General features: G+C 60.8%; 58 protein-coding genes and 2 tRNA genes. 18 read left to right on the forward strand and 42 right to left on the reverse strand.

Annotated elements, in window-relative coordinates; all coding sequences use genetic code 11:
- Positions 1 to 38: 38 nt before the first annotated feature.
- The 19 genes from QWZ03_RS07445 to tpiA all read right to left on the reverse strand — a co-directional run bounded on the left by QWZ03_RS07445 (position 39) and on the right by tpiA (position 16,442).
- Positions 39 to 115 (reverse strand) — tRNA-Val (locus QWZ03_RS07445).
- 108 nt (positions 116 to 223) lie between these two features.
- Complete coding sequence (locus QWZ03_RS07450) at positions 224 to 526, reverse strand: DUF2818 family protein (protein WP_284194686.1); 303 nt, start codon at positions 524 to 526, stop codon at positions 224 to 226.
- The gene (gene nuoN, locus QWZ03_RS07455) at positions 523 to 1,977 is read right to left on the reverse strand and encodes an NADH-quinone oxidoreductase subunit NuoN (RefSeq protein WP_284194687.1); all 1,455 of its coding nucleotides are present in this window, start codon (positions 1,975 to 1,977) and stop codon (positions 523 to 525) included. Before nuoN ends, QWZ03_RS07450 begins: the two co-directional genes overlap by 4 nt.
- 33 nt (positions 1,978 to 2,010) lie before the next feature.
- Positions 2,011 to 3,507: an NADH-quinone oxidoreductase subunit M gene (locus QWZ03_RS07460; RefSeq protein WP_290332142.1), complete on the reverse strand. Its 1,497-nt coding sequence runs from the start codon at positions 3,505 to 3,507 to the stop codon at positions 2,011 to 2,013.
- A gap of 48 nt (positions 3,508 to 3,555) precedes the next feature.
- The gene (gene nuoL / locus QWZ03_RS07465) at positions 3,556 to 5,586 is read right to left on the reverse strand and encodes an NADH-quinone oxidoreductase subunit L (RefSeq protein ID WP_290332143.1); all 2,031 of its coding nucleotides are present in this window, start codon (positions 5,584 to 5,586) and stop codon (positions 3,556 to 3,558) included.
- A gap of 49 nt (positions 5,587 to 5,635) precedes the next feature.
- Positions 5,636 to 5,938 carry an NADH-quinone oxidoreductase subunit NuoK gene (nuoK, locus tag QWZ03_RS07470; RefSeq protein WP_284194690.1) on the reverse strand — a complete coding sequence of 101 codons (303 nt, stop codon included), beginning with the start codon at positions 5,936 to 5,938 and terminating at the stop codon, positions 5,636 to 5,638.
- A gap of 23 nt (positions 5,939 to 5,961) precedes the next feature.
- Positions 5,962 to 6,606 (reverse strand): NADH-quinone oxidoreductase subunit J, encoded by a 645-nt coding sequence (locus QWZ03_RS07475; protein ID WP_284194691.1) that lies wholly within the window; start codon positions 6,604 to 6,606, stop codon positions 5,962 to 5,964.
- Between the two features lie 19 nt (positions 6,607 to 6,625).
- Positions 6,626 to 7,114, reverse strand: coding sequence for an NADH-quinone oxidoreductase subunit NuoI (nuoI, locus tag QWZ03_RS07480; RefSeq protein WP_284194692.1), 489 nt, complete (start codon positions 7,112 to 7,114; stop codon positions 6,626 to 6,628).
- A gap of 10 nt (positions 7,115 to 7,124) precedes the next feature.
- Complete coding sequence (gene nuoH, locus QWZ03_RS07485; RefSeq protein WP_290332144.1) at positions 7,125 to 8,186, reverse strand: NADH-quinone oxidoreductase subunit NuoH; 1,062 nt, start codon at positions 8,184 to 8,186, stop codon at positions 7,125 to 7,127.
- Positions 8,187 to 8,196: 10 nt separating this feature from the next.
- Positions 8,197 to 10,524: an NADH-quinone oxidoreductase subunit NuoG gene (nuoG, locus tag QWZ03_RS07490; RefSeq protein WP_290332146.1), complete on the reverse strand. Its 2,328-nt coding sequence runs from the start codon at positions 10,522 to 10,524 to the stop codon at positions 8,197 to 8,199.
- Between the two features lie 100 nt (positions 10,525 to 10,624).
- Positions 10,625 to 11,914, reverse strand: coding sequence for an NADH-quinone oxidoreductase subunit NuoF (gene nuoF / locus QWZ03_RS07495; RefSeq protein WP_290332148.1), 1,290 nt, complete (start codon positions 11,912 to 11,914; stop codon positions 10,625 to 10,627).
- A 17-nt stretch (positions 11,915 to 11,931) separates the two neighbouring features.
- Positions 11,932 to 12,405: an NADH-quinone oxidoreductase subunit NuoE gene (nuoE, locus tag QWZ03_RS07500; protein ID WP_284195780.1), complete on the reverse strand. Its 474-nt coding sequence runs from the start codon at positions 12,403 to 12,405 to the stop codon at positions 11,932 to 11,934.
- The gene (locus QWZ03_RS07505) at positions 12,405 to 13,658 is read right to left on the reverse strand and encodes an NADH-quinone oxidoreductase subunit D (protein ID WP_284194696.1); all 1,254 of its coding nucleotides are present in this window, start codon (positions 13,656 to 13,658) and stop codon (positions 12,405 to 12,407) included. The genes nuoE and QWZ03_RS07505 overlap by 1 nt, the downstream gene beginning before the upstream one ends.
- The gene (locus QWZ03_RS07510; RefSeq protein WP_284194697.1) at positions 13,651 to 14,244 is read right to left on the reverse strand and encodes an NADH-quinone oxidoreductase subunit C; all 594 of its coding nucleotides are present in this window, start codon (positions 14,242 to 14,244) and stop codon (positions 13,651 to 13,653) included. The genes QWZ03_RS07505 and QWZ03_RS07510 overlap by 8 nt, the downstream gene beginning before the upstream one ends.
- Before the next feature lie 14 nt (positions 14,245 to 14,258).
- Positions 14,259 to 14,753, reverse strand: coding sequence for a NuoB/complex I 20 kDa subunit family protein (locus QWZ03_RS07515; protein ID WP_284194698.1), 495 nt, complete (start codon positions 14,751 to 14,753; stop codon positions 14,259 to 14,261).
- Positions 14,744 to 15,112: an NADH-quinone oxidoreductase subunit A gene (locus tag QWZ03_RS07520; protein WP_284194699.1), complete on the reverse strand. Its 369-nt coding sequence runs from the start codon at positions 15,110 to 15,112 to the stop codon at positions 14,744 to 14,746. Before QWZ03_RS07520 ends, QWZ03_RS07515 begins: the two co-directional genes overlap by 10 nt.
- 106 nt (positions 15,113 to 15,218) lie before the next feature.
- Positions 15,219 to 15,303: transfer RNA gene (locus QWZ03_RS07525), tRNA-Leu, on the reverse strand.
- 38 nt (positions 15,304 to 15,341) lie between these two features.
- The gene (gene secG, locus QWZ03_RS07530; RefSeq protein ID WP_290332150.1) at positions 15,342 to 15,710 is read right to left on the reverse strand and encodes a preprotein translocase subunit SecG; all 369 of its coding nucleotides are present in this window, start codon (positions 15,708 to 15,710) and stop codon (positions 15,342 to 15,344) included.
- 6 nt (positions 15,711 to 15,716) lie between these two features.
- A complete protein-coding gene (gene tpiA / locus QWZ03_RS07535) occupies positions 15,717 to 16,442 on the reverse strand; it encodes a triose-phosphate isomerase (protein WP_290332151.1) in 726 nt (241 codons plus the stop codon).
- 232 nt (positions 16,443 to 16,674) lie between these two features.
- Here tpiA and pstS point away from each other — a divergent pair, with 232 nt between their 5' ends.
- The 4 genes from pstS to pstB all read left to right on the forward strand — a co-directional run bounded on the left by pstS (position 16,675) and on the right by pstB (position 20,489).
- The gene (pstS, locus tag QWZ03_RS07540; RefSeq protein ID WP_284194702.1) at positions 16,675 to 17,712 is read left to right on the forward strand and encodes a phosphate ABC transporter substrate-binding protein PstS; all 1,038 of its coding nucleotides are present in this window, start codon (positions 16,675 to 16,677) and stop codon (positions 17,710 to 17,712) included.
- A gap of 106 nt (positions 17,713 to 17,818) precedes the next feature.
- A complete protein-coding gene (pstC, locus tag QWZ03_RS07545) occupies positions 17,819 to 18,817 on the forward strand; it encodes a phosphate ABC transporter permease subunit PstC (protein WP_290332152.1) in 999 nt (332 codons plus the stop codon).
- A 17-nt stretch (positions 18,818 to 18,834) separates the two neighbouring features.
- Complete coding sequence (gene pstA, locus QWZ03_RS07550; RefSeq protein WP_284194704.1) at positions 18,835 to 19,680, forward strand: phosphate ABC transporter permease PstA; 846 nt, start codon at positions 18,835 to 18,837, stop codon at positions 19,678 to 19,680.
- 38 nt (positions 19,681 to 19,718) lie between these two features.
- Positions 19,719 to 20,489 (forward strand): phosphate ABC transporter ATP-binding protein PstB, encoded by a 771-nt coding sequence (gene pstB / locus QWZ03_RS07555; RefSeq protein WP_284194705.1) that lies wholly within the window; start codon positions 19,719 to 19,721, stop codon positions 20,487 to 20,489.
- Between the two features lie 94 nt (positions 20,490 to 20,583).
- On the opposite strand, the gene glmM is transcribed toward pstB, so the two are convergent.
- The 4 genes from glmM to rlmE all read right to left on the reverse strand — a co-directional run bounded on the left by glmM (position 20,584) and on the right by rlmE (position 25,493).
- Entirely contained in the window at positions 20,584 to 21,933 is a 1,350-nt protein-coding gene (glmM, locus tag QWZ03_RS07560; protein ID WP_290332153.1) for a phosphoglucosamine mutase, read from the reverse strand.
- 43 nt (positions 21,934 to 21,976) lie between these two features.
- On the reverse strand, positions 21,977 to 22,825 hold the full coding sequence (gene folP / locus QWZ03_RS07565) for a dihydropteroate synthase (protein ID WP_290332154.1): 849 nt from the start codon (positions 22,823 to 22,825) through the stop codon (positions 21,977 to 21,979).
- Positions 22,826 to 22,874: 49 nt separating this feature from the next.
- Positions 22,875 to 24,782 carry an ATP-dependent zinc metalloprotease FtsH gene (gene ftsH, locus QWZ03_RS07570; protein WP_290332155.1) on the reverse strand — a complete coding sequence of 636 codons (1,908 nt, stop codon included), beginning with the start codon at positions 24,780 to 24,782 and terminating at the stop codon, positions 22,875 to 22,877.
- A 90-nt stretch (positions 24,783 to 24,872) separates the two neighbouring features.
- Positions 24,873 to 25,493, reverse strand: a complete 621-nt coding sequence (gene rlmE / locus QWZ03_RS07575; protein WP_284194708.1) for a 23S rRNA (uridine(2552)-2'-O)-methyltransferase RlmE — start codon at positions 25,491 to 25,493, stop codon at positions 24,873 to 24,875.
- A gap of 117 nt (positions 25,494 to 25,610) precedes the next feature.
- Here rlmE and QWZ03_RS07580 point away from each other — a divergent pair, with 117 nt between their 5' ends.
- Positions 25,611 to 26,048, forward strand: a complete 438-nt coding sequence (locus QWZ03_RS07580; protein ID WP_284194709.1) for a YhbY family RNA-binding protein — start codon at positions 25,611 to 25,613, stop codon at positions 26,046 to 26,048.
- A gap of 84 nt (positions 26,049 to 26,132) precedes the next feature.
- Here the strand turns inward: QWZ03_RS07580 and QWZ03_RS07585 are convergent, their stop codons facing one another.
- The 6 genes from QWZ03_RS07585 to QWZ03_RS07610 form a co-directional block, all read right to left on the reverse strand.
- Positions 26,133 to 27,149 carry a TonB family protein gene (locus QWZ03_RS07585; protein ID WP_290332156.1) on the reverse strand — a complete coding sequence of 339 codons (1,017 nt, stop codon included), beginning with the start codon at positions 27,147 to 27,149 and terminating at the stop codon, positions 26,133 to 26,135.
- Positions 27,150 to 27,281: 132 nt separating this feature from the next.
- Entirely contained in the window at positions 27,282 to 27,728 is a 447-nt protein-coding gene (locus QWZ03_RS07590) for a DUF4149 domain-containing protein (protein ID WP_284194711.1), read from the reverse strand.
- A 31-nt stretch (positions 27,729 to 27,759) separates the two neighbouring features.
- Complete coding sequence (gene greA / locus QWZ03_RS07595; protein ID WP_290332232.1) at positions 27,760 to 28,236, reverse strand: transcription elongation factor GreA; 477 nt, start codon at positions 28,234 to 28,236, stop codon at positions 27,760 to 27,762.
- 125 nt (positions 28,237 to 28,361) lie between these two features.
- A complete protein-coding gene (carB, locus tag QWZ03_RS07600; RefSeq protein ID WP_284194713.1) occupies positions 28,362 to 31,574 on the reverse strand; it encodes a carbamoyl-phosphate synthase large subunit in 3,213 nt (1,070 codons plus the stop codon).
- A gap of 9 nt (positions 31,575 to 31,583) precedes the next feature.
- On the reverse strand, positions 31,584 to 32,720 hold the full coding sequence (gene carA / locus QWZ03_RS07605) for a glutamine-hydrolyzing carbamoyl-phosphate synthase small subunit (RefSeq protein WP_290332157.1): 1,137 nt from the start codon (positions 32,718 to 32,720) through the stop codon (positions 31,584 to 31,586).
- Between the two features lie 308 nt (positions 32,721 to 33,028).
- Positions 33,029 to 33,511, reverse strand: coding sequence for a glutathione peroxidase (locus QWZ03_RS07610; RefSeq protein ID WP_290332158.1), 483 nt, complete (start codon positions 33,509 to 33,511; stop codon positions 33,029 to 33,031).
- 79 nt (positions 33,512 to 33,590) lie between these two features.
- Between QWZ03_RS07610 and QWZ03_RS07615 the strand changes: the two genes are divergently transcribed.
- Positions 33,591 to 34,598, forward strand: a complete 1,008-nt coding sequence (locus tag QWZ03_RS07615; protein ID WP_290332159.1) for an FIST C-terminal domain-containing protein — start codon at positions 33,591 to 33,593, stop codon at positions 34,596 to 34,598.
- Positions 34,599 to 34,647: 49 nt separating this feature from the next.
- The gene (locus tag QWZ03_RS07620; protein ID WP_290332160.1) at positions 34,648 to 35,097 is read left to right on the forward strand and encodes a DUF1841 family protein; all 450 of its coding nucleotides are present in this window, start codon (positions 34,648 to 34,650) and stop codon (positions 35,095 to 35,097) included.
- Here the strand turns inward: QWZ03_RS07620 and QWZ03_RS07625 are convergent.
- The 3 genes from QWZ03_RS07625 to QWZ03_RS07635 all read right to left on the reverse strand — a co-directional run bounded on the left by QWZ03_RS07625 (position 35,094) and on the right by QWZ03_RS07635 (position 38,299).
- Entirely contained in the window at positions 35,094 to 35,966 is an 873-nt protein-coding gene (locus QWZ03_RS07625; RefSeq protein WP_290332161.1) for a FecR family protein, read from the reverse strand. The genes QWZ03_RS07620 and QWZ03_RS07625 overlap by 4 nt on opposite strands.
- A gap of 7 nt (positions 35,967 to 35,973) precedes the next feature.
- Entirely contained in the window at positions 35,974 to 36,774 is an 801-nt protein-coding gene (locus tag QWZ03_RS07630) for a transporter family protein (protein WP_290332163.1), read from the reverse strand.
- Positions 36,775 to 36,835: 61 nt separating this feature from the next.
- Entirely contained in the window at positions 36,836 to 38,299 is a 1,464-nt protein-coding gene (locus tag QWZ03_RS07635; RefSeq protein ID WP_290332164.1) for a M48 family metalloprotease, read from the reverse strand.
- Positions 38,300 to 38,446: 147 nt separating this feature from the next.
- On the opposite strand from QWZ03_RS07635, the gene QWZ03_RS07640 reads away from it, so the two are divergent.
- The 3 genes from QWZ03_RS07640 (at position 38,447) to tsaD (ending at position 40,235) form a co-directional block, all read left to right on the forward strand.
- The gene (locus tag QWZ03_RS07640; protein ID WP_290332165.1) at positions 38,447 to 38,890 is read left to right on the forward strand and encodes a ribonuclease domain-containing protein; all 444 of its coding nucleotides are present in this window, start codon (positions 38,447 to 38,449) and stop codon (positions 38,888 to 38,890) included.
- Positions 38,881 to 39,153, forward strand: a complete 273-nt coding sequence (locus QWZ03_RS07645) for a barstar family protein (protein WP_284194722.1) — start codon at positions 38,881 to 38,883, stop codon at positions 39,151 to 39,153. Before QWZ03_RS07640 ends, QWZ03_RS07645 begins: the two co-directional genes overlap by 10 nt.
- A gap of 68 nt (positions 39,154 to 39,221) precedes the next feature.
- On the forward strand, positions 39,222 to 40,235 hold the full coding sequence (gene tsaD / locus QWZ03_RS07650) for a tRNA (adenosine(37)-N6)-threonylcarbamoyltransferase complex transferase subunit TsaD (RefSeq protein WP_290332166.1): 1,014 nt from the start codon (positions 39,222 to 39,224) through the stop codon (positions 40,233 to 40,235).
- Here the strand turns inward: tsaD and QWZ03_RS07655 are convergent.
- From QWZ03_RS07655 to QWZ03_RS07665, 3 genes are read right to left on the reverse strand one after another with little or no spacing between them, the layout of a single operon-like run.
- Positions 40,232 to 40,480, reverse strand: a complete 249-nt coding sequence (locus QWZ03_RS07655; RefSeq protein ID WP_290332167.1) for a hypothetical protein — start codon at positions 40,478 to 40,480, stop codon at positions 40,232 to 40,234. The two genes, tsaD and QWZ03_RS07655, sit on opposite strands and share 4 nt — an antisense overlap.
- An 8-nt stretch (positions 40,481 to 40,488) precedes the next feature.
- Entirely contained in the window at positions 40,489 to 41,142 is a 654-nt protein-coding gene (locus QWZ03_RS07660; protein ID WP_290332168.1) for a fumarylacetoacetate hydrolase family protein, read from the reverse strand.
- A gap of 20 nt (positions 41,143 to 41,162) precedes the next feature.
- Positions 41,163 to 42,080 carry a CobD/CbiB family protein gene (locus QWZ03_RS07665; protein WP_284194726.1) on the reverse strand — a complete coding sequence of 306 codons (918 nt, stop codon included), beginning with the start codon at positions 42,078 to 42,080 and terminating at the stop codon, positions 41,163 to 41,165.
- Between the two features lie 219 nt (positions 42,081 to 42,299).
- Here QWZ03_RS07665 and QWZ03_RS07670 point away from each other — a divergent pair, with 219 nt between their 5' ends.
- Positions 42,300 to 42,887 (forward strand): superoxide dismutase, encoded by a 588-nt coding sequence (locus QWZ03_RS07670; protein ID WP_284194727.1) that lies wholly within the window; start codon positions 42,300 to 42,302, stop codon positions 42,885 to 42,887.
- A gap of 76 nt (positions 42,888 to 42,963) precedes the next feature.
- Here the strand turns inward: QWZ03_RS07670 and QWZ03_RS07675 are convergent, their stop codons facing one another.
- From QWZ03_RS07675 to QWZ03_RS07690, 4 genes are all read right to left on the reverse strand, one after another.
- Positions 42,964 to 44,718 (reverse strand): response regulator, encoded by a 1,755-nt coding sequence (locus QWZ03_RS07675; protein WP_290332170.1) that lies wholly within the window; start codon positions 44,716 to 44,718, stop codon positions 42,964 to 42,966.
- Between the two features lie 73 nt (positions 44,719 to 44,791).
- Positions 44,792 to 45,148, reverse strand: a complete 357-nt coding sequence (locus tag QWZ03_RS07680) for an Hpt domain-containing protein (protein ID WP_290332171.1) — start codon at positions 45,146 to 45,148, stop codon at positions 44,792 to 44,794.
- Positions 45,149 to 45,701: 553 nt separating this feature from the next.
- Positions 45,702 to 45,887 (reverse strand): hypothetical protein, encoded by a 186-nt coding sequence (locus tag QWZ03_RS07685; protein WP_290332172.1) that lies wholly within the window; start codon positions 45,885 to 45,887, stop codon positions 45,702 to 45,704.
- Between the two features lie 829 nt (positions 45,888 to 46,716).
- The gene (locus tag QWZ03_RS07690) at positions 46,717 to 47,742 is read right to left on the reverse strand and encodes an NAD(P)H-dependent flavin oxidoreductase (protein WP_290332173.1); all 1,026 of its coding nucleotides are present in this window, start codon (positions 47,740 to 47,742) and stop codon (positions 46,717 to 46,719) included.
- A gap of 153 nt (positions 47,743 to 47,895) precedes the next feature.
- On the opposite strand from QWZ03_RS07690, the gene QWZ03_RS07695 reads away from it, so the two are divergent.
- The 6 genes from QWZ03_RS07695 to QWZ03_RS07720 all read left to right on the forward strand — a co-directional run bounded on the left by QWZ03_RS07695 (position 47,896) and on the right by QWZ03_RS07720 (position 51,930).
- Entirely contained in the window at positions 47,896 to 48,123 is a 228-nt protein-coding gene (locus QWZ03_RS07695) for a hypothetical protein (RefSeq protein ID WP_290332174.1), read from the forward strand.
- Positions 48,124 to 48,259: 136 nt separating this feature from the next.
- Positions 48,260 to 48,733 carry a Fur family transcriptional regulator gene (locus QWZ03_RS07700; RefSeq protein WP_290332175.1) on the forward strand — a complete coding sequence of 158 codons (474 nt, stop codon included), beginning with the start codon at positions 48,260 to 48,262 and terminating at the stop codon, positions 48,731 to 48,733.
- A gap of 109 nt (positions 48,734 to 48,842) precedes the next feature.
- Positions 48,843 to 49,676, forward strand: a complete 834-nt coding sequence (gene aztA, locus QWZ03_RS07705; RefSeq protein ID WP_290332177.1) for a zinc ABC transporter ATP-binding protein AztA — start codon at positions 48,843 to 48,845, stop codon at positions 49,674 to 49,676.
- 8 nt (positions 49,677 to 49,684) lie between these two features.
- A complete protein-coding gene (locus tag QWZ03_RS07710) occupies positions 49,685 to 50,557 on the forward strand; it encodes a metal ABC transporter permease (RefSeq protein ID WP_284194736.1) in 873 nt (290 codons plus the stop codon).
- Between the two features lie 24 nt (positions 50,558 to 50,581).
- Positions 50,582 to 51,481, forward strand: coding sequence for a metal ABC transporter substrate-binding protein (locus QWZ03_RS07715; RefSeq protein WP_290332178.1), 900 nt, complete (start codon positions 50,582 to 50,584; stop codon positions 51,479 to 51,481).
- 137 nt (positions 51,482 to 51,618) lie between these two features.
- Positions 51,619 to 51,930 (forward strand): TFIIB-type zinc ribbon-containing protein, encoded by a 312-nt coding sequence (locus QWZ03_RS07720; RefSeq protein ID WP_290332179.1) that lies wholly within the window; start codon positions 51,619 to 51,621, stop codon positions 51,928 to 51,930.
- A 149-nt stretch (positions 51,931 to 52,079) separates the two neighbouring features.
- On the opposite strand, the gene QWZ03_RS07725 is transcribed toward QWZ03_RS07720, so the two are convergent.
- From QWZ03_RS07725 to rluD, 3 genes are read right to left on the reverse strand one after another with little or no spacing between them, the layout of a single operon-like run.
- Positions 52,080 to 52,688 carry a GNAT family N-acetyltransferase gene (locus QWZ03_RS07725; protein ID WP_290332180.1) on the reverse strand — a complete coding sequence of 203 codons (609 nt, stop codon included), beginning with the start codon at positions 52,686 to 52,688 and terminating at the stop codon, positions 52,080 to 52,082.
- On the reverse strand, positions 52,685 to 53,428 hold the full coding sequence (gene pgeF / locus QWZ03_RS07730) for a peptidoglycan editing factor PgeF (RefSeq protein WP_290332181.1): 744 nt from the start codon (positions 53,426 to 53,428) through the stop codon (positions 52,685 to 52,687). The genes QWZ03_RS07725 and pgeF overlap by 4 nt, the downstream gene beginning before the upstream one ends.
- The gene (gene rluD, locus QWZ03_RS07735; protein WP_290332182.1) at positions 53,425 to 54,402 is read right to left on the reverse strand and encodes a 23S rRNA pseudouridine(1911/1915/1917) synthase RluD; all 978 of its coding nucleotides are present in this window, start codon (positions 54,400 to 54,402) and stop codon (positions 53,425 to 53,427) included. Before rluD ends, pgeF begins: the two co-directional genes overlap by 4 nt.
- Between rluD and QWZ03_RS07740 the strand changes: the two genes are divergently transcribed.
- Complete coding sequence (locus tag QWZ03_RS07740) at positions 54,401 to 55,192, forward strand: outer membrane protein assembly factor BamD (protein WP_290332183.1); 792 nt, start codon at positions 54,401 to 54,403, stop codon at positions 55,190 to 55,192. The two genes, rluD and QWZ03_RS07740, sit on opposite strands and share 2 nt — an antisense overlap.
- Positions 55,193 to 55,237 lie beyond the last annotated feature (45 nt).

Here is a 55,237-nt window from a genome sequence, read left to right on the forward strand (position 1 = left end):
GTAGTAGTTCGGAATGACATGATTCGCTTGCTCCGTGTTGGTAGGCGCGATTGGACTCGAACCAACGACCCCCACCATGTCAAGGTGGTGCTCTAACCAGCTGAGCTACGCGCCTGCAAAGAGCTGCGCATTCTAGGGATGTATTGCCATTCTGGCAAGCATTTCAACAAAGAATTTTGCAGATTTTTTACCACGACACCGCACATACAGAAAAAACAAGTACTTACATGCCAGGCTTGCGCCAGAAATAGCGCGCAACAAAACCGGGATAGGCCGCCACTACGAACAAGGCGAAGGTGGTGACATAGAACTGCCAACGCTGGGTATGCACTGGGCCGTAGCGGCTTTCCAGCCACAAACCCAGCCCACCCACAATGAAATACAGCAGCACCAGCTCCAGCAGCCGCCAGCCCAAGGCCTTGCGCCCACTGGCCGGCTTGCGCACGAACAGGATGGACTCCAGCATAAACGGCAAATTGGCGGCCAAGGCCGCCAATCCGATAAAAACGATTAAAGTCGTATTCACATCACACCCAGGCTATGACCCACCGACTGGTAGCACAGCACCAGCAAGCGATTGGGCATCAGCCCCAGTACCAGCATGGCCAGGCAGTTGACCGAAAGCAGTATGCGCATATCCAGCTTCACCGCGATCGGGCTCTCATCGCTGGGCTCATCCATGAACATCAGCTTGACCACACGCAGGTAGTAGAAGGCACCAATCAGCGAGAACAGTACCGCCACCACGGCCAGCCACACCAGCTGCGCCTCGACTATGGCCTGGATGACCGCCAGCTTGGCAAAGAAGCCGACAAATACCGGGATACCCGCCATGGAGAACATGACGAACAGCATCATCCAGGCAAACCAGGGGCTACGCTTGGCCAAACCCTTGAGATCTGCCAGGCGCTCGGCCTCGAAACCCTGGCGCGACATCAGCAGCACCACACCGAAACCTGCCACGGCCGTGATCGCATAGACGATGGCGTAGAACATGGCCGCCGAATAACCCTGCACGGTGCCCGCCAGGACGCCCAGCAGCAGAAAGCCCATATGCGAGATGGTCGAATAGGCCAGCATGCGCTTGAGGTTGGTCTGGGCGATGGCGACCAGATTACCTACGCCTATGGATAGCACAGCCAGCACGATCAGCATGCCCTGCCAATCGGCCATCAGGCCAGGCATGCCCTGCACCAGCAGACGCATGACGAAGGCAAAGGCTGCCAGTTTGGGGGCAGAGCCGATCAGCAGGGTGACGGCGGTAGGCGAACCCTGATAGACGTCGGGCACCCACATATGGAAAGGCACATTGCCAAGCTTGAAGCCGATACCGGTGACAATGAACACCAGGCCGAACACCATCAGGGTGTGATTGGCCGAACCATCTGCCACCTTGGCAGCGATGGTATGGATATCGAGCGAACCAGTAGCGCCATACACCATGGACATGCCGTACAGCAGCATGCCTGACGCCAGCGCGCCCAGCACAAAGTACTTCATGGCCGCCTCGGTAGCCGGCTGGGAATCACGCGGCAGCGCCACCAGGGCGTACAGCGACAGCGACAGCAGCTCCAGGCCAACATACAGGGTCAGCAGATTGGTGCTGGACGCCATCACCATCATGCCCAGCAGGGCAAACAGCGACAGGGTGAACAACTCGCCACGGTACATGCCACGATCGGCGGCGTAGCTGCGGCTATAGGCCAGCATCAGGCCTACCGCGCCGTACATGCCCAACTTGAGCACATCCGACATGGCATCGGCCACGAACATGCCGGAGAAGGCCACCCGTGGCGTCCAGGCAAAGCCGTTGACGGTAAGGAAGGCGGCACCCAGCAGCGTCACCATGGACAAGGCGTAGGTAATGTCGCGCCTCTCGTCCTTGATAAACAGGTCGATCAGTAGGATAGCCGAGGTAGCACACAGCAACCAGATTTCCGGCAGGGCCGCGACCAGATTCAAACTAGCGAGCGTCATTCTTGTTCAATCCCGTATTCGTATCGGCGCTTATCAAGGCAGCTTGGATGTTTTGACATGGGTAATCAGCGTATCCACGCTGGCGTGCATCTTTTCGGTGAAGGCCTGCGGATACAGACCCATGCCCAGTACCGCCACCGCCAATACTGCCAGCACGGCGAACTCACGGGCATTGACGTCCTTCAAAGCCGCCACGTTTTCATTGGCTACGTCGCCGAAGATCACCCGCTTGTACATCCACAGGGTATAGCTGGCGCCAAACACTAGGGTGGTGGCAGCAAGGAAGGCGTACCAGAAATTGACCTTGACGGCGCCGATGATGACCATGAACTCACCAACAAAGCCGGAAGTAGCCGGCAGGCCGGAATTGGCCATGGCAAACAGCAGGGCAAAGGCCGCGAACTTGGGCATGGTATTGGCCACGCCACCGTAGTCCGCAATCTTGCGGCTATGGACACGGTCGTACATCACCCCTATGCAGAAGAACATGCCGGCCGATACAAAGCCGTGCGAGATCATCTGTACCAGCGCACCTTCCACGCCATAGGTCGTCGGCGCACCATCCACCAGCATGTAGAAGCCCAGGGTAACGAAACCCATGTGCGAGATGGACGAATAGGCGACCAGCTTCTTCATATCGGTCTGCACCAAGGCCACCAGGCCGATATAGACGATAGCGATCAGCGACAGCACCACAATGATCCAGCCCCACTCACGGGCAGCATCGGGTGCAATCGGCAGGGCAAACCGCAGGAAGCCATAGGCACCCAGCTTCAGGGTGATCGCGGCCAGGACCATGGAGCCGCCGGTAGGCGCCTCAACGTGGGCATCGGGCAACCAGGTATGCACCGGGAACATCGGCACCTTCACCGCGAAGGCGAAGAAGAACGCAATCATCAGGTAACCCTGGACCGCCAGGGGCAGCGCGACGCGCTGGAAGTCGGCAATCTCGAAGCTGCGATCCGTCTGGAAATACAGGTAGATAAAGGCCACCAGCAGCAGCAGCGAACCCATCAGGGTGTAGAGGAACAGCTTGATGGCAGCGTAAACGCGATTCTGTCCACCCCACACACCCACTATCAGGTACAGCGGGATCAGCATGGCTTCGAAGAACACATAGAACAGCATGGCATCAAGTGCGGCAAACGCGCCGTTGATCAAGCCAGACATGATCAGGAAGGCTGCCATGTACTGCGCCACACGATTCTGTATCACTTCCCAGCCAGCTATCACCACCAGCAGGGTGGTAAAGGCATTGAGGATGACGAAGAACATGGACAGGCCGTCAACACCAAGGTGGTAGTTGATATTGAAGGTCTCAATCCAGGGACGCATCTCCTCGAACTGCATGCCGCCATGCATGGGCGCAAACCGGGTGTAGAGCGGAATCGTGACGAGGAAGCCCAGCAAGGCCCCCACCAGGGCAATCTTGCGTGCCCAGCCAGCATTCTGGTCGCCACCGGTCACCAGCACGAAGAGGCCGGCCACGATCGGCACCCAGATCGCCAGACTCAACAGATGTTCAGACATATCCACCCTTACCTACTGAATGTGTTTTCTATAAACGCGTAAACGCGATCAATGCGGGATAACAAAACGGCCCAGCCACCAGGTCAGCAGCAGCAGCGCACCGATGATCATGGCAAAGGCGTAGTGATAGATGTAGCCGGTCTGTACGCGACGCACCAGGCCAGCAACGGCGCCCACCAGCTTGGCGGTGCCATTCACCACGATGCCGTCGATGATGACCGTATCACCCACCTTCCAGAGCACCTTGCCCAGGCCACGGCCAAACGCCGCAAAACCCTGGATATAGAGGTGATCCATGTAGTACTTGTTTTCCAGCAGCGTGTAGATTGGTTGCACGCGTGTCTTGATGGCAGCCGGAATATCCGGGCGCTTGAGATAGAAATAGGCCGATAGCGCCACACCGCTCAGTGCCAGCCAGAACGGCAGGGTCACGAAGGCATGCAGGCCCATCGCCACGGCGTTGTGGGCATGATGTATCACCGCTTCCATGGCAGGGTGGGCTTGCAGATTAACGAACAGCACATCCTTGAAGAAATCGCCTGCCAGCATGGGGCCGATGGCAAATGCACCGATCAGCACCGACGGGATGGCCAGCAGCATCAGCGGACCGGTCACCACCAGGCCAGGGCTGTGGGGCTTTTCGCCGGGCGCCAGGCCATGTTGATGGTCATCGCCATGCTCGTCGTCGTGGCCATGGTGCTCATCGGCCTGGCCGAACCGCTCCTTGCCATGGAACACCAGGAAGAACATGCGGAAGGAGTAGAAGGCCGTGACGAACACGCCAGCCAATACGGCGAAGTAGGCAAAGCCTGCCGCCGGCAGCTTGGATGCCTCAACCGCCAGGATGATGGAATCCTTGGAATAGAAGCCCGAGAAGAAAGGCGTGCCTATCAGTGCCAGCGAACCCAGCAGCGAGGTCCAGTAGATGGCAGGCATGTACTTCTTCAGGCCGCCCATGCGACGGATATCCTGATCATGGTGCATGGCCATGATGACCGCGCCGGCAGCAAGGAACAGCAGTGCCTTGAAGAAGGCGTGGGTCATCAGGTGGAACACCGCCACCGAATAAGCCGATGCCCCCAGCGCAACGGTCATATAGCCCAGCTGCGACAAGGTGGAGTAAGCCACCACGCGCTTGATGTCGTTCTGGATGATGCCCAGAAAGCCCATGAACAGCGCGGTGATGGAACCTATCACCAGGATGAAATTGAGCGCGGTGTCGGACAGTTCGAACAGTGGCGACATGCGCGACACCATGAAGATACCGGCAGTCACCATGGTAGCGGCATGGATCAGCGCCGAAATCGGGGTCGGGCCTTCCATCGAATCGGGCAGCCATACATGCAGGGGGAACTGTGCAGACTTACCCATTGCGCCGATGAACAGCAGGATACAGGTCACGGTCAGCAGCGACCATTGGGTACCTGGCAGCAGCGAGATGGTGGCGTCCTTCAGGGCCGGCGCATTGGCGAACACATCAGCGTAGTAGAAGGAGCCGAAATGCGACAGCACCAGGCCGATACCCAGCAGGAAGCCGAAGTCACCGACACGGTTGACCAGGAATGCCTTGAGGTTGGCGAAAATGGAGGTAGGACGCTTGAACCAGAAACCAATCAGCAGGTAGGACACCAGGCCCACAGCCTCCCAGCCGAAGAACAGCTGGATGAAGTTGTTGCTCATCACCAGCATCAGCATGGAGAAGGTGAACAGTGAGATATAGCTGAAGAAGCGCTGGTAGCCGGGGTCTTCTTCCATGTAGCCGATGGTGTAGATGTGCACCATCAAGGACACGAAGGTCACCACCACCATCATCATCGCGGTCAGCTTGTCGACCAGGAAGCCGACAGCCACATCCAGGCCATCCACCGTCAACCAGGTGTAGACGTTGCCGTTGTAGGCTTCGCCCCCGTTGAGCAGGTCGAACAGCACATAGAACGAGCCAGCGCAGGAGGCCGCCACGCCGAGTATGGTGACCCAATGCGCCCCGGCACGGCCTATGACGCGGCCGAACAGGCCGGCCACAATGGCACCGAAGAGCGGGAACAGGGCTATCAGCAGGTAGAGCGTAGGTTTATCCATTTTTCGCGCGGGCTGTTTCTTGTTGAGTCGTCAGGCTCGATTGCCGGGCTTAGCCCTTCAGGCTGTCGAGGTCTTCCACATTGATCGAACGCTTGTTACGGAACAGCACGACCAGGATGGCGAGGCCGATCGCCGACTCGGCGGCGGCCACGGTCAGGATGAAGAACACGAAGATCTGGCCCGCCGTATCGCCAAGGTATTTGGAGAAGGCGACAAAGTTCATGTTCACTGCCAGCAGCATCAGTTCGATGGCCATCAGCAGCACGATCACGTTCTTGCGGTTCATGAAAATGCCGAATACCGAAATCGCGAACAGGATCGCGGCCAGTACGAGGTAATGAGTCAGGGTCATGGCTGTCTATCTCGTCTTTCGGTTCAGGCAGCCGGCTTGTCGTCAGCTGCGGCTGGCGCTTCCGGCACTTCCACTTCGGCTTGCATCTTCACAATGCGCAGGCGGTCATTGCGCTTCACGGCAATCTGATCGGCCGGGTTGATGTACTTGGTGTTCTTGCGACGGCGCAGGGTCAGCGAGATGGCGGCGATGATCGCCACCAGCAGCAACACGGCGGCCAGTTCGAAGGCCAGCAGGTAGTCGGTATAGATGGGGATGCCCAGCTGCTTGATGTTGGAGACACCCTCAGGCAGCGGCGCCACCGTGGTAAAGCTCTCCAGGCCGTTCCCCTTGGCCAGCAGGATCAGCACCATCTCGGCAGCCATGATGGTGGCCACGATGGCGGCAACCGGAAAGAAACCCCAGAAGCCCTTGCGCAACTCCTCGAAGTTGATGTCCAGCATCATCACCACGAAGAGGAACAGCACCATCACGGCGCCGACATACACCAGCACCAGCGAGATGGCGAGGAATTCGGCCTCGATCAACATCCACAGCACAGCGCCGGTAAAGAAGGACAGCACCAGGCTCAATGCAGCGTGTACCGGGTTCTTGGCGGTGATCACGCGCAGGGCGGACACAATCAGGATGGCCGCGAATATGTAAAAGATGACGGTGGTCAGAGTCATGGCTACCGGGGCTTTCCGTTTAGCGATACTTGGCGTCGGCTTCGCGATTCTTCGCGATCTCGGCTTCGTACTTGTCGCCCACTGCCAGCAGCATGGGCTTGGTGTAATACAGGTCACCACGTTTTTCGCCGTGATATTCCAGTACATGGGTCTCGACGATGGCATCAACCGGGCAGGCCTCTTCGCAGAAACCGCAGAAGATGCACTTGGTCAGATCGATGTCATAGCGCGAGGTACGGCGGGTACCGTCGTCACGGACTTCAGACTCGATGGTGATGGCCATGGCCGGACAAACCGCTTCGCACAGCTTGCAGGCAATGCAGCGCTCCTCGCCATTGGCGTAGCGACGCTGGGCATGCAGGCCACGGAAGCGCGGCGAATACGGCGTCTTCTCTTCCGGGAACTGCACGGTGATCTTGCGCTGGAAGAAATGCCGGCCCGTGAGCATCATGCCCTTGAGCAGTTCCAGCAGCAGGAAGGTTTTGAAGAAGTTCTGAATCTTTTCCATGATGCCCAGCTTATTTCCAGAGCGAATAATCGGTTTGCATCCAAGCAGCCACCACCACGATCCAGATCAGGGTCACGGGGATGAACACCTTCCAGCCCAAGCGCATCAGCTGGTCATAGCGATAGCGTGGGAAGGTGGCGCGGAACCACAGGAACAGGAACATCACGAAGCTCATCTTGGCCAGCAGCCAGAAGATGCTGGGCGCTCCGAGCACCGGTATCGAAGCCGGAAACGGCGACAACCAGCCCCCCAGGAACATGATGGAGGTCATGGCGCCGATCAGCCACATATTGGCGTATTCGCCCAGGAAGAACAGCGCAAAGCTCATGCCCGAGTATTCGATCATGTGACCAGCCACGATCTCAGACTCACCTTCAGCCACATCAAACGGCGCGCGGTTGGTTTCTGCCACGCCCGAGATCAGGTAGACCAGGAACAGCGGGAACAGTGGTATGAAGTTCCACGACATGAAGGAGCCGCCAAAGTGGCCGTGTCCCTGCTGGTTCACGATATCGCTCAGGTTAAGGCTGCTCGATACCATCAACACGCCGACCAGGGCGAAACCCATGGCCAGTTCGTAGGAGATCACCTGGGCCGAGGCGCGCAATGCACCGAGGAAGGCATACTTGGAGTTGGACGCCCAACCGGCCACGATGATGCCGTAGACACCCAGCGAGGTGATCGCCATCACATACAGTAGACCGGCATTCACATCTGCCAGCACCAGGCCTGGTGCAAATGGGATGACCGCCCAGCCGACCAGCGCCGGCGCCAGCACCATGATGGGCGCAAAGAAGAACAGGCCGGTAGATGCGGCACTGGGAGAGATGATCTCCTTCAGCAGCAGCTTCACACCGTCGGCGATAGGCTGGAGCAGGCCATAAGGACCCACACGATTCGGGCCGATACGGATCTGCATGTAGCCGATCACCTTGCGCTCGGCGAGCGTCAGATAGGCCACTGCACCAAACACCGGCAGGATGATCAGGACTATCTTGAACAAGGTCCAGGCCAGGGTGCCCAGCATGGGGCCCAGCAGACTCAGAAAACCATTATGCAGCGCGTCGATCATGCTTCTCTCCTCAGGCGCGCGTCAGTTGGATGGAACCGAACATGGCACCCAGCTGGGCCGTGGTCGGATGAGCGGTTGCCAGGCGTACCACACCATCAGCCAAACCGGCCATGATGGTAGCGGTATAGCTGCCCTGCGCCTCGCCCTGCTGAACCTTGACGGTATCGCCTTCGGCAACACCCAGCTGTGCCGCAGTGGCTGGCGACAAGCCTGCCAACGGTGCAGCGGCATCGCGGGTTTTCTGCAGTGACGGCGCGCGGCGAACCAGCGCATCAGCCTGGTAGATAGGCACTTCACCCATGCGCACCAGGCCAGTCGCTGCTGCCTGCAGCGTCACGGCCAAGCCGTTGACTGCATTGCCCAGCTTGGCGGCAATGCCAGCCTCGCCCTGCGGCAAGGCCGCCTTGCGCACGGCTTCTGCATTGTCGAAATCAAAGCCCTCGCTGGCCAGCAGATTACCCAGCACACGCAGCACCTTCCAGCCCGGACGGCTGTCACCCAGCGGCTTCACCACACCGTTGAAGGTCTGCAGCTTGCCTTCCATATTGATGAAACTGCCGGCTGTTTCCGAGAACGGCGTAATGGGCAACAACACATCAGCGTAGTCCACGGCGCCGTGCTTGAATGCGGAGAAGGCCACGACCATCTCGGCCTGCTTCACCGCAGCCAGCGCAGCTTGGCCATCATGGCTGTCGAATTCGACTTCGTTGTTGAACAGCAGCACAGCCTTGCGTGGCTTGCTCAACAGATTGCCACTGGTGAGGCCCAATACCTGCGCGCCAACGGTGTTGGCGGCTTCGCTCAACCAGCCCACGGTTGCGCCAGTAATGGCGGCGAGCTGGTTTGCCAGTGCGGCCAGTTCGGCAGCACGGGGGTTATGGGCTGCCAGGTTACCCAGCAGCACGCTAGCGCGGTCGCCCTCGGCGGCTGTGGCATCGACCAACACCTGAGCAATGCCGCGGGCAGCGGCACAGGGTTCCGCAGCGGCTACATCGGCCGGCACTGCTGCCTGCTTGAGCTCTGCCGCTGCCTTGACCACGCCGGCCAGTGCCTCGACCATTTGGTCCGGGCGGCTGATCAGCTTGGCGGCAATGGCGCTGAATAACTCATCATCCGCCGGATTCAGTATGGCCAGCTTGAGGCCACGCTTGGCACCCTGGCGCAGACGCTGGGCCAGCAACGGTTGCTCCTTGCGCAGGGTCGACCCCACCACCAGCACGGCCTTAGATAGCGCCACGTCGGCAATGGGCTGGCCCAGCCAGGCGGCACCTTGCTGCGCAGCAGCCAGGCGCTCATCGGCATAGCGGCCGCCTACGCTGGCGCTACCAGCACCCAAGGCCTGGCTCAGCTTGTTGAGCAGGAACAGTTCTTCCACCGTGGAGTGTGGCGTCGCCATCACGGCCACGGTGTCTGCGCCGTAATCACGGCTAATGGACTTGAGGCCATTACCGACGTATTCGAGCGCGGTCTGCCAATCTGTTTCCAGCCAGACACCACCTTGCTTGACCATGGGTTTGGTCAGGCGCTGTTCGCTATTGAGCGCTTCGTAGGCAAAGCGGTCGCGGTCAGCGATCCAGCATTCGTTGATGGCTTCGTTTTCCAGCGGCAGGACACGCATGACGCGGTCGGCCTTGACCTGCACTACCAGGTTGGCGCCCAGGCCATCATGCGGGCTCACGCTCTTGCGACGCGACAGCTCCCAAGTACGTGCGGTATAGCGGAACGGCTTGGAGGTCAACGCGCCCACCGGGCACAGATCGATCACGTTGCCGGAGATTTCGGAATCCACTGTCATGCCGATGAACGACATGATCTCGGAATGTTCGCCCCGACCCGCCATGCCTATCTCCTGCATGCCGGCCACTTCTTCGGTGAAGCGCACGCAGCGAGTGCAATGGATGCAGCGAGTCATGTCGGTGGAAATCAGCGGGCCCAGATCCTTGTTGGGCACGACGCGCTTTTCTTCTTCATAGCGCGAGCTGGAACCGCCATAACCGACGGCGATATCCTGCAGCTGACACTCACCGCCCTGGTCACAAATAGGGCAGTCCAGCGGATGGTTGATCAGCAGGAACTCCATCACGCCCTGCTGGGCCTTCACTGCCATATCGGAATGGGTGTACACCTTCATGCCATCGTTCACCGGCGTAGCGCAGGCGGGCAGCGGCTTGGGCGCCTTCTCAACCTGCACTAGGCACATGCGGCAGTTGGCCGCGATGGACAGCTTCTTGTGGTAGCAGAAGTGCGGGATGTGCGTACCGATAGAACGCGCAGCCTCAATGACCGTAGTGCCATTGGGGACTGTCAGTTTGGTACCGTCGATTTCGATTTCAAGCATGGTCGGGCTGCCCGAACTTTCGTTTCTAGCTGGCGGATGCCGGTTATTTCACAGACTGCAGGCGAGCGGCCCAGACTTCAGGCCGCCACGTCGTGGGCGATCAAAAGCCCGGCACTAAGCACTTCTTGTGTTCGATGTGGTGCAGGAACTCGTCGCGGAAGTGCTTGAGCATGCCTTGCACCGGCATCACGGCAGCATCACCCAGGGCACAGATGGTGCGGCCCGCGATGTTCTTGCCCACCGACTCAAGCAGATCCAGGTCTTCCGGGCGGCCCAGGCCGCGCTCGATGCGATCCACCACACGGTAGAGCCAACCCGTACCTTCGCGGCACGGGGTGCACTGACCGCAGGATTCTTCATAGTAAAAATAGGACAGGCGACGCAGCGCCTTGACCATGCAGACGGTTTCGTCCATCACGATGACCGCGCCCGAACCCAGCATGGAGCCGGCCTTGGCAATGGCATCGTAGTCCATAGTGGTTTCCATCATGATATGACCAGGCAGCACCGGCGCAGACGAACCGCCCGGAATCACGGCCTTGATCTTCTTGCCGCCACGCATGCCACCAGCCATTTCCAGCAGATCGGCGAACGGCGTACCCAGCGGGATCTCGTAGTTGCCGGGACGATTGACATGGCCGGAGATGGAGAACAGCTTGGTACCACCATTATTGGGCTTGCCCAGTTCCAGGAACTTCTGGCCACCTTCACGCACGATATAGGGCACCGAGGCAAACGTCTCGGTGTTGTTGATCGTGGTGGGCTTGCCATACAGGCCATAACTGGCCGGGAACGGCGGCTTAAAACGCGGTTGGCCCTTCTTGCCTTCCAGCGACTCCAGCAGGGCAGTTTCCTCGCCACAGATATAGGCACCATAGCCATGGTGGGCATGCAGCTGGAAGCAGAACTCGCTGCCCAGGATGTTGTCACCCAGGAAACCAGCACGACGCGCTTCTTCCAAGGCCGCCTCGAAGCGCTCATAGGCCTCGAACACTTCACCGTGGATATAGTTGTAACCGACGGTAATGCCCATGGCGTAGCCGCCTATGATCATCCCCTCAATCAGCGCATGCGGATTGTTGACGATGATGTCGAGATCCTTGAACGTACCCGGCTCGCCTTCATCGGTATTACAGACCAGGTACTTCTGGCCAGGAAAACTGCGCGGCATGAAGGACCACTTCAGGCCCGTAGGGAAGCCCGCACCACCACGTCCACGCAGGGACGAGGTCTTCAGTTCGGCAATGATGGCATCCTGGGTGATGCCCTCGGCAATGATCTTCTTCAGAGCGGCATAGCCGCCGCGCTGGATGTAGGCATCGATGTTCCAGGAGTTCGGATCATCAAAATCGACGCCGTCGAATACAACGCCTTTGACGTAAACGGTCATACGCTTCGTCCCCGGCCTTAGTTGAGTTCGGCCAGTTTGCGATCAATCGCATCTGGCGTCATATGGTTGCACATGGTGTGGTTGTTCACGAGCAGCACCGGGGCGTAGCCGCATGCACCCATGCACTCGCCTTCCTTGAGCGTGAACTTGCCATCGGCGGTGGTTTCGTTGAAGTGGATACCCAGCTTCTTCTGCAGGTATTCACCGGCATCGACACCACCAGACAGCGCGCACGGCAGGTTGGTACAGACGGTGATCTTGTACTTGCCCACCGGGGCACGGTCGTACATGTTGTAGAAGGTCGCCACTTCGTGGGCGGCCATGGGCGCAATACCCAGGTATTCGGCCACGAACTTGATGGTATCGGAAGACAACCAGCCTTTTTCCACCTGGGCGATGCGCAGGGCGGACATCACGGCGGAACGCTTCTGGTCGGCGGGATACTTGGCCACTTCGCGATCTATCTGCGCGAGGGATTCCGGCGTCAACATCATCGGTCTATCTCCCCAAACACGATGTCCTGCGTACCAATGATGGCCACGACATCCGAAATCATATGGCCGCGCGCCATTTCGTCGAGCGCGGACAAGTGCACGAAACCTGGTGCGCGTATCTTCAGGCGGTAGGGTTTGTTGGCCCCATCCGACACCAGATAGATGCCGAACTCCCCCTTAGGATGCTCGACTGCAGCATAGGCCTCGCCCTCAGGCACATGCATGCCTTCGGTAAACAGCTTGAAGTGGTGGATCAGCTCTTCCATGTTCGACTTCATGTCGACACGGCTGGGCGGCGCCACCTTATGGTTGTCGGTGATGACCGGGCCGGGATGCTTGCGCAGCCAGTCCACGCACTGCTTGATGATGCGGTTGGACTGACGCATTTCCTCGACACGGCACAGGTAACGGTCGTAGCAATCGCCGTTGACACCCACCGGAATATCAAAATCGAGCTTGTCGTAGACTTCGTAGGGCTGCTTCTTGCGCAGATCCCACTCCACGCCGGAGCCCCGCAGCATGGCGCCGGTCAGGCCCAGTTGCACAGCACGCTCAGGCGACACCACGCCAATACCGACCGTACGCTGCTTCCAGATACGGTTGTCGGTCAGCAGGGTCTCGTATTCATCCACATAGGTGGGGAAACGCCGCGTGAAGTCTTCGATGAAATCCAGCAGCGAACCCTGGCGGTTCTCGTTCAGCTGCTTGATGGCCGCCGCGTTGCGCACCTTGGATGCCTGGTACTGCGGCATGGTCTCGGGCAGATCGCGATACACACCACCAGGGCGGTAATAGGCTGCGTGCATACGGGCGCCAGACACCGCCTCATAGCAGTCCATCAGATCTTCCCGCTCGCGGAAAGCGTACAGGAACACCGTCATTGCGCCGCAATCCAGACCGTGTGCGCCTATCCACATCAGGTGGTTCAGCACACGGGTGATCTCGTCGAACATGACGCGTATATACTGGGCACGGACAGGCACCTCAATGCCCATCAGCTTCTCTATGGCCATGACATAGGCGTGCTCGTTGCACATCATGGATACATAGTCCAGGCGGTCCATATACGGCACCGACTGGATGAAAGTCTTGTGTTCGGCCAACTTCTCGGTAGCGCGATGGAGCAGGCCGATATGCGGGTCGGCACGCTGCACCACTTCACCATCCAGCTCCAGCACCAGGCGCAATACACCGTGCGCGGCGGGATGCTGGGGACCGAAGTTCAGCGTGTAGTTCTTGATCTCAGCCACCGTAGTTCTCCTCGCGGATGATGCGCGGCGTGATTTCGCGCGGCTCGATGGTCACGGGCTGGTAGATCACCCGCCCCTGGGTCGGGTCGTAGCGCATCTCGACGTGACCGGACAGGGGGAAATCCTTGCGGAAGGGATGACCGACGAAACCATAGTCAGTCAGAATGCGACGCAGATCCGGATGACCAGTAAAGACGATGCCGTACAGATCGAACGCTTCGCGCTCAAACCAGTTGAGGCCAGGCCAGACATCAATCATGGAAGGCATCACCGGCAACTCGTCGTCGCCACAGAAGATGCGGACGCGCAGGCGCACGTTATGCACCAACGACAACAGATGGTAGACGACAGCAAAGCGTGCGCCATCCCAGCCACCGTCCTTGTAGGTGCTGTAGTCCAAACCACAAAGATCGATACAGCTCTTGAGCTGCAGCGATTCGTGATCACACAGGGTACGGGCAATCGCCGGCCAGTCGGCCACCTTGACTACCAGGGTCAGCTCACCCAGTGCTTCTGTCAAGGAAACGGCCTTGTCACCCAAGGCCGTTTGCAGCGATTGTTGCAGCGCTTCGAGTTTGGTCGCCATGATGCGTATCTTGGTTAACGCGCGATGGTATTGGTGCGCTTGATCTTGTTCTGGAGCTGTATCAGGCCATAAAGCAGGGCCTCAGCCGTCGGCGGACAGCCCGGCACGTAGACATCGACCGGCACTATGCGATCGCAACCACGCACCACGGAATAGGAATAGTGATAATAGCCACCACCGTTGGCGCACGATCCCATGGAGAGCACCCAGCGGGGCTCTGGCATCTGGTCGTACACCTTACGCAAAGCGGGTGCCATCTTGTTGCAAAGGGTGCCCGCAACAATCATCAGATCGGACTGACGTGGACTGGGCCGGAACACGATGCCAAAACGGTCAAGGTCATAACGAGCGGCGCCCGCATGCATCATCTCAACCGCGCAACAGGCCAGACCAAAGGTCATGGGCCAGAGCGAGCCGGTACGCGTCCAATTGACCACCGTATCCACCGTGGTCGTCACGAAGCCCTTTTCCATCACCCCCTGGGTGACGGGATTCTCGGCTACTCCCATTCCAGCGCACCTTTCATCCACTCATAGATGAAGCCAACCACCAGAATGCCGAGGAATACCATCATCGCCAGGAAGCCGGGAAAACCGATTTCCTTGATGACAGCCGCCCATGGCAGCAGGAAGGCCACTTCAAGATCAAACAGGATAAACAGGATGGCCACGAGGTAGTAACGCACATCAAACTGCATGCGCGCATCCTCGAACGCCTCAAAGCCGCATTCGTAGGGAGAGAGCTTTTCCGAGTCAGGACGATTGGTGCCCAGCAGCAGGCCAACCACCTTGCCCAGCGCCATAGGGGCAACACCAACCAGCAGACCCACCACCATGAATAGCAGGACCGGGAAGTAGTTCTCGAGCATGGAAGCTCCCAGGTACGGTTTACAAGTTTATTAGACGTGATGGAAGTCTAGCTTCCATTGACACCATGGCAACCACAATAGACGGTTAACCATGGATTTTTGAATTTGGTGCCGACAGTGAGACTCGAACTCACACAGCTTGCGCCACTACCCCCTCAAGATAGCGTGTCTACCAATTTCACCATGTCGGCAGCGGACCAAATTTTTGAACAGCTTTTTTGAACAACAATCAGTTCGGGATACCACCCTGCTTGCTGTCTTGCGCTGGAGCAACCGGTGCAGCCTGCTTGTCGGCAGCAGGCTTATCACCCACCACAGTCGACATCACGCCCGCATCCGCCTTACCCATTGGCCTGGATTCGATAAGAACCAAACCAATCAAAGAAGCGAAGAAGATTATAGCACAGTATTTGGTGGCCCTACTCAGGAAATTTGCCGAACCACTGGAACCAAACAAACTACCCGCAGAGCCAGTACCAAAAGCCGCACCCGCATCAGCACCCTTACCCTGCTGCAACAGCACCAGCACGATAACGCCCACAGCCGCCAACAAGTTGACAACTTGGATCAGGCTTTTCCACAAATGTAAGTCTTCCATACCCTCTCAACCCGCAGCGCGACATATCGCGCCGAATTCTCTTGCATCCAGCGAAGCACCACCCACCAACACACCATCCACAGCCGTCAGAGCCATGATGTCGGCAGCATTGCTCGCCTTGACACTGCCACCATAAAGCACCGCATACGCGGGACCAAGGCAGCGCTTGATAAACTCATGCATGGACGATATCTGCTCATTCGAAGCAGCGCGCCCCGTACCTATTGCCCAGACCGGCTCGTAAGCCACACAAAACCGCTCCGCACCCGCCCCCCGCGCCATCAGCGTATGCAGCTGCGCGAGTTGCGATTCTATTCTTGCCTCAGCCCCGCCCGAATCGCGCTCCGCCAGGGTCTCACCCACGCAGAATACGCCAAACAGACCCACCTCCAGCAGTCGCGCCAGCTTGGTAATCACCGCAGCATCTGTCTCGGCAAAATACCGGCGGCGCTCCGAGTGACCCACAATCGCCAGACTGCAGCCCACATCCTTGAGCATGCGGGCAGACACCTCGCCAGTGTAGGCACCATCACCATACTCACTGACATTCTGCGCCCCCACCCTGATGGGCGATGCGGCCAACCTATCCACCGCAGCGGACAGATAAGGCGCCGGCACGCAAACCGACACGTCGGCGGAAAAGCGCTCCACAGACAACTGATCAAGGACCTCGCCCATCACAGCAGCCGAGCCATTCATCTTCCAGTTGCCGACCACCTGCTTGCGCATCATCGGTACCTATCCACACCCAGCAAAGGCCGCGCATTCTACAGGGTCGCCCGGCAGCGCGTCAAACCGGCGCGACATCGAGCAACTCGCCGCAAAAGTTGTAATGTGGCTGAAATATACGATGATTATCATCACTTCCGTTTGCAGAGCCTAGGCAGTAGCGCAGGGCCTTACCAGCCGCCGGCTTCGCGAGTTACCGCACTATCGGAACAGTCAAATCAAACGGAGAGTCACCATGTACCAGTCCCTTGGCCGCAAAATGGTCGCCATCGCCATCATGAGCCTGGGTGTTGCCCACGCTGCCGACATCACCGGTGCCGGTGCCAGCTTCCCGTATCCACTGTACTCCAAGTGGGCCGAGGTCTATAAGCAGAAGACCGGCAACGGCCTCAACTACCAGTCCATCGGCTCGGGCGGCGGCATCAAGCAGATACAGGCCAAGACCGTTGATTTTGGCGCCTCCGACGCCCCGATGAAGCCCGAAGAGCTGAGCAAGCACGGCCTGCAGCAGTTCCCCACTGTCATGGGCGGCGTAGTGCCGGTTTACAACCTGCCCGGCGTTGCCGCCGGCCAGGTCAAGCTGACCCCAGCCGTATTGGCAGATATCTACCTGGGCAAGATCAAGTCCTGGAACGACCCCGCCATCGCTGCCTTGAACAAGGGTGTCACCCTGCCAGCCCTGGCGATCAACATTGTCCGCCGCGCAGATGGTTCGGGCACCACCTTCATCTTCACCAACTACCTGTCCAAGGTCAGCCCTGAGTGGAAATCCAAGGTCGGCGAAGGCACGGCAGTGGCCTGGCCCGCCGGTATCGGTGGCAAGGGCAATGAAGGGGTTGCGGCCTACGTTCAGCGCCTCAAGGGTGCCATAGGTTATGTGGAATACGCCTATGCCAAGAAGAACAAGCTGAGCCACGTCGCGCTCCAGAACAAGGATGGCGCCTACGTGCACCCGAGCGAAGAGTCGTTCAAGGCGGCCGCCGCCTATGCCGACTGGAAGAACGCCCCTGGCTTCTACGAAATCCTCACCAATGAGCCCGGCAAGAATTCCTGGCCCATCGTCGGCGCCACCTTTGTGCTGATGCACAAGAAACAGGACAAGGTTGCCAACGCCCAGGAAGTGCTGAAGTTCTTTGACTGGGCCTATAGCGCGGAAGCCGACAAGATGGCCCTGGATCTGGACTACATCCCCATGCCGGATGAAGTCGTTGCCCAGATCAAGGCTTCCTGGAAGCAGATGACCGACACAGCCGGAACCATCGTTCTGAAGTAAACTCAGCGCCCTTTCCGCATCCCTGGGTGCGGAATCGCAAGCCACGGCAGGGATTGATGAAGTTCATCAATGCCTGCCGCTTTGTTCGTAACAACGCGAGAAGCCCATGCCCGAAAAAGCCCGACCACCGCGCTTCCAACTGGCTGATGCCGTATTTTTCAATCTGACCCGTGGCGCAGCCTTCCTGGTCCTGGCGCTGCTGACCGGCATCATATTGTCGCTGGTGCATGGCAGTTGGGATTCCATTACCCACTTCGGCTATAAGTTCATCTTTTCCTCGTCCTGGGATCCAGTTGCCGAGGAGTTTGGTGCCTGGCGGCCCATCCAGGGCACCCTGATCACCTCCTTCATCGCGCTGCTGATCGCCGTGCCGGTGAGCTTCGGCATTGCCCTGTTCCTGACCGAGCTGGCGCCTGCCTGGCTGCGCCGCCCACTGGGCATCGCCATCGAACTGCTGGCGGGCATCCCCTCCATCATCTACGGCATCTGGGGCCTCTTCGTCGTCGCCCCCATCCTGATGGATGGCCTGCCCATCAAGCTGGGCGAGAACGTGCTGTTCACCATCCCGCCCATCCAGCCTTGGCTGACCGAAGCCACGTCCGGTATTCCGCTTATTGGCAAGCTGTTTGACGGCCCACCGTTCGGCATAGGCATGTTCACCGCCGGCCTGATCCTCGCCATCATGATCATTCCCTACATTGCCTCGGTAATGCGCGACGTGTTCGAGATCGTCCCCGCCATGCTGAAGGAATCGGCATATGGCCTGGGCGCCACGACTTGGGAGGTAGTGTGGAACGTGGTGTTGCCCTACACCCGTAGCGGCGTCATCGGCGGCATCATGCTGGGCTTAGGGCGCGCGCTAGGCGAAACCATGGCCGTCACCTTCGTCATCGGCAACTCCTACGACGCCATCGAGTCGCTATTCCACCCCGGCAACTCCATCGCCTCCATCTTGGCCAACGAGTTCGCCGAGGCAAGCGCTGCACTCCATTACGGCGCCCTGATCGAGATGGGCCTGATTCTCTTCCTCATCACCTTCGTGGTGCTGTCCTGCTCCAAACTGCTGTTGCTGCGCCTGCAAAAGGGCGATGGCAGCCATAGCTGAGCAAGGGGATACTAGATATGAACCAGTCACTCTACCTGCGCCGTCGCCTCATCAACGGCTTCAATCTCACCATGTCCACCCTGACCATGCTGTTCGGTCTGTTCTGGCTGTCGTGGATACTCTTTACCCTGTTCAGCAATGGCTTGTCCGCCATCAACCTGGACGTATTCCTCCACGATACCCCAGCACCGGATAGCGAAGGTGGCGGCCTGCGCAATGCCATCTTCGGCAGCCTAATGATGGCAGCCGGCGGCACCGCCATCGGCACACCGATAGGCATCATGGCTGGCATCTACCTGGCCGAGTACGGCCAGCGTGGCTGGCTGGCCCCGACAGCGCGCTTCATCAACGATATCCTGCTGTCAGCCCCATCCATCGTGATCGGTCTGTTTGTGTGGATTGCCTATGTGCAGCATGTGGGCCACTTCTCCGCCTGGGCTGGCAGCTTTGCACTAGCCCTGCTGGTGATACCCGTGGTACTGCGCACCACCGAAAACATGTTGCGACTGGTTCCCCACAGCATGCGCGAGGCCGCCTATGCCTTGGGCGCACCGCGCTGGAAGGTGGTGACTGCCGTCACCCTGCGCGCTTCCAAGGCCGGCGTGCTCACCGGCATCCTGCTCGCGGTGTCGCGTATCTCTGGCGAGACCGCGCCGCTGCTGTTCACCGCGCTCAACAACCAGTTCTTTAGCGCCGACATGAACGCGCCCATGGCCAACCTGCCGGTGGTGATCTTCCGCTTTGCCATGAGCCCGCACGACAACTGGATCAAGCTGGCCTGGGCCGCTGCCCTGATCGTGACCCTGGCGGTACTGGCGCTCAATATTATTGCCCGCGTGCTGCTCAAGAAAGACCAAGCCTAAGCCGGCCGATTGATGACATTGCAAGAAAGTCCAACACCATGACCGCGACCTCCTCCACGCCCAAACTGGCTGTCCGTAGCTTGAACTTCTACTACGGCAACTTCCATGCGCTGAAGAACATCCATCTCGACATCCCCGAGAAAAAAGTCACCGCCTTCATCGGCCCTTCCGGCTGCGGCAAGTCAACCCTGCTGCGCACCTTCAATCGCATGTACGATCTCTACCCCAAGCTCCGCGCCGAGGGGGAAATCCTGCTGAATGGCGAGAATGTGCTGAACAGCCAGACCGACCTGAACATGTTGCGCGCCAAGGTCGGCATGGTGTTCCAGAAGCCCACCCCCTTCCCCATGTCCATTTACGACAACATCGCCTTTGGCGTGAAGCTCTACGAGAAGCTGAGCCGCGCCGAGATGGACGACCGAGTGGAATGGGCGCTGCAAAAGGCTGCGCTGTGGAATGAGGTCAAGGACAAACTGCGGCAATCGGGACTGGGCCTGTCCGGCGGTCAGCAGCAGCGCCTCTGTATCGCTCGCGCCGTGGCCGTGAAGCCCGAAGTGCTGTTGCTGGATGAGCCCACCTCGGCGCTGGACCCCATCTCCACCGCCCATATCGAGGAGCTGGTGCACGAGCTCAAGCAGGACTACACCATCGCCATGGTGACGCACAATATGCAGCAGGCCGCTCGGGTCTCGGATATCACCGCCTATATGTACCTGGGCGAGCTGGTCGAAGTGGGCGGAACCGACCAGATATTCACCAAGCCGGCGCGTAAGGAAACAGAAGACTACATCACCGGCAAGTTCGGCTAGGCCATATGCCACAGAGGGCGCCTCTGCGCCTTCCTGGCAAGCAAAAGGCGACGGTTGCAACCGTCGCCTTTTGCTTTAGCTATCGCGCGCCCAACTACAAGGCAGCCTGTGCCACCACTTCAGACAAGCGTTCAGCCCAGCGCTCGGTCAGCGCCATATCATCAGCCTCCACCATCACTCGTAGCACCGGCTCGGTACCCGAAGGGCGCAGCAACACCCTGCCCCGACCCGACAACTCGCATTCGGCCTCGACCAGGGCAGCCTGTATGGTAAGGCTGTCGCGGAAATCAAAGCCTTTTTGTATCTTCACATTGCGCAGTATCTGCGGATAGATCGTCAGATCGGCGCAGAACTCCGCCAGGCTGCGGCCCGACAGTCGCACGGCAGCCAACACCTGCAGGGCAGAAACTATGCCGTCCCCAGTGCTGTGCTTGTCCAGGCACAGCAGGTGGCCGGAATTCTCACCACCCAGTTGCCAGCCTTTTTCCTTCAACACCTCCAGCACATAGCGGTCACCCACCTTGGCCCGGGCAAACGGGATATCCAGCCTTGCCAGTGCATGCTCCAGCCCCAGGTTGGACATCAGCGTCCCGACTGCCCCACCCTGCAGCAGCTGCTGCTCCTGGCGGAAGCGCGCCATCACATAAAGCAGTTGGTCGCCGTCGTAGAGGCGCCCCTCGCTGTCGGCCATCATCAGGCGGTCGCCGTCACCATCCAGGGCAATGCCGAAATCGGCTTTCTCGGCCAGCACCCGCTGGCGCATGGCCTCTGGCTCGGTAGCCCCCACGCCCTCGTTGATGTTGAGGCCATTAGGCTGGTTGCCCATGGCAATGACATCCGCGCCCAACTCATCAAACACATGCGGCGCAATCTGGTAGCCCGCGCCATGGGCGCAATCGACCACGATCCTGACTCCGCGCAGGTCGTACTCATTGGGGAAGGTGCTCTTGCAGAATTCAATGTAGCGACCCGCCGCATCCACTACCCGCCACGCCTTGCCCAACTGGTCAGCCGCCACGCAGTTGAGCGGCCTGTCCAGCTCAGCCTCGATCTCCAGCTCCACGGCATCGTCGAGCTTGAGCCCGCCTTCGCCAAAGAACTTGATCCCATTGTCCTCAAAGGGGTTGTGCGAGGCCGAGATCACCACGCCGGCCGAAAGGCGCAGGGCACGAGTCAGGTAAGCGACGCCCGGGGTAGTCAACGGCCCCGTCAGGTGTACATCCACGCCGGCAGCCGACAAGCCAGCCTGCAGCGCAGACTCCAGCATATAGCCCGATATCCGGGTGTCCTTGCCTATCAGCACCGCAGCATGGATACCACCGCCCCGGCGGGCAGACAGCACCTTGCCGGCTGCATAGCCCAGCCGCATGGCAAAGTCCGGGGTAATCGGGTAGTCACCCACGCGGCCACGCACACCATCCGTGCCGAAGTATTTCCTGCTCATGCTCACTCCCTGCTTTGGTCCGCCATGTTCGCCATGGCATGGTTTATGGTTGGGCGCCTGGGTTGGGTGCCAGCGCCACCGCTATTGTTAGCGCATCCACCGTATCGCGTACCGCGTGTACCCGCAAGACACCTGCCCCAGCCTGGGCAGCCAGCAGCGCCGCCGCAACACTGGCCGCATCGCGTTGTGCAGCCGGCCTGTCATCCAACAGCCTGCCCAGCATGGACTTGCGCGACACCCCCACCAACAGCGGGCTACCTAGCCCCACCAGTGTGGGCAAGGCCTGGAACAGCGCGATATTGTGGTCCAGCGTCTTGCCAAAGCCAAAGCCGGGGTCCAGCACGATGCGCTCGGGCGCCATGCCAGCTGCCAGCGCCAACGCCCTGCGCTGACGCAGGTAGTCGCTGACTTCCTGCACCACATCCTGGTATTGCGGCTCGGCCTGCATGCTTTGCGGCTCGCCCTGCTTGTGCATCAAGCAGACTGCAGCCGCACTGTCGGCCACTGCTGCCAGCGCACCGGGTGCCTCCAGCGCAGCAATATCGTTGACCATATCCACCCCCAGCGCCAGCGCAGCGCGCATCACCTCGGTCTTGCGGGTATCGATGGACAGGGGCACCTGCCATTGCACCAGCTCGTGCAAAACCGGCAGCACCCGCGCAAGCTCCGCCTCCACACCAACCTGGGGCGCACCTGGGCGGGTGGATTCGCCACCGATATCCAGGATATCCGCCCCCTCATCCAGCAATTGCCGGGCGTGCGCCAGGGCGGCAGGCAAGGCATCGTAGCGTCCGCCATCCGAAAAGGAATCCGGCGTCACGTTGACGATGCCCATGACCAAGGGCCGATTGAGGGTAAGCCGGAAACGTCCGGCGTGGAGCAGTGTGGACATGGCAGAAAGCACAACAGCGGGACATGCCCGCTGCTGTATTTGCTTGGTGTTAGAGTTCCTGTGCGGGCGTCGTGGTTGGCTGGGGGGCCGAACCGCTAGGGCTGTCACCTGCTGGCGGCTTGCTGCCCGCCGAAGGCCGGGGAGGACGCGGCGGCCTGCCCTGCATGATGTCCTCCACCTGCTCGGCATCAACGGTCTCCCACTCCATCAGAGCGGCCGTCATGGCCTCAACCTTGTCGCGATTTTCTTCCAGCAGGCGCTGTGCCAGCGCGTACTGCTCGTCGATGATACGGCGGATTTCCGAATCCACCTGCTGCATGGTGGTTTCCGACAGATTCTTGTGGGTGGTCACCGAGCGGCCGAGGAACACCTCGCCCTCGTTTTCGCCATAAACCATGGGGCCCAGCTTGTCCGACATGCCATAGCGGGTAACCATATCGCGGGCAATGCTGGTGGCACGCTCAAAGTCGTTGGACGCCCCCGTGGAGATACGGCCCACGAACAGGTCCTCGGCGATACGGCCACCAAACAGAATAGCCAGGCGGCTCAGCATCTGATCCTTGTAGAGCGAGATGGCATCGCGCTCGGGCAACTGCCAGGTCAGACCCAGGGCGCGGCCACGCGGCACGATGGTGACCTTGTGTACCGGGTCGGTGCCCGGCAGCAGCTTGGCGACCACCGCATGGCCCGACTCATGGTAGGCCGTGGCCCGCTTCTCGTCCTCGGTCATCACCATGGAGCGGCGCTCCGGCCCCATAAAAATCTTGTCCTTGGCCTGCTCGAAATCATTCATGTCAACCAGGCGCTTGTTGCCACGGGCAGCAAACAATGCCGCCTCGTTCACCAGGTTGGCCAGATCGGCGCCCGACATGCCTGGAGTGCCACGGGCCAGCACAGCAGCATCCACATCGCTGGCGATGGGCACCTTGCGCATATGCACGGCCAGTATCTGTTCACGGCCACGGATATCAGGCAGCGGTACCACCACCTGACGGTCGAAGCGACCAGGGCGCAGCAGCGCCGGGTCCAACACGTCAGGCCGGTTGGTCGCAGCGATCACGATCACGCCGGAATTGCCTTCAAAGCCATCCATCTCCACCAGCATCTGATTGAGTGTCTGCTCACGCTCGTCATTGCCACCGCCGAGACCCGCGCCGCGCTGGCGGCCAACCGCATCGATTTCATCAATGAAGATGATGCAGGGAGCGTTCTTCTTGGCGTTCTCAAACATGTCACGGACACGGGCGGCACCAACGCCGACAAACATTTCCACAAAATCCGAACCGGAGATGCTGAAGAACGGCACCTTGGCTTCGCCAGCAATGGCGCGCGCCAGCAGGGTCTTACCCGTACCGGGCGAGCCCACCATCAGGATGCCGCGGGGAATACGGCCACCCAGCTTCTGGAACTTGCTGGGGTCGCGCAGGAAGTCGACGATCTCGGTGACTTCCTCCTTGGCTTCATCGCAACCGGCCACATCGGCGAAAGTGATGGGGTTGTTGGTTTCATCCAGCATACGGGCACGGCTCTTGCCGAAGCTGAAAGCACCACCCTTGCCGCCGCCCTGCATCTGGCGCATGAAGAATATCCAGACACCGATCAACAGCAGCATGGGGAACCAGTTGATGAAGATGCTCATCAGCAGGCTGGGCTCATCCTGCGGCTTACCGCCGAACTTGACGTTGTGCTTGATCAGGGTGTCGACCAGGCGGAAATCAAACGGCGCAAAGCTGGAGAAACTGGTGCCATCATTGCGCTTGCCACGTATCCACTGACCACGCAGCAGATCGCCCTCGATCTCGATGCTGGCAATGCGGCCTTCCTGCACCTCGCTCATGAACTGCGAGTAAGGGACCTGGGTTTTCTGTTCCTGGCCCTTGGAGAACTGGTTGAACACAGTCATCAGCACCAGACCGATGATCACCCAGATTGCGATATTCTTGCCCAGATTATTCACGGGACGCTCCTAATTACCGGCGGTTTCGAAACGGCCACGCCGGCAGCGGCCATCATTACATACGGATTCTATCGGCAAGGGACCAGCCCGTCAGGGCTTTTTTCCCCTACCCAACAGGTAGATTTCTGTAGAACGGTCGCGCGAGGCGTCCGGCTTGCGCGTTACCACCGTCTGGAAGGTAGCGCGCATGGCTTGCATGTACTCGGTGTAACCCGAGCCCTGGAAGGTCTTGACCAGAAAATGGCCGCCGGGTTTCAACCAATCGCGGCAAAATTCCAATGCCAGCTCACAAAGATAGAAACTGCGGGCTTGGTCCGTCACCGCCATACCGCTCATATTGGGGGCGATATCGCAGATCACAAGGTCTACCAGACGACCGCCCAGCAATTCGGTGAACTGCTTCAGCACCGCATCCTCGCGAAAATCCCCCTGGATGAATTCCACCCCATGCAAGGGATCCATGGGCAGGATATCCAGCGCAAACACGCGACCATGGTCACCCATGCGCCGGCGGGCCACCTGCGACCAGCTGCCTGGGGCCGCACCCAGGTCCGCCACCCACAGGCCGGGCTTGAGCAGCTTGTCCTTCTCATCTATCTCCAGCAGCTTGTAGGCAGCCCGCGCACGATAGCCATCCTTCTGTGCCCTTTGCACATATTGATCGTTGACGTGTTCCTGCAACCACGCCTTGCTGGTTTTGCTTCTTGTCATAAACTTTGCTGCCTATTATTGAAACATCCCGGAATCTTCTTGCCACGCTATCTAATAGTCGCTACGTTCCGGAGAGGATTCAGCTAGAATTCGTCGCTTTTTCGCGGAGTTACATGAATGGAACTGAGCAGAGACGAGCGCCTGTACCTGCGCGCTCAAGCCCACGGCCTTAATCCGGTAGTGATGATAGGCAATAATGGCCTGACCGATGCAGTCATGCGTGAAATCGCGCTCAACCTCGACGCCCATGAACTGATCAAGGTTCGCGTACAGGGTGACGATCGCGAAGCACGCGAGACCTGGTATGCCGAGATATGCTCGGTGCTGGGCTGTGCCCCCGTGCAACACATCGGCAAACTATTGGTATTGTACCGCCCTACTCAGGATGGCAAACCAAAGATTCAGCTGCCCAAGCCCGGCCAGAAGCAACCCAGCGCCAAAGCGCTGGAAACCGCCAGCAAAAAGGCGGCGGCCAAGCCTACGGTGGCTACCGGCCGCGCTGGCAAGATGGCTAACAGCAAAGGTAAGCCTGCTACCCGGATCAAGGCCAAGTAGGTCTGTCGCACTAGGGCTTATAAACAAGAAGCCGGCTTACGCCGGCTTCTTGTTTTGGCGCTGGCGCAAAGCGCCGGGCGGCAATCAGTCCTGCTTGAACACCACGTCCGTATCCACCGTAAAGCCAGCAGCAGCCTGCTGGAACTTCCACTTACTTAGCGCAGCCACCACGGCACGATCAAAAACCCGGCGTGGCTTGGCATCCAGGATATCGACCTTCACCACCTTGCCCGATTCATTGATGGTCATACGCGCCCTGACACTGCCACCGTCCACGCCATTTCGTGCCGCCTCAACCGGAAACTCCGGCTGCTCACGGTAGATAGGCTTGCGGTTAGGCGCAGGCGGCTCTGGCTTGGCCAGCATGGGCTGGGCACTTGCCACCTGCACCGATGGTGCGGGTTCAGCCTTGGGCGTAGGGTCTACAGCCAGTGGCACCGGTGCAGGCGCTACCGGAGGGACAGCAGCAGCGGTCGGCGTGGCCTGCGGGGCAGCGGCAACGGGCTGCAGCGCCACAGGCTTGGGCAGCGGTGCTACAGCCAGCTTGGGTTCGACGGGTTTGACCGGCAATGCGGTCGGCTTGATCTCTTCTGGCGCCGGCTTGGGGCCAGGCGAGAACCAGCGCGCCGGGTTGGGCATCACACCCAATATCTGCTGTTCGGTTTCTTCCGGCGCCAGCTGGGCAACCGGCGTGCCATCGGCGGCACGCTGCTGTGCCACAGGCTGGGGCGACTGCTGGGAAAAGGCCACCAAGCTACCGACTACCGCCACGGCGCCGGCACCCGCCAGCCACCAGGGCAGCTTTTTCTTGCCGCCGGGGGCAGCAGGCGCTGCATGGGCAGCTGTTGCCACATTGATACCGGATCCCAGGGGTTTGAGCAGACCCAGCTTCTCCAGGCGCTCCATATCACGGGCAACCTGGGCGGTATCCACCGAGTGGCCGGCAGCCATGCGCTCGGCCATCTCTGCGACAGACAACTGACCATCGCTCCACTGCAGGAACTTGCGCTGGTTGATACTTAGACCGTTGGCTGGTGCAGCAAGCTCGCTATCACCAGTAGGCGTGCGGGCGTATACCGCCAGCAGATTTGGACTGGACATTGCTTACAACTCCCCTGATAGCTCCGCGCTTGGATTTTTGCGGATGCAGGGGAGTAGATTAGCGCCTACTGATGATAGCGTCAGAAAAAACTGGAAATTATGCTATATGCCGTCGCCAGAATGCGACAACCCCTACTTGACAGCACCGCGCGTTACATAGACAAGCCCCAGCACGCTCTGTATCAGGTAGATCAGACTGGAGATGGTTTGCCAGCTCTGAAAGCCTCCGCCGAACACGCCCTCAGCGGCGGTGTGCATCTGTGGCTTGACCTCGGAGATCACCGGGAACACCGCGAAATGATTCACCAGGGTCAGTATCAACATACCCAGGATCAACCAGAACTCCAGTGTCTGGAAAGCCCGCAGGCCCTCATCCCACAGTATGTGGAAAACGATATAGATACCTGCCACGATGCCGACCCAGGCCATGGCACGGAACATTACCGCCACCATGCGATAGGCTAGGTTGTTGTCCAGCTGCTGAAACAGCAAGGGGCCTACCAGCAGGCCTATGACCCACAGCCCACCTATCCAGAACACCGTCAGGATGGAGCGCAGCGCATTCGGAAACGTTTGCATCGCTACCTTTCGTGGGAGCCGGCAAGCCGGATCAGATGTACTTCACGTCCAGCACTTCGTACTCGCGGATACCGCCAGGCGCCTGCACCTCGGCCACATCGCCGGCCGACTTGCCGATCAGTGCACGGGCGATGGGGCTGGAAACGGAAATTTTGCCCAGCTTGATATCTGCTTCGTCGTCACCCACGATCTGGTAGGTCACGCTGTCGCCGGATTCCAGGTCTTCCAGATCCACGGTGGTACCAAATACGATACGACCTTCGGCATCAATCTCGGCCGGATTGATGATCACGGCATTGGACAGCTTGCCTTCCAGATCGGCAATACGCCCTTCCACAAAGCCCTGCCGCTCCTTGGCCGCATCGTACTCGGCGTTTTCCGACAGATCGCCATGCGAACGGGCTTCAGCAATGGCCGCAATCACCGAAGGGCGCTCAACGCTCTTCAGCTGCTGCAACTCGGCCCGGAGCAATTCCGCGCCCAAAACGGTAAGAGGTACCTTGATCATTTCGTGCTTCTCCATGCCGGCCACCTTTCTGGCCGGGTGCTAAAAACAAACCCGATGGCAACGCCATCGGGACAAAAACAGAGCCGCCGCGCCCAGGCGCGGCGGCCGGCTAACAATTAGACTGGTCAGGCCGTCTTGAGACGCTCGTGCAGACCCTGCACCGAATAGACCGTCCATTCCCGCATGTGCTTGATGCCATAGGCCGCAGCACGGCCACCTGCCACCGTGGTGTAGATAGGCACACGGCCCTTGAGTGCCTCAAAGCGTATGGAATAGGAATCCTGAATCGAGGCACGTCGCTCGTCAACCGTATTTACGATCAGGGCAATTTCGCCATTCTTGATCATGTCCACGATATGGGGGCGGCCTTCCTTGACCTTGTTCACTTCCTGCACCGGAATACCGGCAGCATGCAGCACGGCTGCAGTACCACGGGTCGCCACCAGCTCCAGCCCGGCATCCACCAGCATGCGGCCCATCTCTGCCAGCTGCGGCTTGTCGGCATCGCGCACCGACAGGAATACCCGGCCCGAGGTCGGCAGTTTTTCGCCAGCACCCAGCTGCGACTTCACATAGGCTTCCGCGAAAGTGTCGCCCACACCCATGACTTCGCCGGTCGACTTCATTTCCGGCCCGAGTATGCTATCCACACCAGGGAACTTGATGAAGGGGAAGACGGCTTCCTTGACCGAATAATACGGCGGGATCACCTCGCCATGCACGCCTTGCGCTTCCAGCGTCTGCCCCACCATGCAACGAGCAGCAATCTTGGCCAGCGGCCGGCTGGTAGCCTTGGACACATAAGGCACGGTACGCGAGGCCCGTGGGTTCACTTCCAGCACAAAAACCGTCTCGCCCTGGATGGCAAACTGCACGTTCATCAGGCCGATCACATTCAAGGCACGCGCCATGGCAACAGTCTGGCGACGCAGCTCATCCTGCATCTCCTGGCTGAGCGAATAGGGCGGCAGCGAACAGGCCGAGTCGCCTGAGTGCACACCGGCCTGCTCGATATGCTCCATGATGCCGCCTATCACCACGGCCTGGCCGTCGCTGATGGCGTCCACATCCACTTCGATGGCATCGTTGAGGAAGCGATCCAGCAACACCGGGCTGTCGTTGGAGACCTTGACCGCCTCGCGCATATAGCGCGTCAGGTCATCCTCGCTATGGACGATCTGCATGGCACGGCCACCCAGCACATAGGAGGGGCGCACCACCAGCGGGTAGCCAATCTCGGCGGCCAGCACCAGTGCATCCTTCTCGTTGCGGGCCGTTGCATTGGGCGGCTGCTTCAGGCCCAGGTCGTGCAGCAGCTTCTGGAAGCGCTCACGATCCTCGGCGGCATCTATCATGTCCGGGCTGGTGCCGACGATGGGCACGCCATTGGCCTCCAGCGCCCGCGCCAACTTCAGCGGCGTCTGGCCACCATACTGCACGATCACGCCGGCCGGCTTTTCCACATGCACGATTTCCAGCACGTCTTCCAGCGTCAGCGGCTCGAAGTACAGGCGGTCGGAGGTATCGTAATCCGTAGACACGGTTTCCGGGTTGCAGTTGACCATGATGGTCTCGTAACCATCATCGCGCAGCGCCAGGGCGGCATGCACGCAGCAATAGTCGAACTCGATACCCTGGCCGATGCGGTTGGGCCCGCCACCCAACACCATGATCTTCTTGGCATTGGTAGGCTGTGCCTCGCACTCTTCCTCATAGGTCGAGTACATATAGGCTGTATTGGTCGCAAATTCCGCCGCGCAGGTATCCACCCGCTTGTAGACCGGGCGCACACCGAAGCTGTGGCGGCGTGCACGCACGGCAGCCGCTTCGGCACCCAGCAGGATAGCCAGGCGGCGGTCAGAGAAGCCCTTGCGCTTGAGGCGGCGCAGTTCGGCGCCATCCAGGCTGTCCAGGCTGCGCTGGGCCAAGGCCTTCTCGTCCAGGATCAGATCTTCGATCTGCGCCAGGAACCAGGGGTCGATCTTGGTATGGCTGAACACATCATCCAGGCTCATGCCCAGACGGAAAGCATCGGCCACATAGAGAATACGCTCAGGCCCCGGCGCGCCCAGTTCGGCCGCCAGCTTGTCCACGTCGGTGGTGCGCTCGTCAAAACCAGCCAGGCCGGTCTCCAGGCCACGCAAGGCCTTCTGCATGGATTCCTGCAGCGAACGGCCTATGGCCATCACCTCACCCACCGACTTCATCTGGGTGGTCAGGCGATCATTGGCCTGCGGGAACTTCTCGAAAGCGAAACGCGGGATCTTGGTGACCACGTAGTCGATGGAAGGCTCGAACGAAGCCGGGGTCAGGCCGCCGGTAATGTCGTTCTTGAGCTCATCCAGGGTAAAGCCCACGGCCAGCTTGGCCGCCACCTTGGCAATGGGGAAGCCCGTTGCCTTGGACGCCAGCGCAGACGAACGCGATACGCGCGGATTCATCTCGATGACGATCAACCGGCCATCCTTGGGATTGACCGAGAACTGCACATTGGAGCCACCGGTATCCACACCGATTTCACGCAGTACCGCCAAGGAGGCGTTACGCATGATCTGGTATTCCTTGTCAGTCAGCGTCTGGGCCGGTGCCACGGTGATGGAGTCACCGGTGTGCACACCCATGGGATCGAAGTTCTCGATGGAGCAGACAATGATGCAGTTGTCGTTGCGGTCGCGCACGACTTCCATCTCATACTCTTTCCAGCCCAGCAGCGACTCTTCGATCAGCAGCTCGTGGGTAGGAGAAAGATCGAGGCCCCGGGTACAGATCTCGATGAACTCTTCGATGTTGTAAGCGATGCCGCCGCCCGTACCGCCCATGGTGAAACTGGGGCGGATAATGGCCGGGAAGCCCAGCTTGGATTGCACGGCCAAGGCCTCATCCAGCGTATGGGCAATACCGGAACGGGCCGAGCCCAGGCCGATCTTGTCCATGGCCAGCTTGAATTTCTGACGGTCTTCCGCCTTGTCGATTGCTTCGGGCGTAGCACCGATCAACTCGACCTTGTACTTGTCCAGCACGCCATTGCGCCACAGGTCCAGCGCGCAGTTAAGCGCCGTCTGGCCGCCCATGGTGGGCAGGATGGCATCCGGACGTTCCTTGTCGACGATCTTGGCGACCACTTCCCAGGTAATGGGTTCGATGTAGGTCACATCGGCCATCTCCGGGTCGGTCATGATGGTGGCCGGGTTGGAGTTGACCAGGATGACCTTGTAACCTTCTTCGCGCAGGGCCTTGCAGGCCTGAGCACCGGAATAGTCGAATTCGCAAGCCTGGCCGATGACGATGGGGCCGGCACCGATGATCAGGATGGATTTGATGTCTGTACGCTTGGGCATGGCGTGTCCTTATTGCTTGTGTTGCGCCATGGCGGCGGTAAAGCGATCGAACAGGTAGGCGACGTCGTGCGGACCTGGGCTGGCTTCGGGGTGACCCTGGAAGCTGAAGGCCGGGCGATCGGTCAGGGCGATACCCTGTACCGTGCCGTCAAACAGCGAACGGTGGGTGATGCGCACATTGCCCGGCAGGGTGCTCTCATCCGCCTGGAAGCCATGATTCTGGCTGGTGATCAGCACGCGACGGTCATCCAGATCCTGCACGGGGTGGTTGGCACCGTGGTGGCCAAACTTCATCTTGCTGGTCTTGCCACCGGCAGCCAGCGCCAGCAACTGGTGACCCAGGCAGATGCCGAACACCGGCAGCTTCTTGTCGAGGAAGGTACGGATGGCCGCAATCGCGTAGTCGCAAGGCTCCGGATCACCCGGGCCATTGCTGAGGAACACGCCATCGGGATTGAGCTTGAGCACATCCTCGGCCGAGGTCTGGGCCGGCACCACGGTCAGCTTGCAGCCACGCTCGGCCAGCATGCGCAGGATGTTGTGCTTGACGCCGAAATCGTAGGCCACCACATGAAAGCGTGCATTGACCTGGGCGGCGTAGCCCATGCCCAACTGCCACTCACGGGTATCCCAACGATAGGCCTCGGTACAGCTCACCACCCGCGCCAGATCCTGCCCGGCCATGGAGCCAAAGCCGCGGGCCAGTTCGATCGCACGATCCGCATCCACCTCGCCGGCCATGATGCAGCCCGACTGCGCGCCCTTTTCCCGCAGGATGCGGGTCAGCTTGCGGGTGTCGATATCGGCAATCGCCACCGTGTTGTTGCGACGCAGGTAAGCGTCCAGTGTCTCTTCCATGCGGAAGTTGGAGGCGCGCAAGGGCAGATCGCGCACGATCAGGCCAGCGGCAAACACCCCATTTGATTCCGCATCCTCGCGATTCACGCCCACATTCCCAATGTGCGGATAGGTCAGCGTGACGATCTGCTTGCAATAAGACGGATCGGTAAGGATTTCCTGGTAACCGGTCAGCGCGGTGTTGAACACCACTTCACCAACCGTATGGCCATCGGCACCGATGGACGTGCCGTGGAAGAGCGTGCCATCGGCAAGGGCGAGCAAGGCTTTGGAACGTTGTTGGGACACCGGCGACTCCTGAATTGCGGTTGTCAGGACGCATTACGCGCTCTAGACGTAAGAAAACGGGATAGGCGTGCCTATCCCGTTCCCTCTGATAATTCCGTGATTTTCAGGGCGAATTCTAGCCGAAATGCCCCCGCCCGGCAATCCGCAAGCGGGCCTTGCAAGCAGTTTGCAAGATTGCGGATAACCCGTGTTCAAGCCCTCCAACAAAATCCGGTGTGGCGGCTACGACCTGGCCCGCATGCGCAGGCAGCACCTGGGCACAGCAAGCCTGCTCGCCCCTGCCACAAAGATTTTGCCGGTAGCGAACTTTAGAGCAATGCCTCTATCTTGCTGACCAGCTCCTCGGGCTTGGTCGATGGTGCAAACCGGTCTATCACCTTGCCCTCGCGATCCACCAGAAACTTGGTGAAGTTCCACTTGATGGCCTCGGTGCCCAGCAAGCCCTTGGCCGAGGTCTTGAGGTATTTGTATAGCGGGTGGGTGTCGTCACCATTGACATCTATCTTCTCGAACATGGGAAAGCCCACCCCGAAGTTCTTCTGGCAAAACGCCCCTATCTGCTCGGCATCACCGGGCTCCTGCCCGCCAAACTGGTTGCAGGGGAAACCCAGCACCTCAAACCCCCTGTCCTTGAACTGCTCGTACACAGACTGCAAACCCGTGAACTGGGGGGTAAAGCCACATTCGCTGGCGGTATTGACGATCAGCAACACCTTGCCCTTGTAGGCATCCAGGTTCTCAGGCGTACCGTCCAGTCGTTTGGCGGCAAAATCATAGATGGGAGCAGACATGGACCAAGGCCTCCGGAAGAAATGATGAATACATCATAGCGCGCCAGCGAAGCCAGCGGCGATGAAGGATAATGGCAGCATGTCCACCCGCTACGCTTCTGGCCTCGCCCATGCTTCCCGCCCCTCCCCCAGGCTCGCTGCCGACGCAGTAGAGCAGGCCCTGTCCAAACTGGGGGAGCAAAGAGCCGCCGCCGTGCTGCTTTTCCTCTCCGCCGATTTTGCCCACGACCCACGCCCTGCCCTAGTGGCCGCCGCCCGCGCGGCCCAGACGCTGGCCGTGGCAGGCTGCACCGCACTGGGGGTAATGAACGAGGACGACTGGCTGGTAGATACGCCGGCCGCCGCCGCCATGCTGATACAGCAGTTGCCGCCAGCCCAGGCCGATACACCGAGACTGACGCTGGCCGCCCCCAACACCCTGGACCTGGCCTGGCTGGAAACCGGTTGGGCGCGCTATGGCGGCATTGCCGGCGACGCAACAGGTGTCGGCCCCTACAAAGTCTGGCGCCAAGGTCAGATTGCGGCAGACGGCAAGGCGGAGCTGGCCTTGCCGGCCAGCGATGTGCTGGTTTCCCGAGGCCTGTCACCGGTCAGCCCGGCCTTCACGGTCACCGGCATTGCCGGCTTCGAGCTGCAAAGCCTGGACGGCCGCATGGCTGCCGCCACGCTTAGACGCAGCATGGTAAGCCTGCCGGAACTGCATGAACTGGCCCTGGCCACCCTGGATGAAGACAGCCAACCCAGCCAATGCTGGCCACTGGTGTCGCTCAACCCCGATGGCAGCGTCACCGTGGCTGCACGGCTGTTTCCCGGCGAGCGGGTAGTATGGATGCGCCGCACCGCAGCCACCGCCCTGTCCGAAGTACAGGCCATGGCCAGCCAGCCTGCACCTGCAGCCGGCCTGCTGTTCTCCTGCGCCGGCCGTGGCCCGGCACTGCACGATGGCCAGGACAGGGAATGGCAGACCCTGGTGCGCGCCTGGCCGGGCACACCTCTGGCCGGCTTCTACGGCAACGGCCAGCTTGCCCGGCTGGACGGCGCCAATCGCCTTTTGCATCAAAGCCTTGTGCTGGCAAAGCTGGACTGACGACCGCGGGCAGCGGAAAATACCCCCTGCTTCCCTTCCGGCCACACCGATGTTCAATCCCACCCGCGACCAAGCCCGCCGTTTCCTGTTCGACACCTGGGCCAAGCAGAAACAATCCGCCCCCCTCACCGACCTGGAGAAAATCGCCCTGGCCGTGCTGGTACGCCATCCCGAGTATCACGCCATCGTCGACGCCCCCGAGCGCTACGCCGACCTGGATTACCTGCCCGAGTTTGGCGAGACCAACCCCTTCCTGCATATGAATATGCACCTCGCCATCGAGGAGCAATTGTCGATCAACCAGCCCCATGGCGTGCGCGAGCTCTACCAGGCGCTCTGTCAGCAGACAGGCGACGAGCATCGTGCCCAGCATGAAATGATGGATTGCCTGGCGGAGATGATATGGCAGGCCCAGCGCAGCGGCACGGGGCCGGATGGCGGGCTTTACCTGGCCTGCATGCGCGGCAAGGCCGGTATGCCCGACCCCATGGCAGGCTAGCCGCCCACCCGTTTGCGCGGCAAGGTGGGAGGACGTTCGAGCTTCTGCAGCCGCTGCTTCACGGCTTTCTGCACCTGCTCCCTATCTGGCTTCTGACCAGGCGGCAATGCCTCCATGCGCTCGCGCACAGCTTGCCTGCCCTGCTCGATCAGTTGTTCGCGCTGATCAGGCGACAAAGGCCGGGCGCGGAAACCGCCCTCTCCCCTGTCATGCAGCCGCTCCAATATCTGATCCAGCCCCTGCTCCCGGCCAAACTGCTGCAAGCGCTCGAACAGCCGGGGGCGCTGTGCCAGCAGGCGCGGCAAGGCGCCGTCAGCCGCCGGCAGGTAGCCGCTCTCGCCGGGCCGCACCGCCAATTCCTGGCCTGCAACCTGCATGACGCTCTCGCCCTCGTGCACCCATTCATACACCCCTGCCGGCGTATCGGCGTCAGCCGAGTGATCCTGCAGCACGGTTTCGTGATCAGTACCGCGTATGCCTATGGTCATGGTTGGGGTAGCCAGCCGATAGGACGGCCGGTTACTTTGGCCTATCAAACCGGTAACCGATCGCAACGCCCCACGAACCAGCCGCAACCACGCCCGCGACTCACTGGCCTGCTCAGCCTGGTAGCGGTATTCATCGATACGCAACTGGGTATTAGGTCGCAAGGTCAGGCTGGCGCCATCGCTCATGGCCAGCACCATCCAGCCACCACTGCCGGTGATCAGGGTGTCTCCGGCCTCGACCACACCATTGAGCATGGCCGGCTTGCTGGCACCCGCATCATCCTGCCGGCCGTACTGCCCACCTGCGGCTTCTATGCGGCCCACTACGGCAGCCTGCGCAGTCGCCAGGCAAAACAGCAAGGCCCACCAGAACAATCGCATGGCCATGTCAGCGGAAGCTGTAGTTGTAGCTGAAGTTGAAATCCTGCTGCGGGTCAGCGTCAGAGAACCCGCGCAGATAGCTGAAGGTAAAGTAGCCACGCTCACCCAAGGGCAGGCCGGTAGACAAAGTCAGCGTGCGCGACGCCTCGCCACCAGGGGTGGCACTTTGCGACCAGGCATAGTCCAGCCCCAGGTCCAGCCCATCGCTAAGGCCATAGCCCAGGTAAAGATCACTACTCCAGGTATTGCGCGTGGCATAGCCGCTTTGCTTGCCTATCCAGTTATAGCCCGAGGTCCAGCTGAGGCTGTAAGGCCCCATGCTGCGGCTGTAGCTGCCACCCAGCGACCAGTCTGTCTTGCCGGTAGAGAAACCCTTGGCCTGGCTTCCGGTGGGCAGCTTGACCACGGCGCGCAGATCCAGGCTGCTGCCGTCCTCCAGCTCGCCCAGCATAAAGCTACGGCTCAGCCCCAGATTCAGGTCACCCCAGCCGCTGACGCGGGCAGCACTGCCATCCGGCCTCGGGCCCGTCACCGGCACCCAGATGGTACGGCCGGCCAAACGCAAAGGACGATAGCCCTTGATGGCCGAACTGGTAGTAGTGGCAGCGCTGCGCTGATCCCGCCAGTTGCCGCTGGCGTCCAGACTCCAGTCGCCACTGCGATAGCCGAGCGACAAGGGCATGCCGGTCTCCAGTACGCGCGGATCGTCGTACTCACTGAAACTCAGGCCGCTGCTCAGCGTGAATTCGCCGGCCCAGGCCGACGAAGCGAGGCAGACCGCCACACACCCTGTGAACTGGCGCAGCATGGAACGCACCTTTTTATATTGACCCTTGTTTCTCATTCTAGGCAGCAAATCCGGCGCAATGTCAGGAGGGATTTCGCGTAGCAGGGTCTTCCTTGAATTTCCTGCCATCCAGCCGGCTGCGCAGCTCCTTGATACGGGCCTCGATAGCCGACATCTGGTAGAAATCGCCGCCGCTGCGGCGGGCAATATTCAGCTGCTCTATAGCTGTACTGGGTTCGTCCAGAAGTGCGTAATACTCAGCCATGGCGCGGTGCGACGGGCCTTGCATACCTTGCAGGGCATAGGCCTGGGCGAGGCGTTTATGCAGCCCTGGGTCCCCCCCTCGCTCGGCCAGCGCCCCCTCCAGCAGGGCAATGGCCTGCTTGCCCTCATTCTGTCGCATCTTTACATCAATCTCGCCATAGACCAGCGCCTGGGCACCAGGGAAGCGCTCCCGCCCGGCTGCCAGCAAGGCAGCGGCATCTGCCAGCCGCCCCTGCTGCAGACGTATGCTGCCGGCCAATGATTCAAACATGGCATGGCCGCCCGGCAAGGCTTGCTGCGCCTGCTGCAAGCGCACCCAGGCGGCATCTGCCCGTCCGGCCAGCAGCAGGGCATGGGCATAGCCATATTGCTGCGCCGCCTCGCTGGTGTACTTCTTCTGCCCTGTAGTGCCCTGGTAGTAGTCCAGCGCAGCGCGCGGCCCCAGTTGCAGCCCGCGTGCCTTTTCCCGCACCAGCAGGTAGTCCACGCTGTCCGGCCATTGCCGGTAAGCCTGCTCGGCCGCGCGCGACTGGCTGTCGCTGATGCGCTCGCCGGTGACTGGGTGGGTACGCAAAAAAGCAAAAGCCCCGTTGTCCACATTGCGGTAGTGCTTCTGCATGCGGTCGAAGAAATTGGGCATGGCGTGCATGTCAAAGCCGGCACCCTTGAGGGTGGCCATGCCTACCCGGTCGGCCTCACGCTCCAGATCCCGGGAGAAATCCAGATAGCGCTGCGCCTGGTAGCCCTCGCTGGCCGCAATGGCCGCCATGGGCGCATCGCCGCCGCGGCTTTGCGAAGCCGCCAGGATGGCCAGGGCCAGGGTGCCCAGCGTCATCAGGCCGGCACCCTTTTGCGACTCCACCATACGGGCATAGTGATGCTGGGTCACATGGGCGATTTCATGCGCCATGACTGCCGCCAGTTCAGACTCGTGCTGCGACAGCACCATCAGGCCGGTATTGATGCCGATGACACCCCCCGGTACTGCCCAGGCATTGATGGTGTTTTCGGCGATGGGAAAAAAGCGGAAATTGACCCGATTCTCATTGCTGGCCGCCACCAGCCGGTAGCCCAGGCGCTCCAGGTACTCAGTCACTTCCACGTCGTCCAGCACCATGCCGGAACGGCGCAACTCGCGCACTGTCATGTCGGCAATATAGCGCTCCTCATGCGGTGGCAGGTTCGCCAGCGCCGAATCGCCTAGATCTGGCAGTTCATTGGCGCTGGCCACACCCGCCAGACCCAGCAGCACGGCAAATGTCAAAGCAGAATATCGTTTCATGGGGGCTATGATAGGCATGCAGGCAAGCTGGTTCCACTCCACCCTGCCCGGTGGCGCTTTTTTACAATTGGATACAGGCTTACCCGGCTTTGACCTCAGCCGCCGGCAAACCGATAATTCGGACTTTGCCCAGCACAAGACATTACAATGCGCGCCCTGGCTGTCCTATTGATCTGCCTGAACACCCTGGCAGCGCCTCTGCCCGATTGCCGCCAGGTGGCGCAGTCGCTCAACGGCAAGCTGCAAGGCCAGCTCAACACCACCGAACTGGCGCAAAGCCTTAGCCAGCTCAACCAGACCGGCCAGTTGCCGGCCCAGTTCGTCACCAAGAAGCAAGCCCGCCAGGCTGGCTGGCAGCCCGGTCGCCCGCTATGGCGCAGTCCGGAGCTGCAAGGCAAAAGCCTGGGCGGCGATCATTTCGGCAACCGCGAAAAGCGCCTGCCACGCGGCAACTGGCGTGAGGCCGACCTGGACTACCGTGGCGGCAAGCGCAATGCCAAGCGATTGGTATTTGAACCCAGCCGGGATGGCCGTCGCTATGTCACCATCGATCACTACGAGCAATTTACCGAGATATCCCCATGCCGCTGACCCGTATCGAATTCGTCAATGTTTCCCAGGTAGAGGATTTCTACGAGCAGCTGGAAGGCCAGCTGGAGCTCGATTACGAGATGGGCCACAACCTGGATGGCCTGTATGACGTACTGTCCAACGATGTAGAAGGCACGGTCGAGATCGTCTGGCACGATGCCGGCTTCTCGCGCGTGGCCCTGGGTGACTGGTTCCTGCGCATCATGGACGTGCTCAACATTGTCTCCACCGAGCGGAGCGATCTGACAGTCACCCTGGACTGAGCAACAATCCGGGGTTGGGCCAATAGCGCCACGGCCCCGGCCACTTACGATACTCCAAGGTAATGCCCATGCTGGTACTCGGCCTCGAATCCTCCTGCGATGAAACCGGTGTTGCCCTGTACGACACCGAGCACGGCCTGCTGGCCCATCACATCCATACCCAGATGGCCATGCATGCCGAATACGGTGGCGTGGTGCCGGAGCTTGCCTCACGCGACCATATCCGGCGGGTACTGCCGCTGACCGAGGCCTGCCTGCACGATGCAGGCAAGGTGCGTGCCGATATCGACGCCATCGCCTTTACCGAGGGCCCCGGCCTTGCCGGCGCCCTGCTGACGGCAGCGGCAGTGGCCAATGGCCTGGGCGTGGCGCTGGGCAAACCCGTCATTGGCGTGCACCACCTTGAGGGCCACCTGCTTTCACCCTTGCTGGCTCAACCGTCCCCCAGTTTTCCGTTTGTGGCCTTGCTGGTATCGGGCGGCCATACCCAGCTGATGGCGGTGCATGGCGTAGGCCACTACCAGTTGCTGGGCGAGACGCTGGACGATGCAGCAGGCGAAGCCTTCGACAAGACTGCCAAGCTATTGGGCCTGGGCTACCCAGGCGGCCCCGCGCTGTCCAGGCTGGCCGACCAGGGCGACCCCAGCCGCTTTACCCTGCCCCGTCCCATGCTGCATTCGGGCGATCTGGATTTCAGCTTTGCCGGCCTCAAGACAGCGGTACTGACCCTGGTAAAGAAGCAAGGCGAGCTAGACGATGCCACACGCGCCGATATCTGCGCCGCCTTCCAGGCTGCCGTCGTGGACCTGATGACCAGCAAATGCTGGGCCGCACTCAAGCAGACGGGCCTCAAGCAGTTGGTGGTCGCAGGCGGCGTTGGCGCCAATCGCCAGCTCAGGGCCGGGCTCGATGCCATGGCCGCCAAGCGCAAGCTCAAGGTCTATTACCCGCCGCTGGATTTATGCACCGACAACGGCGCCATGATTGCCTATGCCGGCGCCCAACGGCTGCTGCATGCGCGTGAGGCCGGGCCGTTTGCCGTGCGTCCGCGCTGGGATCTGGCCAGCCTGCCGGCAGCCTAGTGCCAGCGCCGCATCTGCCCACGCACCCACCACCACAGCATGGGCATCTGGCAGATGCCAAATAGCAGGAACCCGGTCTCCAGACCATCCTGCCCACCCCGGCCAAACCAGCCCAGGTAGTAGCACCAGAACAGCAATATGCCCAGCACGGCGAGTATCTTGAACGCCTGCGGCACAGGCGTGGGCGGGTGTATGCGCACCCGCACCTCCTCCTCGGCCCAGCGGGCCTTGACCTGGATGCGCATGCGCCGTTTCATGCGACCTCGAAACGCGCCTTCAGCACATCGTCCAACGCCAGCTCCAGCACATCACCGGCCTGGATGGCAGCCACCCCCGCCGGGGTGCCGGTATAGATCAGATCGCCCGGCTGCAAGGTAAAGCGACTGGAGAGGTAGGCAATGATGGCGGGCAGATCATGGATCATCAGGCTGCAATCCCCCACCTGCCGGATCTGGCCATTCACCTGCAGGCTGAAGCGGGCTGCCTGGGGTTCCGGCAACTGTGCCGGCACAATGAAACGCGACAGGCAGGCCGATCCATCAAACCCCTTGGCCACCGCCCAGGGCAGGCCCTTGTTCTTGGCCTGGGTCTGCAGATCACGCGCGGTCAAGTCCAGCCCCAGCGCATAGCCGGCCACGTGGCTCATGGCCGCATCGCGGGCTATATGTTTGCCCCCCAGCCCTATCGCCAGTACCAGCTCGGCCTCGTGGTGCACATCGTTCGAGTAGTCCGGCAAGGTAATGGCCGACCCTTCATGCAGCAAAGCCGAGGTCGGCTTGAGGAACACTACCGGCTCAGGCTCCAGCGTGTTGCCCAGTTCAGCCGCGTGGGCTGCATAGTTTCGACCTATGCAGTAGATATTGGCGACAGCCAGCTGGCTGCCGTCAGTAAAGTGGATGGTAGGCATGCCATGCACCGAGTAGGGAGTCAAAGATAACGCACCAAGGTAACCAGCAGTATCAGCGCCAGCCAGAACAACAGCGTGCGCCAGACCAGGCCCACCGCACTGGCCAGCATATTGGCATCCGCCTCCTCGCCCAGCCCCAGTTCGGGGCGAAAGCGTACGGTATGCTCCTGGTGCAGCGGCATGCCCAGGCGCACACCAATGGCGCCTGCGCCAGCCGCCAGCAAGATGCCGTAGGTCTCACTGATCCAGCGTTCGGCCTGCTGCCGCCAGCAGAACACGGCGTCTTCGAAATCCCCCACCACGGCAAAGCTGGCCGCCGTGGCACGGATGGGCAACCAGTCGATGACATAGGCCGCCTTGTCGGCGAAATTGCCGAAGCGCTCGCCGCGCCGACGATCCCTTGTACCCCATTTGAGCTGCAAGATGGTGGCGGCGCGATAAGCAACGGCACCGAACGGGCCCAGCACGATAAACCAGAACATGGGGCCAAATACGTGGCGATAAGCATCGATCAAACCCTGCTCGATCGCCACCCGCGCCACTTCGGCCTCGTGCAGCTCGCTGGCCGGCTCTCGCGTCCAGCCACCCAGCAGGGTACGGGCCGTTGCCAGATCACCTTCCTTCAGTGCGTCGGCCACCCCGGTAAAGGCCGGGCTAAACTGCCTGAAACCCATGGTGACATACAATACCGCCAGGCCAAACAGCCAATACAGCGACCAGTGCACCAGGTACAGCAGGCCGGCCACCAGCAGCACCAGCACACTGGGCACCAGCACGGCAATCATCCAGCCGACCACGCCATGGTGGTACTCGCCAGCATTGAAATTACGCTCCACGCTGTCGGCAAAACCACGGTAACCGCTATAAAAAAGGTTGCCGCGGCCAACCGGGTGGAATTGTTCCAGCAGCAGGGCAAGGACGAGGGCTAGCCAGGTCATAGGTCAGAGTCTGGGGATGGGCGATCGACGCATAATAGCGCAAAAGCTCCAGCCTTCGCCGCTAGGGCAAGCCGCCTTGCCCACGCGCCCATAGGCGCATAGGTAATAACTTAGTAATTTAGTCAACCATTGGCGTGCAGCGCAGCACACGCTATCATTCAGCCGCATACCAAGAGCCGGCTGCACACGGCCCGGCTGTCAACCGTCCTGGAGAACCCTATGGAACACAAGCTTCCCGAACTGCCCTATGCCATCGATGCGCTCGCACCGCACATGTCCAAAGAGACGCTGGAGTACCATTACGGCAAGCATCACCAGACCTATATCACCAATCTGAACAACCTCATCAAGGGCACCGAGCACGAGAATGCCACCCTGGAAGAGATCGTGAAGAAGGCACCGGCCGGTGGTCTGTTCAACAACGCCGCCCAGGTCTGGAACCACACCTTCTTCTGGCTGGGCTTCAAGCCCAATGCAGGCGACGCACGCCAACCCGCTGGCAAGCTGGCCGATGCCATCAATGCCAAGTGGGGTTCGCTGGACGAATTCAAGAAGGCCTTCAACACCGCCGCAGCGGGCAACTTCGGCTCGGGCTGGACCTGGCTGGTCAAGAAGGCTGACGGCAGCCTGGACATCGTCAACACCTCCGCCGCCGCCACTCCGCTGACCACGGCAGACACCGCCCTGCTGACCGCCGATGTATGGGAACACGCCTACTACATCGACTATCGAAACAGCCGCCCCAACTACCTGGAAGCCTTCTGGAAGCTGGTGGACTGGGACGTCGTGGCCGCCCGCCTGGGTTGATCGCCCGCGTGTAGGTCAGCCGCCTGACCACGCCACAGCAATGGCCCGGATACCCTCCGGGCCATTTGTCTTTCCGTCAGCCTTCATGCGCGGTAAGGGGCAGGGAAAAGTAGAAAACAGCCCCCTCCCCCTCTCGCCCCTCTGCCCAAACCTCGCCGCCATGGCGGGACACAATGCGCTTTACATTTGCCAGGCCTATACCCGTACCGGGAAACTCGTGCTCGCCATGCAAACGCTGGAACACGCCGAACAATTTGTCGTAATACGCCATATTGAAGCCGGCACCATTGTCCCTGACCGAATACACCGCCAGCGCCCCGTCAAGCCTGCCGGCCACTTCTATCACCTGGCGTGAGCGCCCACGCGAGTACTTGAGTGCATTCGACAGCAGATTGACCCATACCTGCTTGAGCAACACCGGGTCACCCAGGGCGGGCGGCAAGCTGGCCACCTGGTACACCACCTCATTGTCCCGGTTGTCGGATTGCAGTTCCAGCCAGACACCCTGGGCCAGCTGGGTCATATCCACCTGCCGTACCCGCAGAGGCACCTTGCCCACCCGGGAGAACTCCATCAGGCTGATGATCAGCCCGTCCATCTTCATGCTGCCTTCGCGGATCACCGTCAGCAGCCGCGATGCTTCTGCATCCAGACCGCCACCCAGATGGCGTTGCAACAACTGTGAAAACCCCTCTATCGCCCGCAAGGGTGCACGCAAGTCATGCGAGACCGAGTAGCTGAAGCTCTCTAGTTCCTTGTTGGCCTCCTGCAGTTGCACTGCCCGCTGGTTCAGGCTCTCGATCAGCTGTAACCGTTCCAACGCCTCGCTTAGCTGACGCGCCACCATGCCGATGACCTTCAGATCCTCACCGTCGAACACCGCACCAGATCGCGGTAGCGCATTGATCACACCAGCAACGCCCTGCGCCGTCGACAAGGGCGCAATCACATGGGGGTGCGGCAAAGCAGCCGCCCCCGTACCGCGCAGACAGGCGCAGTCGGCAATATGCACTGGCGCATTGCGCCCATCGGGCGGCAACAACGATAAGCCAAGGCACACCTCGCTACGTGGCGGCGCAGGCAGCAGACTCTTGCTGCAAAGGGTATCCAGTCCCGCCTTGCCATCAGGCAACAACACCCAGGCCGCCTGATAGCCCAGCAGCTCGGTCATCCCCTGCAAGGCAGTCTGGCAGGCATCCTTTGGCGTTGCCGCATTGCTCAAGGAACCGGCCAGGGCATAAAGGCTGCGCAATATCCGGTTGGACTGGGCTATCGCCTCCTGTTGCTGCTGCAGTTCCTCATTCAGACGCAAGGCTTCGTCATAGGTCGAGATCAGCATATCCAGGATCTGCTGCCGATCCGAATTCACGAACACCTTCTTGCCAGCCAGAATGATTTCCAGGCCCATCTGTACTTTCCTGCCGTGGCGCAATTCCATGTTGAGCAGGATGTAATTGATGCGTGAAATCAGCGCGACCGGGTCATAAGGCTTGCGCAAGAAGTGCGTGGCGCCGCACTCCAGACTACGGGTGATATCGTCCCAGCTCACCAGCGACGTCATCATGATCACCGGTATGTCGTGCAGCGCCGGGTCCTTCTTGATGGTGTCGCAGAGCTGGTAGCCATCCATCTCGGGCATGACGACATCGGTAATGACCATCGTCGGCAGGGTTTCCCGCAACACCGCCAGCGCTGCGCGGCCGTTCTCGGCCATCAATACAGTGAACTGCTCCGCCTCCAGCACCATGCGCAACTGCGCTGCCTGGGTAGGGCTGTCCTCTACCACCAGTATGGTGATCGCCGACCTGTCGTAGGAAGAAGACGCGTCCATGCATTGCTCCAGGAAGGAGTGCCACCCGCCAGCGCAGCACACCGAATGCGGTTGCTGCGACTACTCAGTCCACCTAGCCTTGCTTGTCGCGCAGCACCACATGCTGGGTGGCAGCGACGGCATCGATCAAGGCCGCGGCCTGCGCAGACGTGATCGGCTGCTCACACTGCCGCACCGACATGACTAGGCGTTCGAGCTGCCTGCTCTGTGCTGCGATTTCCGGACGGTCCACTACCTGGGCAGCACCTTTTAGCCCATGCGCTTCGCGAAACAGCCGTTCCAGCGCACGTACCTGGTTATCCCCCGATGCAGCAGGCTCCAGCCACGCCAATAACGGTGTCATGGCATCGATATGGCCTTGGGCCTCACGCCAGAACGTCGCCAGCAGGCGCTCCTGAAATTCCGTGGTATTGCCATGCAGGTCCATCATGCGCCCGCCCGAGACAGATGGCGTGGGGTAAACGCGCTGGCAGGATGGCAGATGACGCAAGGTAGCCCTGGCATAGGATTGCCAGCAAGCGCCCTTGCAGCGGCTAGGTCATTCATGTGTCCTCCTCGTGCCCATGACAAGGGCACCAGCTTTGCAGCATCGTGTGCTACTTATGACTATGTTATATGGCTTGTTCAATTCGATTTTTAGCGGTCCAGGCCCCGGATGTAAAGCGGACCTATTACCAGCAGCGATGCGTCACGCCACGCACAGTACGGTAGCCGACATAGCATGGGCGGCTAGGTAGCGGGCTGGGCAGCCATCGGGCAAGGCTTGGGATGAGCATGCAGGAAAAGAACGAAGGCGGAAAAACTCGATACAGGCAGCAGTACACCTGTTGCCACAGCAGGCAACCCCAGCGCAACCGCGCCAGCCAAACTGCCCTAACAAAGCCAGTTGCTCCCGCATCACCCTTACGATGCAGGCAGCGCCTCGGTGAACGCCCTACTCAGCAGGCCACAAAACGAGCCCGATAGCGGCGACAGCGGACAACTCAGGCGGCCATGCGCCAATCAGGCTGCGGCTGCGCATTGCTCAGGCCCAGATCCTGCGCGCGTTCCAGTACGGCGCCTTCGCGGCGCCCAAGCCGGGCGGCGATATCACGCAGTTCAAGGTTTTCACGGAAACCCGCCAACAGGATTTCATCTTCCAAGCTACTCCAGCGCTTCGCGTTTTGCATGCCCTGCCCTTAATAAAAAGCGGTTGATGTATCCAGACACCAGATTAGGTGGAATGCTCTACTGCGTGTTGTGAAGTATTGCCAGTTATCTTCCGTTTATGAACTAGTAACTCTGATTGTCGCAAAACCAGCCACACCCGATGTAATAACCATGCCTACCCTGATGCCAGCGATAAAACATCGGCGCCACTCCGCAATATTCAGTACTCGAACATGGTCGTATTACGCTTGCCTAGTATTACCTTACACCAACCCCATGCCGACAGCATAGTACATACGCATGAAATCACCACCAGTCACTGCCTCTCAGCAGCCCACTGCAAAAAAGTACTGATGACTCAAGGCCATGCAGATGCCACATGTCCCGGCAAACTCAACACAGTTGCATCGCCCCTGAGCCGAAAAAGCAATTGGCAGGCTGGTAGCCGTGGCAATGTCATCGGCCGCACCCATGAATAATTATTTTCTAATATTAATAACTCGGCTGAGCACGACGAGGTAAGGTAGTGCCTAGGCCACAATTATGGCGCCAGGATGCATAGTCCGCCGACCCACATGGTCGCCCACGCCGAATAGCACCGGTCACGGGAATAGCTATCCGCAAAAGCGGCGTGTTTTGTTGAAGAGCCTGTTCACGCTCTAAGGCCTGGTGTGGCGTCAAAGCCTTGTTCAAGGCAGTCGCAAGGACGCTGGCCTAGCAGTCCATAGGGAAGCAACACTGGATAGCTGGGTGCTCAATCAGGATGCCCCCTGCCTTCTTCCGGCGCTGCTAGCTTTGCCCCTTACCCCAGTATGTAGTGCGAGCTAGGTTCGCCAACAGCGTTGATGCTCAGTCCGGCAAGCACGTCCTGACACCACGGGCTTCACGCAGGATGCGCTCGAACAGGTCCGCGACGGCAGGCACATCGCGCACCAGCCCCTGGGCCTGGCCTATCAGTTGCACGCCCTGATTGTGGTCGCCCTCCTCGATGGCCAGGCGGATGGACTCGGTTGCCGCGCCAAACTGGGCCAACTGCTTGATGGCGGCAGGCTGGGCAAACGCTCCTGCCAGCACCTTGCCGGCCGACATGCCCATACGCTTGGCTGCCAGCATGGCGCGTGGCACGGCCTCAAAAATGGTCAGCGCACGGCTGGCCTTGCGGCGGGCCGTGGGGGTGTCCATCATGCGGCAGGGTATGCCATCGAATTTGGCACTATAAATCGTGTCGTTTACTGCCTTGGCAACAATCATGCCCTTGGTGGCTGCATGCACCGGGCTCTCGCGCGTTGCTGCCAAGCGAGTGCCCATGGCCACTGCATCTGCCCCCAGCGCCAGCGCCGCCAATAGGCCACGGCCATCGGCAAAACCGCCGGCAGCAATAATGGGTAGCTTCACCGCATCGCGTATGGCCGGTATCAGGGTCAACGAGGTCACGGCACCGCCATGCGCCGCCGCTTCATGTCCGGTCACCAGCAGGGCATCCACCCCTATCTTCTCGGCGGCACGGGCATGCTTCTCGGTCGTCACGGTAGCCACCACCTTGCCACCATAGCGGCGGGCGCCTTCCACTATCCAGTCGCCCTTGCCCAGCGAGAAATTGATCACAGGCACTTTTTCTTCCAGCGCCACCCTGGCATTGTCGGCGGCGCCCGGCATCAGCAGAGTGACCCCCACCCCAAATGGCTTGTCGCTGAGCGCCCGTATCCGCCGTATGGCAGCACGCGTCTCCTCCGCACTGAGCGGCCCTGTCGCCAGAATGCCCAGACCGCCCGCGTTTCCCACTGCGGCAACCAGCTCGGGTACGGCGATATAGCTCATGCCGGGGCAGATCAGAGGTTTGTCTATGCCGAAAAGTCGGGTAATGCGGGTTTGCATGGCAGCCTTGCTCAGGGGACAATGTGGGTCGATTCTATCGTTTTAAACAAGCGCTTGCTTGGTTTTGTAAACACTTGTTTACGCAGCAATAGTGCAAGCTGACTGTCATCGCCACAATCGCGGTTTACCCGCCCGGCCCGCAAGGATTTCCCTATGCTTATCGTCGTTATCGGCTACCTCTACGTCGTCGGCATCGTCGGCGTCGTCGCGCTGGCCAGCGGCCACATTGCCTCCGGCATCTTCACCCTGCTGTTCGCCGGTCTGCTGCCCACTTGGCTGTGGCTGAGCATACTGCGGCGCAAACGCATCAATCATCGTGCGCTGCTGCAAGAGCAGGCAGAAGCCCAGGCAGCCGCCGCCCCCGCCAACAGCGAGCCCTGAGCCCGGCTGGCAGCCCTGCCCTGCCCTGCCCTGCCCTGCCCTGCCTTGCCTTGCCTTGCCTTGCCTTGCCTTGCCTTGCCTTGCCTTGCCTTGCCTTGCCTTGCCGCCAAAGCTGTTACGTTATAACATTTAGCATATGAAGCATGCGCATACCCATGATCTTGAGCACGACCTGCTCGCCGCCGCACAGTGGTGCGCCAAGCGCGGCGAGAAGCTGACCGACCAGCGCCGCGAGGTGCTGGCCTTGCTGCTGTCTGCACAGGGCTCGATGAAAGCCTACGACCTGCTGGCCGAGATACAGAAGCAGCGCCCCACGGCCGCACCGCCCACGGTTTACCGCGCGCTGGATTTTCTGGTGACGGCCGGTCTGGCGCACAAGCTGGAATCCAAGAACGCCTTCGTCGCCTGCTGCGATTTTGAGCACCCGCACCACGGCCTGATGTTGATCTGCGATCGCTGCCACAAGGTGACCGAGCTCAGCGACGAGCGCCTGGCAGCCCGGCTGGCAGAAGACGCCGCCAGCCACGGGTTTAGCGTGGCTGCCCAGGATATAGAAGTGCGTGGCCTCTGCCGCAACTGCCGCGATGGCGACACCGAGGGGGCAGCATGAAGCGCGCCAGCCGGATGATTGCGCTGTCGGCCTGGCAGCGCGTGCTGCTGGTGATGCCTGCGGTAGTGCTGCTGTGGGCAGCCGTCTGGTGGGCCACCGGGGGGCAGGCATGAGCCACCACCACGATCACCAGCATGATCACGCCCACCATCCAGCCGGTGCCATCCGGCTCAGCAATCTGACGCTGACCTACCACCGCCACCCGGTTGTGCACCATGTATCCGGCAGCTTTGCCCAAGGCGAGCTGACAGCCATCGTCGGCCCCAACGGCGCCGGCAAGAGCACCTTGCTCAAGGCCATGATGGGCTTGATGAAGCCCAACCACGGCAGGGTGGAACGCCATGGCCTGGCCCCACGCGAGATCGCCTACCTACCGCAGCAGGCCGCTATAGACAGGGACTTTCCGCTCTCGGTCCAGGATGCCGTCCTGCTGGGCGATTGGCGCAACTCCGGCTGGTTTGGCCGCATCAGCCGGTCCGCTCGGCAGCGGGCAGATGCCGCGCTGGAGCGGGTAGGCATGGCCGGCTTTGGCGGGCGTCCGGTCGATGAGCTGTCTGCCGGCCAGTTCCAGCGGGTGCTGTTCGCCCGCCTGCTGCTGCAGGATGCCCAGCTGATCCTGCTGGATGAGCCATTTACCGCGCTGGACGCCAAGACCACCGCCGACCTACTGGCGGTGATCGCCGGGTGGCGCCGCGAAGGGCGTACCGTGGTGGCAGTGCTGCACGATTACGAGCAGGTTCGCAGCCATTTTCCGCAGACCTTGCTGCTGGCCAAGGAATGCATAGCCTGGGGGCCAACCACCGAGGTACTCACACCCGCCAACCTGGCGCGCGCCAACGGCATGCCGCAAAACTGGGACGACGATGCGCCGGTGTGCCATCGCGACGATACCGGCGCGCCGACCACACCGCCCGCGCACGACCACACCCTGCATAGCCACTGATTGCTGCCATGACGCCTTACGAAATCCTTTGGCAGCCCTTTGCCGACTTTGCCTTCATGCGCCATGCTCTGGTGGGCTGCCTGGCGCTGGCGCTGGGCTGCGCACCCATAGGCCTGTTCCTGGTACTGCGGCGCATGAGCCTGATGGGTGATGCCATGAGCCACGCCATCCTGCCCGGTGCCGCCATTGCCTTCATCGCCTATGGCCTGTCACTCACCGCCATGAGCATAGGCGGCCTGATTGCCGGCCTGGTGGTCGTGCTGGCCGCCGGCATGGTGACCCGCGCCACCCAGCTCAAGGAGGACGCCAATTTCGCCGCCTTCTATCTGGTCTCGCTGGCCAGCGGGGTGTTGCTGGTATCCAAGTGGGGCAGTAACGTCGATCTCATGCATATCCTGTTCGGCACCGTGCTGGCCGTCGACGCTGCCGCACTGGTCTTTCTTGCCGCCGTTGCCACCACCACCCTGGTGGTACTGGCCCTGTTCTACCGCGCCCTGGTGGTGGAGAGCTTCGACCCAGAGTTCCTGCAGAGCATGGGCGGCCGCGGTGCCTGGGCGCACTTTGCCTTCCTGATACTGGTGGTGCTCAATCTGGTAGCCGGCTTCCAGGCCCTGGGTACCCTGATGGCCGTGGGCCTGATGATGCTGCCCGCCGCCAGCGCCCGCCTGTGGGCCAAGGAGTTGCCCGCCATGCTGTGCGTGGCCCTGGGCATCGCCCTGGTGTCGGGCTATGTCGGCCTGCTGATTTCCTACCATGGTGACCTGCCTTCCGGGCCCAGCATCATCCTTACTGCCGGCCTGGCCTACTTTGGCTCACTGGCGCTAGGCCGCCGTGGCGGCCTGCTGTGGCGCTGGCTAGGGCATGAGCACCTGGAAGCCTGATCTACCTACCCCTGGAGCCACCCCATGAAACCCTTACGCTGCCTCTATGCCATGCTGGCCGCCCTGAGCCTGCATGCCAGCGCCGACAAGCTACCGGTGGTAGCCTCGTTCAGCATCCTCGGCGATATCGTGCAACAGGTAGGTGGCGACAAAGTCAGCGTCACCACCCTGGTAGGGCCTGATGGTGATGCCCACGTCTACCAACCCAGCCCGCAGGACGGCAAGACCCTGGTGGCCGCCAAGCTGCTGGTCGTCAACGGCCTGGGTTTCGAGGGCTGGATGGATAGGCTGGTCAAGGCCAGCCGCTACCAAGGCATACGTGTGGCCGCTGCCGAGAAGATCGTGACCCAGAAAATGGGCAGCGACCAGCATGACCATGGCCACGACAAGGGCCGCATCGACCCCCACGCCTGGCAAGACCCGGCCCGCGTGCGACGCTATGTCAGCAATATCGCCGATGGTTTGGCCAGCGCCGACCCCACCAATGCCGGCTACTACCGCAAGCGTGCAGACAGTTACACCGAACAGCTGTTCGAACTGGAAAAGTGGGCCGCCGAGCAAGTCGCCAGCGTCGTCCCCAACAAGCGCCGTGTCATCACCTCGCATGACGCCTTCGGCTACCTGGGCCGCCGCTTCGGCATCCAGTTCCTTTCGCCCCAGGGCGTCAATACCGAAGCCGAAGCCTCGGCACGCGGCGTCGGCATGCTGATCAAACAGGCACGCAAGGAAAGCATCAAGGCCATCTTTGTGGAAAACGTCAGCAACCCCAAGCTGTTGGAACAGATAGGCCGCGAGGCTGGCGCCAGCTTGGGCGGCCGGCTGTATTCCGACGCCCTGTCGCGGGCAGATGGCCCCGCCCCCAACTATCTGGCCATGATGAAATACAATGTCAGCACCCTGGTGGCCGGCATGAAGCAGAACTGAAGCCCCGGACAGGCTCTGGCGGCTGGCCCGACCATGGCAGCAGCCAAGCCCGCGCCGGCATTTGATGAAGCTCTGCGGAACCAAGCCGCCACTGTCGTTGTCTGTAGTGCATTTCCTCGCTGAGAAAGAACCCGGACATGCAATGCCCTGTTTGCAGAGAAACTGCGCTGGTAATGAGCGAACGTGCTGGCGTCGAGATCGACTACTGCCCGCAATGCCGAGGCGTATGGCTGGATCGCGGCGAACTGGACAAGATACTGGAGCGCAGCCGCGCAGCAGATGCGCCGCCTGCCCAGGCCAGACCGGCACAGCAACCCTATCCACAGCAACAGCAGCCCTATCCGCCGCAACAGCAACCGCACTACCACGAGCAGAAGTACCATAGCGACAAGCACTACGGCCAGAAGCCGTATCGCAAGAAGAGCTTCTTGGAAGAGCTGTTCGACTGAGCGGCCGCGGCTAAGAGCGGCTAACAAAACCCAGCGTAGCGGTTCTGGCTAGGCGTGCGAGAGATGGCGCGCGCAGCAGGCGCGCGCAGCTGACAGTACTTGGGTACGGCAAGCTCACACAACAACGCCAGAAGGTTTTTTAGCTGCTCTTATTGCCCTGCCACACCCAGACCAGATGGCAAGGCAATGCGATAACGCAGGCCCTCCGCCTCGCCATACTGTGCCGGCTTGCGGAATCGCTCCAGCAGCACACCACCGTTGCGGGTGATGACCTTCTGCGATGCGATATTGTCCGGGTCGGTGGTCAGCTCCACATAGGGCAAGCCCTCGCAGGCCAGCTCCCGCAAGAACAGCCGCAGGCCCCGTGTGGCGTAACCCTTGCCGCGTTTGGCCGGTATCACCGCATACCCCACATGGCCCAGCACATGGGCCGGCAAGCTGGCCGTGCCCGGTTGCCAGCGAAAATCCATCACCCCGCAGAATTCGCCATCCCACAGCCACATCCGGTATCCAGGCAAGCGCGCCACCACCGAGCCATCCGGCAGGGTGATGGCCGGCCCCAAGGCCGCTCTGTCCACCATGCGAGCCAGGTAGGCGTCGGGGTCATGTTCTATCTGCCCCAGGGTATCGCCGGTACTCGAGCCCGGCACGTTGTTGGGCGACCAGCCTTGCGCCAGCGCAGCCATATAGCCCGGCAGATACGCTCGCGCTGGCCACACCAGGCACAACTCGCCGTCCACCGGCGCCACCCCACTCACGGTGCCATCCAGATCATTGATGCCATGCGGCCCGTCACCCTGTCGCGGCGATAGGAAAAAAACTGCTGCGCATCGGCCACCGTACACAGACCGCCACCGTAGACTCGGCTGACCCCAGCCGCAGCCAGGCGCTGCCGGGCCAGGCTATAGATATCGGCCCACCACTTGCCGGGCGCCACGCCAGGGCGGAAGGCCATCGCCGCCGCCGGGTCGTGCCCCACAAAGGCCTGCCTCACCTCATCCCCGACCTCGAAGGCATCCGGCCCGATCGCCGGCCCCAGCCAGGCCAGCAAACGAGCCGGTTCGCCCAGGCGGGCAATGGTCGCTTCCAGCACGCCATCGTGGAGGCCGCGCCAACCGGCATGGGCCGCCCCAACCGCCATACCATCCTCACGGGCAAATAGCACCGGCAGGCAATCGGCCGTCATAACCAGGCACACGGCGCCAGCACCAAACGCCACCGAGGCATCGGCCTGCGGCACAGGCGTGGCGGCATGGCCCGCCTCCACCACTACCGTGCCGTGCACCTGGTTCAGCCAGGTGGGCTCAGCCGGCAAGGCTGTGCGCAGCAGGGCGCGGTTGGCTGCCACGGCCGCAGGAGCGTCGGCAACATGGTCGCCCAGATTGAAGCTATCGTATGGCGGCAGGCTCACGCCACCCCGGCGCGTGGTGACCAGGGCGTGTACCCCCTGCGGCACCGGCCAGTCCGGCGTCATTGCGTGGCGTATCCAGTCACTCATGCGCTGTGCTCACGTAGTTGTCGTATCAGTTGCTGCATATCATCGGGCAGCGGGCTCTCCCACACCGGGCTGCTGCCTGTCTCCGGGTGGACCAGCGACAATCGCGCCGCATGCAGTGCCTGCCTGTTCAGCGCAGCCAGTGCGGCAGCCACGGCCGGTGGCTGGCTGCCCGGCTTGCCGCCGTAGACCGGATCGGCCGCCAGCGGGTGATGCAGATGCGCCATATGTACCCGTATCTGATGGGTGCGGCCAGTCTCCAGCCGGCACTCCACCAGGGTATGGCGGGCATAGCGCTCCAGCACGCTGTAATGCGTCACCGCCGGCTTGCCATTGCCCACTACTGCCATCTTCAGGCGGTTGCGCGGATCACGGCCTATGGGGGCATCCACCGTACCATCACGGGGCAGTACACCTTGGGCGATGGCCAGGTAGTGCCGCTTGACGGTACGTGCCTGCAACTGACGCACCAGCTCGGTCTGCGCCTTCAGCGTGCGGGCCACCACCATCAAGCCGCTGGTATCTTTGTCCAGACGGTGCACAATGCCGGCTCGCGGCACACCGGCCAGCTCGGGATAGCGGTGCAACAGGCCATTGAGCAATGTGCCAGACCAATTTCCGGCAGCCGGGTGAACCACCAGGCCTGCTGGCTTGTCGATGACCACGAGCGCGGCATCCTCGTAGACCACGGGGAAGTCCAGTGGCTCGGGCTGGAATGCGGACTCCTGAGGATCCGTATCCAGCGTCAGCACCACGGCTTCGCCGCCCCACAGCTTGGTCTTGGGGGTAGCGCCCTTGCCATCCAGCAGTATGCTGCCGTCGTCTATCCAGCGGGCCAGCCGGCTGCGTGAGTAATCAGGCAGCAGTTTGGCCAGCACGGCATCCAGGCGACCACCGGCCGCATCTTTCGGCACAGTAAGACGTATGCTTTCTGCCGAATCGTTATAATCGTCGGCTTCGATATCGGAGTGTTCCATGAAGCGCATTCTACCTTTACTCGCAGCAGCCTTTCTGCTGACCGCCTGTGGCTCGCTCGGCAAGAAGCCGGACGCCGAAAACAGCGGCCCCACCGCAGAGGCCATGTACAGCGAGGCCAAGACCGAACTGACGGCTGGCAACTACACGCGTGCGGTTCAATTGTTCGAGAGCCTGCAGGCTCGCTACCCCTATGGTCGCTATGCCCAGCAGGCCAGCCTGGAGATCGCCTACGCCAACTTCAAGGATCAGGAACCCGAACTGGCCCTGGCCGCGATAGATCGCTTCCTCAAGCAATACCCGGCCAATCCCAGCGTGGACTACGCCCTCTACCTGAAGGGCCTGGTCAACTTCATCGAAGACCGCAGCCTATTTGCCTCCATCTCGCAACAGAACATGGCCGAGCGCGACCCCAAGGCCGCCAAGGAATCCTTCGAGGCCTTCCGCGACCTGGTTACCCGCTTCCCCGAAAGCCGCTATGTGGCCGACGCACAGGACCGCATGGCCTTCCTGGTCACCGCCCTCGCCGACCACGACCTCTCAGTCGCCACCTATTACTACAATCGTGGTGGCTACCTGGCAGCCGCCAATCGCGCCAAATCCGTCATCGAGAACTATGCCAATACCGACCGGGTCGAAACAGCCTTGGTCATGCTGGCAGCCGCCTACGACAAGCTGGGCCAGTCCGAGCTGCGCGACGATGCCCGCCGTGTGCTGGCCAAGAACTACCCCAACAGCAAAGTGGCCGAAAGCCAGATTTTTGGCGAAACACCCTGGTGGAAATTCTGGTAATTGCACAAAGGGGGTTTACAAGTCGGAAGAACCTCCTTAATATGC

Source organism: Chitinimonas viridis (assembly GCF_030409555.1).
Classification (GTDB): Bacteria; Pseudomonadota; Gammaproteobacteria; order Burkholderiales; family Chitinimonadaceae; genus Chitinimonas; species Chitinimonas viridis.

Bases quoted from the DNA above. Each gene is read 5' to 3' on its own strand.
- nuoN (WP_284194687.1), bottom strand. From the start codon at position 1,977: ATGACGCTCGCTAGTTTGAATCTGGTCGCGGCCCTGCCGGAAATCTGG.
- QWZ03_RS07460 (WP_290332142.1), bottom strand. From the start codon at position 3,507: ATGTCTGAACATCTGTTGAGTCTGGCGATCTGGGTGCCGATCGTGGCC.
- nuoL (WP_290332143.1), bottom strand. From the start codon at position 5,586: ATGGATAAACCTACGCTCTACCTGCTGATAGCCCTGTTCCCGCTCTTC.
- nuoK (WP_284194690.1), bottom strand. From the start codon at position 5,938: ATGACCCTGACTCATTACCTCGTACTGGCCGCGATCCTGTTCGCGATT.
- QWZ03_RS07475 (WP_284194691.1), bottom strand. From the start codon at position 6,606: ATGACTCTGACCACCGTCATCTTTTACATATTCGCGGCCATCCTGATT.
- nuoI (WP_284194692.1), bottom strand. From the start codon at position 7,114: ATGGAAAAGATTCAGAACTTCTTCAAAACCTTCCTGCTGCTGGAACTG.
- nuoH (WP_290332144.1), bottom strand. From the start codon at position 8,186: ATGATCGACGCGCTGCATAATGGTTTTCTGAGTCTGCTGGGCCCCATG.
- nuoG (WP_290332146.1), bottom strand. From the start codon at position 10,524: ATGCTTGAAATCGAAATCGACGGTACCAAACTGACAGTCCCCAATGGC.
- nuoF (WP_290332148.1), bottom strand. From the start codon at position 11,914: ATGACCGTTTACGTCAAAGGCGTTGTATTCGACGGCGTCGATTTTGAT.
- nuoE (WP_284195780.1), bottom strand. From the start codon at position 12,405: ATGTTGACGCCGGAATCCCTCGCGCAGATAGATCGCGAAGTGGCCAAG.
- QWZ03_RS07510 (WP_284194697.1), bottom strand. From the start codon at position 14,244: ATGGCGACCAAACTCGAAGCGCTGCAACAATCGCTGCAAACGGCCTTG.
- QWZ03_RS07515 (WP_284194698.1), bottom strand. From the start codon at position 14,753: ATGGGAGTAGCCGAGAATCCCGTCACCCAGGGGGTGATGGAAAAGGGC.
- QWZ03_RS07520 (WP_284194699.1), bottom strand. From the start codon at position 15,112: ATGCTCGAGAACTACTTCCCGGTCCTGCTATTCATGGTGGTGGGTCTG.
- secG (WP_290332150.1), bottom strand. From the start codon at position 15,710: ATGGAAGACTTACATTTGTGGAAAAGCCTGATCCAAGTTGTCAACTTG.
- tpiA (WP_290332151.1), bottom strand. From the start codon at position 16,442: ATGATGCGCAAGCAGGTGGTCGGCAACTGGAAGATGAATGGCTCGGCT.
- pstS (WP_284194702.1), top strand. From the start codon at position 16,675: ATGTACCAGTCCCTTGGCCGCAAAATGGTCGCCATCGCCATCATGAGC.
- pstC (WP_290332152.1), top strand. From the start codon at position 17,819: ATGCCCGAAAAAGCCCGACCACCGCGCTTCCAACTGGCTGATGCCGTA.
- pstA (WP_284194704.1), top strand. From the start codon at position 18,835: ATGAACCAGTCACTCTACCTGCGCCGTCGCCTCATCAACGGCTTCAAT.
- pstB (WP_284194705.1), top strand. From the start codon at position 19,719: ATGACCGCGACCTCCTCCACGCCCAAACTGGCTGTCCGTAGCTTGAAC.
- glmM (WP_290332153.1), bottom strand. From the start codon at position 21,933: ATGAGCAGGAAATACTTCGGCACGGATGGTGTGCGTGGCCGCGTGGGT.
- folP (WP_290332154.1), bottom strand. From the start codon at position 22,825: ATGTCCACACTGCTCCACGCCGGACGTTTCCGGCTTACCCTCAATCGG.
- rlmE (WP_284194708.1), bottom strand. From the start codon at position 25,493: ATGACAAGAAGCAAAACCAGCAAGGCGTGGTTGCAGGAACACGTCAAC.
- QWZ03_RS07580 (WP_284194709.1), top strand. From the start codon at position 25,611: ATGGAACTGAGCAGAGACGAGCGCCTGTACCTGCGCGCTCAAGCCCAC.
- QWZ03_RS07585 (WP_290332156.1), bottom strand. From the start codon at position 27,149: ATGTCCAGTCCAAATCTGCTGGCGGTATACGCCCGCACGCCTACTGGT.
- QWZ03_RS07590 (WP_284194711.1), bottom strand. From the start codon at position 27,728: ATGCAAACGTTTCCGAATGCGCTGCGCTCCATCCTGACGGTGTTCTGG.
- greA (WP_290332232.1), bottom strand. From the start codon at position 28,236: ATGATCAAGGTACCTCTTACCGTTTTGGGCGCGGAATTGCTCCGGGCC.
- carB (WP_284194713.1), bottom strand. From the start codon at position 31,574: ATGCCCAAGCGTACAGACATCAAATCCATCCTGATCATCGGTGCCGGC.
- QWZ03_RS07610 (WP_290332158.1), bottom strand. From the start codon at position 33,511: ATGTCTGCTCCCATCTATGATTTTGCCGCCAAACGACTGGACGGTACG.
- QWZ03_RS07615 (WP_290332159.1), top strand. From the start codon at position 33,591: ATGTCCACCCGCTACGCTTCTGGCCTCGCCCATGCTTCCCGCCCCTCC.
- QWZ03_RS07620 (WP_290332160.1), top strand. From the start codon at position 34,648: ATGTTCAATCCCACCCGCGACCAAGCCCGCCGTTTCCTGTTCGACACC.
- QWZ03_RS07625 (WP_290332161.1), bottom strand. From the start codon at position 35,966: ATGCGATTGTTCTGGTGGGCCTTGCTGTTTTGCCTGGCGACTGCGCAG.
- QWZ03_RS07630 (WP_290332163.1), bottom strand. From the start codon at position 36,774: ATGCTGCGCCAGTTCACAGGGTGTGTGGCGGTCTGCCTCGCTTCGTCG.
- QWZ03_RS07635 (WP_290332164.1), bottom strand. From the start codon at position 38,299: ATGAAACGATATTCTGCTTTGACATTTGCCGTGCTGCTGGGTCTGGCG.
- QWZ03_RS07640 (WP_290332165.1), top strand. From the start codon at position 38,447: ATGCGCGCCCTGGCTGTCCTATTGATCTGCCTGAACACCCTGGCAGCG.
- QWZ03_RS07645 (WP_284194722.1), top strand. From the start codon at position 38,881: ATGCCGCTGACCCGTATCGAATTCGTCAATGTTTCCCAGGTAGAGGAT.
- tsaD (WP_290332166.1), top strand. From the start codon at position 39,222: ATGCTGGTACTCGGCCTCGAATCCTCCTGCGATGAAACCGGTGTTGCC.
- QWZ03_RS07655 (WP_290332167.1), bottom strand. From the start codon at position 40,480: ATGCGCATCCAGGTCAAGGCCCGCTGGGCCGAGGAGGAGGTGCGGGTG.
- QWZ03_RS07660 (WP_290332168.1), bottom strand. From the start codon at position 41,142: ATGCCTACCATCCACTTTACTGACGGCAGCCAGCTGGCTGTCGCCAAT.
- QWZ03_RS07665 (WP_284194726.1), bottom strand. From the start codon at position 42,080: ATGACCTGGCTAGCCCTCGTCCTTGCCCTGCTGCTGGAACAATTCCAC.
- QWZ03_RS07670 (WP_284194727.1), top strand. From the start codon at position 42,300: ATGGAACACAAGCTTCCCGAACTGCCCTATGCCATCGATGCGCTCGCA.
- QWZ03_RS07675 (WP_290332170.1), bottom strand. From the start codon at position 44,718: ATGGACGCGTCTTCTTCCTACGACAGGTCGGCGATCACCATACTGGTG.
- QWZ03_RS07680 (WP_290332171.1), bottom strand. From the start codon at position 45,148: ATGATGGACCTGCATGGCAATACCACGGAATTTCAGGAGCGCCTGCTG.
- QWZ03_RS07685 (WP_290332172.1), bottom strand. From the start codon at position 45,887: ATGCAAAACGCGAAGCGCTGGAGTAGCTTGGAAGATGAAATCCTGTTG.
- QWZ03_RS07690 (WP_290332173.1), bottom strand. From the start codon at position 47,742: ATGCAAACCCGCATTACCCGACTTTTCGGCATAGACAAACCTCTGATC.
- QWZ03_RS07695 (WP_290332174.1), top strand. From the start codon at position 47,896: ATGCTTATCGTCGTTATCGGCTACCTCTACGTCGTCGGCATCGTCGGC.
- QWZ03_RS07700 (WP_290332175.1), top strand. From the start codon at position 48,260: ATGAAGCATGCGCATACCCATGATCTTGAGCACGACCTGCTCGCCGCC.
- aztA (WP_290332177.1), top strand. From the start codon at position 48,843: ATGAGCCACCACCACGATCACCAGCATGATCACGCCCACCATCCAGCC.
- QWZ03_RS07710 (WP_284194736.1), top strand. From the start codon at position 49,685: ATGACGCCTTACGAAATCCTTTGGCAGCCCTTTGCCGACTTTGCCTTC.
- QWZ03_RS07715 (WP_290332178.1), top strand. From the start codon at position 50,582: ATGAAACCCTTACGCTGCCTCTATGCCATGCTGGCCGCCCTGAGCCTG.
- QWZ03_RS07720 (WP_290332179.1), top strand. From the start codon at position 51,619: ATGCAATGCCCTGTTTGCAGAGAAACTGCGCTGGTAATGAGCGAACGT.
- pgeF (WP_290332181.1), bottom strand. From the start codon at position 53,428: ATGAGTGACTGGATACGCCACGCAATGACGCCGGACTGGCCGGTGCCG.
- QWZ03_RS07740 (WP_290332183.1), top strand. From the start codon at position 54,401: ATGAAGCGCATTCTACCTTTACTCGCAGCAGCCTTTCTGCTGACCGCC.
- rluD (WP_290332182.1), bottom strand. From the start codon at position 54,402: ATGGAACACTCCGATATCGAAGCCGACGATTATAACGATTCGGCAGAA.